Source organism: Haloarcula salinisoli (assembly GCF_019599405.1).
Classification (GTDB): domain Archaea; phylum Halobacteriota; class Halobacteria; order Halobacteriales; family Haloarculaceae; genus Haloarcula; species Haloarcula salinisoli.
In genome coordinates this window covers 276092-329743 of record NZ_RKLQ01000002.1, presented here as the reverse complement: position 1 = coordinate 329743, position 53652 = coordinate 276092, and the positions used below count along the sequence as shown (strand labels likewise).

General features: G+C 65.9%; 63 protein-coding genes and 1 tRNA gene (2 of these 64 only partly in view). 40 read left to right on the top strand and 24 right to left on the bottom strand.

The annotated features are described in order from the left end of the window. On the bottom strand, positions 1 to 1923 hold the 5' portion of the coding sequence (locus tag EGD98_RS10810; RefSeq protein WP_220588387.1) for a DEAD/DEAH box helicase. It extends 111 nt beyond the left edge of the window; the window shows 1923 of its 2034 coding nt (coding positions 1-1923); it begins with the start codon at positions 1921 to 1923; the stop codon falls past the left edge of the window. Between the two features lie 157 nt (positions 1924 to 2080). Between EGD98_RS10810 and EGD98_RS10805 the strand changes: the two genes are divergently transcribed. The 9 genes from EGD98_RS10805 (at position 2081) to EGD98_RS10765 (ending at position 10475) form a co-directional block, all read left to right on the top strand. Beyond that, positions 2081 to 2983, top strand: a complete 903-nt coding sequence (locus EGD98_RS10805) for a GAF domain-containing protein (RefSeq protein ID WP_220588386.1) — start codon at positions 2081 to 2083, stop codon at positions 2981 to 2983. After that, on the top strand, positions 2980 to 3684 hold the full coding sequence (locus tag EGD98_RS10800) for a DUF7504 family protein (RefSeq protein ID WP_220588385.1): 705 nt from the start codon (positions 2980 to 2982) through the stop codon (positions 3682 to 3684). Before EGD98_RS10805 ends, EGD98_RS10800 begins: the two co-directional genes overlap by 4 nt. A gap of 47 nt (positions 3685 to 3731) precedes the next feature. Next, positions 3732 to 4916 carry a site-2 protease family protein gene (locus EGD98_RS10795; protein ID WP_220588384.1) on the top strand — a complete coding sequence of 395 codons (1185 nt, stop codon included), beginning with the start codon at positions 3732 to 3734 and terminating at the stop codon, positions 4914 to 4916. A 752-nt stretch (positions 4917 to 5668) separates the two neighbouring features. Continuing rightward, positions 5669 to 6520 (top strand): eIF2B alpha/beta/delta subunit family protein, encoded by an 852-nt coding sequence (locus EGD98_RS10790; protein WP_220588383.1) that lies wholly within the window; start codon positions 5669 to 5671, stop codon positions 6518 to 6520. A gap of 102 nt (positions 6521 to 6622) precedes the next feature. Then, positions 6623 to 7459: a DsbA family oxidoreductase gene (locus EGD98_RS10785; RefSeq protein WP_220588382.1), complete on the top strand. Its 837-nt coding sequence runs from the start codon at positions 6623 to 6625 to the stop codon at positions 7457 to 7459. Continuing rightward, positions 7459 to 8439: a glutathione S-transferase family protein gene (locus tag EGD98_RS10780; protein WP_220588381.1), complete on the top strand. Its 981-nt coding sequence runs from the start codon at positions 7459 to 7461 to the stop codon at positions 8437 to 8439. The genes EGD98_RS10785 and EGD98_RS10780 overlap by 1 nt, the downstream gene beginning before the upstream one ends. 279 nt (positions 8440 to 8718) lie before the next feature. Next, positions 8719 to 9135, top strand: a complete 417-nt coding sequence (locus EGD98_RS10775) for a DoxX family membrane protein (protein WP_220588380.1) — start codon at positions 8719 to 8721, stop codon at positions 9133 to 9135. Between the two features lie 6 nt (positions 9136 to 9141). Further along, a complete protein-coding gene (locus EGD98_RS10770) occupies positions 9142 to 9930 on the top strand; it encodes an alpha/beta hydrolase (protein ID WP_220588379.1) in 789 nt (262 codons plus the stop codon). A 152-nt stretch (positions 9931 to 10082) separates the two neighbouring features. Next, on the top strand, positions 10083 to 10475 hold the full coding sequence (locus EGD98_RS10765) for a winged helix-turn-helix transcriptional regulator (RefSeq protein ID WP_220588378.1): 393 nt from the start codon (positions 10083 to 10085) through the stop codon (positions 10473 to 10475). 39 nt (positions 10476 to 10514) lie between these two features. Here EGD98_RS10765 and EGD98_RS10760 read toward each other — a convergent pair whose 3' ends face one another. Further along, a complete protein-coding gene (locus EGD98_RS10760) occupies positions 10515 to 11132 on the bottom strand; it encodes a class I SAM-dependent methyltransferase (RefSeq protein WP_220588377.1) in 618 nt (205 codons plus the stop codon). Positions 11133 to 11288: 156 nt separating this feature from the next. Between EGD98_RS10760 and EGD98_RS10755 the strand changes: the two genes are divergently transcribed. Together EGD98_RS10755 and EGD98_RS10750 are read left to right on the top strand one after the other, a co-directional pair. Further along, on the top strand, positions 11289 to 12038 hold the full coding sequence (locus EGD98_RS10755) for a sugar phosphate isomerase/epimerase family protein (RefSeq protein WP_220588376.1): 750 nt from the start codon (positions 11289 to 11291) through the stop codon (positions 12036 to 12038). A 254-nt stretch (positions 12039 to 12292) separates the two neighbouring features. Further along, positions 12293 to 13171 carry a ubiquinol-cytochrome c reductase iron-sulfur subunit gene (locus tag EGD98_RS10750; protein ID WP_220588375.1) on the top strand — a complete coding sequence of 293 codons (879 nt, stop codon included), beginning with the start codon at positions 12293 to 12295 and terminating at the stop codon, positions 13169 to 13171. A gap of 222 nt (positions 13172 to 13393) precedes the next feature. Here the strand turns inward: EGD98_RS10750 and EGD98_RS10745 are convergent, their stop codons facing one another. The 3 genes from EGD98_RS10745 to EGD98_RS10735 form a co-directional block, all read right to left on the bottom strand. Continuing rightward, a complete protein-coding gene (locus EGD98_RS10745) occupies positions 13394 to 14152 on the bottom strand; it encodes a halocyanin domain-containing protein (protein WP_220588374.1) in 759 nt (252 codons plus the stop codon). A 124-nt stretch (positions 14153 to 14276) separates the two neighbouring features. After that, positions 14277 to 15017 (bottom strand): ZIP family metal transporter, encoded by a 741-nt coding sequence (locus EGD98_RS10740; protein WP_220588373.1) that lies wholly within the window; start codon positions 15015 to 15017, stop codon positions 14277 to 14279. A 165-nt stretch (positions 15018 to 15182) separates the two neighbouring features. Beyond that, positions 15183 to 15797 (bottom strand): class I SAM-dependent methyltransferase, encoded by a 615-nt coding sequence (locus EGD98_RS10735; RefSeq protein ID WP_220588372.1) that lies wholly within the window; start codon positions 15795 to 15797, stop codon positions 15183 to 15185. Positions 15798 to 16035: 238 nt separating this feature from the next. Between EGD98_RS10735 and EGD98_RS10730 the strand changes: the two genes are divergently transcribed. Further along, on the top strand, positions 16036 to 16245 hold the full coding sequence (locus tag EGD98_RS10730; RefSeq protein ID WP_220588371.1) for a hypothetical protein: 210 nt from the start codon (positions 16036 to 16038) through the stop codon (positions 16243 to 16245). 13 nt (positions 16246 to 16258) lie between these two features. On the opposite strand, the gene EGD98_RS10725 is transcribed toward EGD98_RS10730, so the two are convergent. Next, positions 16259 to 16669: a DoxX family protein gene (locus EGD98_RS10725; RefSeq protein WP_236039460.1), complete on the bottom strand. Its 411-nt coding sequence runs from the start codon at positions 16667 to 16669 to the stop codon at positions 16259 to 16261. A 112-nt stretch (positions 16670 to 16781) separates the two neighbouring features. On the opposite strand from EGD98_RS10725, the gene EGD98_RS10720 reads away from it, so the two are divergent. The 8 genes from EGD98_RS10720 (at position 16782) to EGD98_RS21175 (ending at position 27566) form a co-directional block, all read left to right on the top strand. Then, the gene (locus EGD98_RS10720; protein ID WP_220588370.1) at positions 16782 to 17075 is read left to right on the top strand and encodes a hypothetical protein; all 294 of its coding nucleotides are present in this window, start codon (positions 16782 to 16784) and stop codon (positions 17073 to 17075) included. Positions 17076 to 17159: 84 nt separating this feature from the next. Next, on the top strand, positions 17160 to 19787 hold the full coding sequence (locus tag EGD98_RS10715; RefSeq protein ID WP_220588369.1) for a PD-(D/E)XK nuclease family protein: 2628 nt from the start codon (positions 17160 to 17162) through the stop codon (positions 19785 to 19787). Continuing rightward, positions 19784 to 22654 carry a UvrD-helicase domain-containing protein gene (locus EGD98_RS10710; protein ID WP_220588368.1) on the top strand — a complete coding sequence of 957 codons (2871 nt, stop codon included), beginning with the start codon at positions 19784 to 19786 and terminating at the stop codon, positions 22652 to 22654. Before EGD98_RS10715 ends, EGD98_RS10710 begins: the two co-directional genes overlap by 4 nt. A gap of 62 nt (positions 22655 to 22716) precedes the next feature. Continuing rightward, positions 22717 to 23628, top strand: a complete 912-nt coding sequence (locus EGD98_RS10705; protein ID WP_220588367.1) for an SDR family NAD(P)-dependent oxidoreductase — start codon at positions 22717 to 22719, stop codon at positions 23626 to 23628. Positions 23629 to 23736: 108 nt separating this feature from the next. After that, entirely contained in the window at positions 23737 to 24744 is a 1008-nt protein-coding gene (locus tag EGD98_RS10700) for an Acg family FMN-binding oxidoreductase (RefSeq protein WP_220588366.1), read from the top strand. Then, the gene (locus EGD98_RS10695; protein WP_220588365.1) at positions 24741 to 25529 is read left to right on the top strand and encodes a 2-oxo acid dehydrogenase subunit E2; all 789 of its coding nucleotides are present in this window, start codon (positions 24741 to 24743) and stop codon (positions 25527 to 25529) included. Before EGD98_RS10700 ends, EGD98_RS10695 begins: the two co-directional genes overlap by 4 nt. A 98-nt stretch (positions 25530 to 25627) precedes the next feature. After that, positions 25628 to 26674 (top strand): HNH endonuclease, encoded by a 1047-nt coding sequence (locus EGD98_RS10690; RefSeq protein ID WP_220588364.1) that lies wholly within the window; start codon positions 25628 to 25630, stop codon positions 26672 to 26674. A 202-nt stretch (positions 26675 to 26876) separates the two neighbouring features. Continuing rightward, positions 26877 to 27566 carry an HNH endonuclease gene (locus EGD98_RS21175; protein ID WP_328762661.1) on the top strand — a complete coding sequence of 230 codons (690 nt, stop codon included), beginning with the start codon at positions 26877 to 26879 and terminating at the stop codon, positions 27564 to 27566. 133 nt (positions 27567 to 27699) lie between these two features. Here the strand turns inward: EGD98_RS21175 and EGD98_RS10680 are convergent. Next, positions 27700 to 27770 (bottom strand) — tRNA-His (locus EGD98_RS10680). 310 nt (positions 27771 to 28080) lie between these two features. On the opposite strand from EGD98_RS10680, the gene EGD98_RS10675 reads away from it, so the two are divergent. The 3 genes from EGD98_RS10675 to EGD98_RS10665 all read left to right on the top strand — a co-directional run bounded on the left by EGD98_RS10675 (position 28081) and on the right by EGD98_RS10665 (position 30518). Beyond that, entirely contained in the window at positions 28081 to 29067 is a 987-nt protein-coding gene (locus EGD98_RS10675; RefSeq protein WP_220588363.1) for a CDP-glycerol glycerophosphotransferase family protein, read from the top strand. Continuing rightward, entirely contained in the window at positions 29055 to 29735 is a 681-nt protein-coding gene (locus EGD98_RS10670) for an NTP transferase domain-containing protein (RefSeq protein ID WP_220588362.1), read from the top strand. The genes EGD98_RS10675 and EGD98_RS10670 overlap by 13 nt, the downstream gene beginning before the upstream one ends. 93 nt (positions 29736 to 29828) lie before the next feature. Beyond that, entirely contained in the window at positions 29829 to 30518 is a 690-nt protein-coding gene (locus tag EGD98_RS10665) for a glycerophosphodiester phosphodiesterase (protein WP_220588361.1), read from the top strand. A gap of 225 nt (positions 30519 to 30743) precedes the next feature. On the opposite strand, the gene EGD98_RS10660 is transcribed toward EGD98_RS10665, so the two are convergent. Together EGD98_RS10660 and EGD98_RS10655 are read right to left on the bottom strand one after the other, a co-directional pair. Continuing rightward, positions 30744 to 31067 (bottom strand): tRNA-binding protein, encoded by a 324-nt coding sequence (locus tag EGD98_RS10660; protein ID WP_220588360.1) that lies wholly within the window; start codon positions 31065 to 31067, stop codon positions 30744 to 30746. A gap of 133 nt (positions 31068 to 31200) precedes the next feature. Continuing rightward, on the bottom strand, positions 31201 to 31953 hold the full coding sequence (locus EGD98_RS10655; RefSeq protein WP_220588359.1) for a cupin domain-containing protein: 753 nt from the start codon (positions 31951 to 31953) through the stop codon (positions 31201 to 31203). A 66-nt stretch (positions 31954 to 32019) separates the two neighbouring features. Here EGD98_RS10655 and EGD98_RS10650 point away from each other — a divergent pair, with 66 nt between their 5' ends. Next, positions 32020 to 32718 carry a helix-turn-helix domain-containing protein gene (locus tag EGD98_RS10650; RefSeq protein WP_220588358.1) on the top strand — a complete coding sequence of 233 codons (699 nt, stop codon included), beginning with the start codon at positions 32020 to 32022 and terminating at the stop codon, positions 32716 to 32718. A gap of 116 nt (positions 32719 to 32834) precedes the next feature. Here the strand turns inward: EGD98_RS10650 and EGD98_RS10645 are convergent, their stop codons facing one another. The 3 genes from EGD98_RS10645 to EGD98_RS10635 are packed head-to-tail and all read right to left on the bottom strand — an operon-like array spanning position 32835 to position 33803. Continuing rightward, complete coding sequence (locus EGD98_RS10645) at positions 32835 to 33140, bottom strand: DUF7521 family protein (RefSeq protein WP_328762656.1); 306 nt, start codon at positions 33138 to 33140, stop codon at positions 32835 to 32837. Beyond that, positions 33137 to 33460 carry a hypothetical protein gene (locus EGD98_RS10640; protein WP_220588357.1) on the bottom strand — a complete coding sequence of 108 codons (324 nt, stop codon included), beginning with the start codon at positions 33458 to 33460 and terminating at the stop codon, positions 33137 to 33139. The genes EGD98_RS10645 and EGD98_RS10640 overlap by 4 nt, the downstream gene beginning before the upstream one ends. A 1-nt stretch (position 33461) precedes the next feature. Further along, a complete protein-coding gene (locus EGD98_RS10635) occupies positions 33462 to 33803 on the bottom strand; it encodes a winged helix-turn-helix domain-containing protein (RefSeq protein WP_220588356.1) in 342 nt (113 codons plus the stop codon). Between the two features lie 100 nt (positions 33804 to 33903). Between EGD98_RS10635 and EGD98_RS10630 the strand changes: the two genes are divergently transcribed. The 6 genes from EGD98_RS10630 (at position 33904) to EGD98_RS10605 (ending at position 38350) form a co-directional block, all read left to right on the top strand. Beyond that, entirely contained in the window at positions 33904 to 34860 is a 957-nt protein-coding gene (locus EGD98_RS10630) for a CPBP family intramembrane glutamic endopeptidase (protein ID WP_220588355.1), read from the top strand. A gap of 215 nt (positions 34861 to 35075) precedes the next feature. Then, entirely contained in the window at positions 35076 to 35687 is a 612-nt protein-coding gene (locus EGD98_RS10625) for a DUF1326 domain-containing protein (RefSeq protein WP_220588354.1), read from the top strand. Between the two features lie 12 nt (positions 35688 to 35699). Further along, the gene (locus EGD98_RS10620) at positions 35700 to 36500 is read left to right on the top strand and encodes a DUF2182 domain-containing protein (RefSeq protein WP_220588353.1); all 801 of its coding nucleotides are present in this window, start codon (positions 35700 to 35702) and stop codon (positions 36498 to 36500) included. A gap of 60 nt (positions 36501 to 36560) precedes the next feature. After that, entirely contained in the window at positions 36561 to 37619 is a 1059-nt protein-coding gene (locus EGD98_RS10615; RefSeq protein ID WP_220588352.1) for a family 43 glycosylhydrolase, read from the top strand. 133 nt (positions 37620 to 37752) lie between these two features. Then, a complete protein-coding gene (locus tag EGD98_RS10610; protein ID WP_220588351.1) occupies positions 37753 to 37986 on the top strand; it encodes an antitoxin VapB family protein in 234 nt (77 codons plus the stop codon). Next, positions 37967 to 38350, top strand: a complete 384-nt coding sequence (locus tag EGD98_RS10605; protein WP_220588350.1) for a PIN domain-containing protein — start codon at positions 37967 to 37969, stop codon at positions 38348 to 38350. Before EGD98_RS10610 ends, EGD98_RS10605 begins: the two co-directional genes overlap by 20 nt. A gap of 63 nt (positions 38351 to 38413) precedes the next feature. Here the strand turns inward: EGD98_RS10605 and EGD98_RS10600 are convergent, their stop codons facing one another. Both EGD98_RS10600 and EGD98_RS10595 read right to left on the bottom strand, forming a co-directional pair. Next, positions 38414 to 38584 carry a DUF1289 domain-containing protein gene (locus EGD98_RS10600; RefSeq protein WP_220588349.1) on the bottom strand — a complete coding sequence of 57 codons (171 nt, stop codon included), beginning with the start codon at positions 38582 to 38584 and terminating at the stop codon, positions 38414 to 38416. An 82-nt stretch (positions 38585 to 38666) separates the two neighbouring features. Further along, complete coding sequence (locus EGD98_RS10595) at positions 38667 to 39395, bottom strand: competence/damage-inducible protein A (protein ID WP_220588348.1); 729 nt, start codon at positions 39393 to 39395, stop codon at positions 38667 to 38669. A gap of 103 nt (positions 39396 to 39498) precedes the next feature. Here EGD98_RS10595 and EGD98_RS10590 point away from each other — a divergent pair, with 103 nt between their 5' ends. Continuing rightward, positions 39499 to 40305, top strand: a complete 807-nt coding sequence (locus EGD98_RS10590) for an aldo/keto reductase (protein WP_220588347.1) — start codon at positions 39499 to 39501, stop codon at positions 40303 to 40305. On the opposite strand, the gene EGD98_RS10585 is transcribed toward EGD98_RS10590, so the two are convergent. Then, a complete protein-coding gene (locus EGD98_RS10585; RefSeq protein ID WP_220588346.1) occupies positions 40306 to 40977 on the bottom strand; it encodes a DUF7979 domain-containing protein in 672 nt (223 codons plus the stop codon). It abuts the gene before it with no gap. 69 nt (positions 40978 to 41046) lie between these two features. Continuing rightward, positions 41047 to 42063, bottom strand: coding sequence for an amidohydrolase family protein (locus tag EGD98_RS10580; RefSeq protein ID WP_220588345.1), 1017 nt, complete (start codon positions 42061 to 42063; stop codon positions 41047 to 41049). 103 nt (positions 42064 to 42166) lie between these two features. Here EGD98_RS10580 and EGD98_RS10575 point away from each other — a divergent pair, with 103 nt between their 5' ends. Next, on the top strand, positions 42167 to 42724 hold the full coding sequence (locus EGD98_RS10575; RefSeq protein WP_220588344.1) for a sugar O-acetyltransferase: 558 nt from the start codon (positions 42167 to 42169) through the stop codon (positions 42722 to 42724). Between the two features lie 76 nt (positions 42725 to 42800). Next, positions 42801 to 43088, top strand: a complete 288-nt coding sequence (locus EGD98_RS10570) for an amphi-Trp domain-containing protein (protein ID WP_220588343.1) — start codon at positions 42801 to 42803, stop codon at positions 43086 to 43088. Positions 43089 to 43243: 155 nt separating this feature from the next. On the opposite strand, the gene EGD98_RS10565 is transcribed toward EGD98_RS10570, so the two are convergent. After that, complete coding sequence (locus EGD98_RS10565) at positions 43244 to 44098, bottom strand: ABC transporter permease (RefSeq protein WP_220588342.1); 855 nt, start codon at positions 44096 to 44098, stop codon at positions 43244 to 43246. Then, the gene (locus EGD98_RS10560) at positions 44095 to 45138 is read right to left on the bottom strand and encodes an ABC transporter ATP-binding protein (RefSeq protein WP_220588341.1); all 1044 of its coding nucleotides are present in this window, start codon (positions 45136 to 45138) and stop codon (positions 44095 to 44097) included. The genes EGD98_RS10565 and EGD98_RS10560 overlap by 4 nt, the downstream gene beginning before the upstream one ends. An 87-nt stretch (positions 45139 to 45225) precedes the next feature. Here EGD98_RS10560 and EGD98_RS10555 point away from each other — a divergent pair, with 87 nt between their 5' ends. Together EGD98_RS10555 and EGD98_RS10550 are read left to right on the top strand one after the other, a co-directional pair. After that, complete coding sequence (locus tag EGD98_RS10555; RefSeq protein ID WP_220588340.1) at positions 45226 to 45885, top strand: helix-turn-helix domain-containing protein; 660 nt, start codon at positions 45226 to 45228, stop codon at positions 45883 to 45885. Positions 45886 to 45934: 49 nt separating this feature from the next. Then, on the top strand, positions 45935 to 46390 hold the full coding sequence (locus EGD98_RS10550) for a DUF5814 domain-containing protein (RefSeq protein WP_220588339.1): 456 nt from the start codon (positions 45935 to 45937) through the stop codon (positions 46388 to 46390). On the opposite strand, the gene EGD98_RS10545 is transcribed toward EGD98_RS10550, so the two are convergent. After that, complete coding sequence (locus EGD98_RS10545; protein ID WP_220588338.1) at positions 46383 to 47195, bottom strand: SDR family oxidoreductase; 813 nt, start codon at positions 47193 to 47195, stop codon at positions 46383 to 46385. The two genes, EGD98_RS10550 and EGD98_RS10545, sit on opposite strands and share 8 nt — an antisense overlap. 86 nt (positions 47196 to 47281) lie before the next feature. On the opposite strand from EGD98_RS10545, the gene EGD98_RS10540 reads away from it, so the two are divergent. After that, on the top strand, positions 47282 to 47944 hold the full coding sequence (locus EGD98_RS10540) for a helix-turn-helix domain-containing protein (RefSeq protein WP_220588337.1): 663 nt from the start codon (positions 47282 to 47284) through the stop codon (positions 47942 to 47944). A gap of 19 nt (positions 47945 to 47963) precedes the next feature. Here the strand turns inward: EGD98_RS10540 and EGD98_RS10535 are convergent, their stop codons facing one another. Then, positions 47964 to 48404: a DUF8146 domain-containing protein gene (locus tag EGD98_RS10535; protein ID WP_220588336.1), complete on the bottom strand. Its 441-nt coding sequence runs from the start codon at positions 48402 to 48404 to the stop codon at positions 47964 to 47966. A gap of 110 nt (positions 48405 to 48514) precedes the next feature. Here EGD98_RS10535 and EGD98_RS10530 point away from each other — a divergent pair, with 110 nt between their 5' ends. Beyond that, positions 48515 to 48931 carry a VOC family protein gene (locus EGD98_RS10530; protein WP_220588335.1) on the top strand — a complete coding sequence of 139 codons (417 nt, stop codon included), beginning with the start codon at positions 48515 to 48517 and terminating at the stop codon, positions 48929 to 48931. A gap of 21 nt (positions 48932 to 48952) precedes the next feature. Here the strand turns inward: EGD98_RS10530 and EGD98_RS10525 are convergent, their stop codons facing one another. Both EGD98_RS10525 and EGD98_RS10520 read right to left on the bottom strand, forming a co-directional pair. Beyond that, positions 48953 to 49561, bottom strand: a complete 609-nt coding sequence (locus tag EGD98_RS10525; RefSeq protein WP_220588334.1) for an RPA family protein — start codon at positions 49559 to 49561, stop codon at positions 48953 to 48955. Further along, a complete protein-coding gene (locus EGD98_RS10520) occupies positions 49562 to 50503 on the bottom strand; it encodes a replication factor A (protein WP_220588333.1) in 942 nt (313 codons plus the stop codon). Positions 50504 to 50671: 168 nt separating this feature from the next. Between EGD98_RS10520 and EGD98_RS10515 the strand changes: the two genes are divergently transcribed. Then, a complete protein-coding gene (locus tag EGD98_RS10515) occupies positions 50672 to 50959 on the top strand; it encodes a DUF7091 family protein (RefSeq protein ID WP_220588332.1) in 288 nt (95 codons plus the stop codon). A 49-nt stretch (positions 50960 to 51008) separates the two neighbouring features. Then, a complete protein-coding gene (locus tag EGD98_RS10510; protein WP_220588331.1) occupies positions 51009 to 51239 on the top strand; it encodes a hypothetical protein in 231 nt (76 codons plus the stop codon). Between the two features lie 184 nt (positions 51240 to 51423). Here EGD98_RS10510 and EGD98_RS10505 read toward each other — a convergent pair whose 3' ends face one another. Together EGD98_RS10505 and EGD98_RS10500 are read right to left on the bottom strand one after the other, a co-directional pair. Then, the gene (locus EGD98_RS10505) at positions 51424 to 52206 is read right to left on the bottom strand and encodes an SDR family oxidoreductase (RefSeq protein WP_220588330.1); all 783 of its coding nucleotides are present in this window, start codon (positions 52204 to 52206) and stop codon (positions 51424 to 51426) included. A 38-nt stretch (positions 52207 to 52244) separates the two neighbouring features. Then, complete coding sequence (locus EGD98_RS10500; protein WP_220588329.1) at positions 52245 to 52691, bottom strand: TRAM domain-containing protein; 447 nt, start codon at positions 52689 to 52691, stop codon at positions 52245 to 52247. A gap of 257 nt (positions 52692 to 52948) precedes the next feature. Here EGD98_RS10500 and EGD98_RS10495 point away from each other — a divergent pair, with 257 nt between their 5' ends. Beyond that, on the top strand, positions 52949 to 53652 hold the 5' portion of the coding sequence (locus EGD98_RS10495) for a globin-coupled sensor protein (protein WP_220588328.1). Its footprint extends 871 nt past the window's final position; only the first 704 of its 1575 coding nucleotides appear in the window; it begins with the start codon at positions 52949 to 52951; its stop codon lies beyond the right edge, outside the window.

Sequence of the window (53652 nt, the reverse complement as noted above, 5' to 3'; positions counted from 1 at the left end):
CACTGCGCGACCCAGCGGCGTCGGTTCCAGGCCGTCGATGAACTCGTACTCGAGCAGCTTGCCCAGCGCGTGTTTCGTCGGCACTTCGCCGACCATGCGGTCGTTGAGCCGCTTTGCCTGCTTGCCGGCGACGGTGACGTTCGCGAGCGTCTCCTCGACGGCCGCGCCCTCGTCGTAGCGGGTGATGACGGGCTCCATCTCCCCCTTGAGGAGCTTGAACGCCACCTCGTCCTCGGTCATCTCCATGCTGTTGTGGTAGGTGCAGTCGGGTTCGACGAGGACGTACACCGTCCCCTTGTCGTGGTAGTCGGGCCGACCGGCCCGGCCCAGCATCTGACTGAACTCCTGGACGGTGAGCCACTCGATACCCATCGCCAGCGAGTCGAAGATGACCTGCGAGGCAGGGAAGTCGACCCCGGCAGCCAGGGCGGCCGTGGTGACCACCGCCGCGAGCTCCTGGTCGGCGAACTGCTTCTCGACGCGCTTGCGCTTGCGGTTGTCGAGCCCGGCGTGATACGGCGCCGAGGAGTAGTTCAGCTTCCGGGATATCTGGTGACAGCGCCGCCGGGAGTTGGTGAAGATGATGGTCTGGCCCCGATACCCCTTGCTCGATTTCGAGTCGAAGGCCCGCTTGACGAGTTTCTTCTCGGTCTCTATCTTCTCGCGGCCGTCGGCGAAGGTGACGTGGCGCTCGATGGGGACCGGACGCTCCTCGAACTCGATGAGTTTCGCCCGCAGCTTCTTCGCCAGCTGGCTCGGGTTGCCGACCGTCGCCGAGAGGTATATCCACTGGGTGTCGGAGTCGGCTTCCTCACAGTAGTATTTCAGTCGGGAAATCAGGCCGTCCAGTCGATGCCCACGCTCGTCCTCGCCCAGCGTGTGGACCTCGTCGATGACCACGGTACCGACGTTACCCAGGTCCTTGCCGGTCCGGAGCGCGTGGTCGATACCTTCGTAGGTGCCGACGATGATGTCCGCGCCGGGGTCAAAGCGGCCGCCCTCGTCGGCGATGCGACTCGCGCCCACGCGCAGTGAGACCTCGACCATATCGCCGTAGCGGTCCTTGAAATCGTTGTACTTCTGGTTGGCCAGGGCGACCAGCGGCACGAGAAAGAGCATCTTCCCCTCCCCGTTGAGCACCCTGTCCAGCCCGGCCATCTCGCCGACGAGCGTCTTCCCGGTCGCGGTGGCGGAGACGACGAGCTGGTCCTCGCCGTAGGTCGCGCCGTGTTCGACGGCGAGACTCTGGACGGGCAGCAGCGTCTCGAACCGCGATTCGAGGTGTTGCTGGATGCCCGGATGGAGTCCCAGCGAGTCCACCCGGACGGGGTCGACGTCCTCGGTCGTGGCCGATATCTCGTCGAACTTCGTGAGGTCGGGGTCCAGCTGGCCCGAAAGCAAGTTCGTGATGCGGTCCAGGTCCTGGACCTCGAGCAGGAGTTCCTCCAGCCGCTCGCGTGCGTCGCCCGTGATGGCGCCGTCGAAGGCGAGCTGGCGGTCCAGCTCCTGGCTCGCACACTCGGGGCAGATGGACTCGCCGTCGGCCTCGATGGCCGTTTCGCTCGTGATGGGCGAGTATCGCCCCGCCGAGGCACAGAAGCGGCAGGTCCGGACGACCTTCGCCTCCAGCTGATAGCCGTCGAGCATCTCTTTGATGCGGTCGCGGGCCCTCGCAGACGTCTGCTGGGAGATGCGGATGCGGGTCGCACGCCGGGCCAGTTCGACGAACTGGTCGGGCGAGCGCAGCTGCTCGCCGGAGCCGTCCTCGATGCGGAGCCGGCGGGGGCGTGGTCCCGCGTCCGTCTCCTTCAGTTCGAGGACCCCACGAAAGAGCCGCCCGCCGTCGCGCTGGCCGACGACGCGGACGTCCTCGCCGTGTTCGTGGAGGAACAGCGTCTCGACCTTCGCAGCCTGCTTCGACACGGGCGTCACTACGCTCGGGGAGCTACTTTACTGGCTCGGCATCGGCCACCCAGATACGTGTCATACCTCCAACTTTTATTGGTCGGGCGAGAAGGGTAGCTATGCGTAGTTCTGTACAGCTAGCTATGAGGGGAGAGACATCCGAGGAGGCGGGTCGATGGACGAGATAACGACAGTCTTCATCTCACCGGAGGCCACCGCCGACACGTCGCCACTCCGGGAGCTCATCAGCGACCCCGACATCAGTGTCTACTGGAAGACGACTGTCGAGGAGGCCAAGGCGTTCATCGCGGACACCCTCGTCGACTGCGTGGTCACGGCCTACGACCTCCCCGACGGAACGGGCATCGACGTTATCACCCACCTCCGGGAGACGTCGCCCGACACCGGGGCGATTCTCGTGACCGATGTGTCCCTGGACCAGGTCACCGAGGAGGCCAGCCCCGGGCTGGTGCTGGAGTTCGTTCCCGGAAACCAGCCGGCGACGGGCGCCCGAGTGGTCCAGCTGGTCAAGAGCACGGCGGAAAACCGGAGCCAGACCTCCTATCCCGTTCCGCCCAGCGAAACGGAGCGACTCGAAGTGCTGGAGTCCTACAACCTGAACGACGAGCGGTTTGTCAGGGCGGTCGGACGCATCAGCGACCTCGCGGCCGACCACTTCGAGGCCCCGTACAGTTCCGTGGCCATCCTCACCGAGCGGACCCAGGAAATTCTGGCCTGTACTGGCACCTCCTGGGACAGGACCCCGCGCGAGGGGTCGGTGTGTACCTACACGATTTTGCACGACGGCGTCTCTGTCGTCGAAGACACACTGGCCGACCCGCGGTTCGAGGCGACAATCGATTCCGACGACGGTGATATCCGCTTCTACGCGGGGGCGACCATCAACACCAGCGAGGGGTACCCCGTCGGGACGGTGTGTATCTACGACGAGGAGCCCCGCCCGTTCACCGAGTCCGACCGCGAATTTCTCTCGCTGCTGGCGGCCGAGGTGATGGACTGGCTGGAGGTGGTTCGCCACCCCAGGGAGGTCGAAGCTCCCAGCGGAGGTGTGACGTGACAGCGAACCGGCCCGGGATACGGTTCGGGTTCCCGGCGCCCCTGCTCCCGGACGGCGTCGCGCCCGGCACCAACATCCTCGTGTCGGGGGCGACGGACTCGGGCGCCCGGTCGGTCGCCCTGGGACTGACGGCTGTCGAGAGCTACCGCAACGAGAGCCAGCTCCTGCTGTCGGCGGACGTCTGCGGCCGTGAACTGCTCGACGAGGCCGACGCTGTGACCGATACCCTGGACCCGAGCCGGACCGCCGTCATCGACTGTTCGGGGACGGCAGACGAGGACCACCGGTTCGACCAGCTCGCCGCACCAATCGACGGCCCCGGCGACCTCATCGCCATCGAGACCGAGTTCGGAACGCTCTACGAGAAGCTCCGCCAGAGCGGCTACGCGCGGGTCAGAATCGGCGTCTTCTCTATCTCGTCGCTGCTTTCCCACTCGGACCTCCAGACCGTCTCCCGGTTCGTCCACATGCTGACGGGGCGAGTCATCGCGACCGGCGACCTGGGGGTGTTTCACATCGATAGCTCGCTGCACCCGGACGTCGCGGTCGACGTCTTCGAGCACTTCTGTGACCTGCGCGTCGAGGTCCGACGGACCGAGGAGGGCGAGGTGCAAGTGCGTACCGGCGCTCCCGGAGCCGAGCTGGACGAGTGGGATTCCGTCACTCCGCTCACGACCAGCAGCCCGCAGCGCCGCTCGTAGCCGGGCTGGCACACCGGCCTTATCACCGTCGCCCGCGTATGGCGGGTATGCGACGGTTCCGCATCGGGAGCGTCTTCGGCATCCCCATCCAGCTCGACCTGACCTTCCTGCTCGTCCTCCCGCTGTTCGCGTGGATAATCGGGACACAGATAGAGCAGACGGCCGACCTCCTGAACCGGTCGCTGGGTGCCGGGCTCGACCCCGTCCTCCTGACCGACGGGAACCTCGTCTGGGTCCTGGGTGTCGTCGCCGCCGTCGGCCTCTTCACCGGCGTCGTCCTCCACGAACTGGGCCACTCGGTGGTGGCGATACGCTACGGCTTCCCAATCGAGTCGATCACGCTGTGGCTCTTCGGCGGCGTCGCCCAGCTGACCGAGATGCCCGAAGACTGGAAGCAGGAACTCGCTATCGCTGTCGCCGGCCCCATCGTCAGCGTCGGGCTCGGCGTGCTGTCGTACGGTGCCTTCTTCGTCCTGCCGGGCACGGAGTCGACCATCGTCGAGTCCGCCCGCTTCGTCTTTGCCTATCTCGCGCTCATGAACATCGCGCTGGCGATATTCAACATGCTACCGGGGTTCCCCATGGACGGCGGGCGCGTGCTACGGGCGCTGCTGGCCCGCACTCGGCCGTACGCGCGAGCGACGAAGATTGCCGCGGAGGTCGGCAAGATATTCGCCATCATGCTGGGCCTCTTCGGCCTCTTCGTCGCGGGCAACATCTTCCTCGCCGGGCTGGCCTTCTTCATCTACATCGGCGCCGCGGGGGAGGCCCGCGAGACGTCGATGCGGGCCGACCTGGAGGGGGTCCAGGTCCGGGACGTGATGACGCCGGCGGACCGCGTCACCACGGTCACGCCCGACGTGTCGGTCCGCGAGCTCATCGGGACGATGTTCCGCGAACGCCACACCGGCTACCCCGTCGAGGTCAACGGTGAGGTCGTCGGGCTCGTCACGCTGGAAGACGCCCGCGCCGTCAAGGAAGTCGAACGCGACGCCTACACCGTCCGCGACGTGATGACCACGGAACTCGTCACTGTCACGCCCGAACTGGACGTGATGGACGCGCTGAACGAACTGCAGGACAACTCCGTCGGGCGGCTGGTCGTCACCGACGCCGACGGCGAGTTCCGGGGGCTGCTGACCCGCTCGGACATCATGACCGCACTCTCCATCCTGCGCTCCAGCGAGGAAAGTGGGCTCGGCGCGAACCAGTTCCGACGCATGGAGTCCTAGCACGCAGTGAGGACCGATTTCCGCTCGGTGAACGCTGTCTCGAACCGCCCGAATACCGCGCTAGCAGTGGAGAGTGTTACCCGCACCGCGAACCGCCAGAAAGCCCCGCTAGCAACGATTGAGCATGGCACCGCGAACCGCCAGAAAGCCCCGCTAGCAACGATTGAGCATGGCACTGCGAACCGCCAGAAAGCCCCGCTAGCAACGATTGAGCATGGCACTGCGAACCGCCAGAAAGCCCCGCTAGCAACGATTGAGCATGGCACCGCGAACCGCCAGAAAGCCCCGCTTGGCTAAACTCGGGGGCTTCGCTGCGCTCCTCACTACGTTGCGGTGCTTGCGTCAGCCGCCGTCGTTTAGCCAAGCGCCCCTTTCAGCCCCACCCAACGCTATTTGGCCAACCGGCATGGGTGGGGCTGAAAGGGGCGAGCGGCTACGGGAACCTCGGCGACGCAAGCACTGGAGCGAGCGAAGCGAGTGAAGCGCGCAGCGAGCCGCGGGACCGTAGCCGCTCGGGGCTTTCTGGCGGTTCGCGGTGTCTCTGACTACGACTACTAGCGGGGCTTTCTGGCGGTTCGCGGTGTCTCTGACGACGACTACTAGCGGGGCTTTCTGGCGGTTCGCGGTGTCGTGATCAGTTGGAGCTAGCGGTGCGTTGTGGCTTTCAAGGCTCGAAACACCCGAACCAGCTACCTCTAGAACGGCGACTGGATGGGGGAAGGTCCTTATTCCCGTCGGCCGCATGTACGTACATGATAGACGAAACAGTCCGGGAGATAGAGGAGATGCAGACCCAGAGCTCCTCTATCGTGGCCGTCAAGGCCGCCAAGGCGCTGCGTGAGCTGACAGAGCGGGAGTGCCACACTGTCGAGGACTTCAATCGCGTCGTCGAGCGCAACTCCTCGGCGCTCCAGCGGGCCAACCGCTCGCATGCCCCCCTCTATACGACCCAGCAGCGCATCGTCGAGGCCGTAAAGGAGTCCGACGCCGACAGCGTCGAGGAAGCGAAAACGGCGCTGGTCGAGGCCATCGAGGCGGTCGTCGAGGAGGTCGAATCGAGCAAGCAGCGCGCCGCCGAGCGTGCCGCCGAACTCGTCGACGACGGCGACGTCTTGCTGACCCACGAGAACTCCTCGACCGTTATGGCGACCTTCGACGAGGTGGTGGGTGCGGGCAAGGAGGTCGAGACGTTCGTCACCGAGTCCCGACCCCGCTTTCTGGGCCGGAAGACCGCCCGACAGCTCGCCGAGCGCGACGGCGTGGCGACGACGCTCATCACCGACGGCGCCGCGGGCCACTACCTGGAAGAAGTCGACCGCGTCCTCGTCGGGATGAACTGCGTCATCGACGACGTGGTGTACAACCGCATCGGCACCCACTCGGTCGTCGCCTCGGCGGCCAGCCACGGCGTCCCGGTCACCGTCGTGGGGTCGTCCTCGAAGTTCATCGGCAGCGGCTTTACCTTCGAGAACACCTTCCGCCCGGCCAGCGAAGTCATGCTCGAACCCGCCGAGGGGTTCGAGGTCGCGAACCCGGGCTACGACGCGACGCCGACGCGGCTCATCGATTCGGTCGTCACCGAGAACGCCGTCATGGAGTTCTGAGGGCGGTACATCGGTTACACTACGTAACCCCGAACGGTCTGCGACACCTGCTTTCCCGTAGTCTGCCTGAAATATATCCCCACGTGACCGGAAGCGAGAGGCATGTCTGTCACAGACACCGACGGCGTCACGATAACGCAGTACACCGACCCGATGTGCACCTGGTGCTGGGGCTCGGTACCAGTCGTCCGGCATCTCCGGGCGACGTACGGAGACCAGATAGGGGTCGAGTACGTCATGGGCGGGCTCGTCGAGGACTTCGACAGCTTCTACGACGCGGCCAACGACATCTCGAAGCCGAGCGACGTCGCCCCACACTGGGAGGAAGCGTCGGAGCGTCACGGGATGCCGGTCGATACGTCCGTCTTCGAGACCGACCCCGCGGAGTCGACGTATCCCGCGAGCATCGCGTTCGTCGCCGCGCGCCAGCAGGACCGCCGCGACGGACAGCGATACCTCAGGGCGCTCCGCGAGGCCTACACCACGCAGGCCCGCAACGTCAGCCGGCGTGGGGAGCAGGTCGCGCTGGCCGAGCGCGTGGGGCTGGACGTGGCCGCGTTCGAACGGGCGCTGGAGGATGGAACGGCTCGGGAGCAGTTCGAGACGGACCTCGCCCGGACACGCGAGGCCGGCGTCCGGGCGTTCCCGACCTACCGGGTCAGCGGCCCCGAGGGCGAACGCGTCGCCGCCGGGTTTCAGTCCTACGACCAGCTGCAAGCCGCGCTTGGTGAGGTCGCCCCCGAACTCGACCGGTCGGCGCCGCCGTCGGTCCGGGCGTTCGTCCGCGAGTTCGGGCCCGTCGCGACCCAGGAGGTAGCCGAGAGCTGCGAACTCGACCGCGGCAAGGCCAGGCAGGTCCTCCAGTCGCTCCACGGCGAGGGGGCGGTACGTCGCGACCCGCGCGGAAACGGCGTATTCTGGGACGGCGGTGACCGCTGATGGGGGTCCTCGACAACGGCGAGTGGAAGCCCGACGCGACCCGTGACGAGTACGACCACGACAGCTTCGACAGCCGCGTTCGGGCCGCCACGGACGCGACGTTCCCCGCCGAGGCCGACCGGTACCACCTGTACATCTCACGGGCCTGCCCCTGGGCTCACCGCGCGGCGCTGACCCGGCGGCTGCTTGGGCTGGACGGCGTCGTGTCGATGGACGTTGTCGACCCCGTTCGCCGGGACGCGGGCTGGGAGTTTACGCCCGCAAGAGACGGCTGCACGGCCGACTCGGTCCACGGTGCCGAGCGGCTGTACGAGGTGTTTCAGACCGCCGACCCGGAGTACACCGGGCCGGTCACCGTCCCCGTGCTCGTCGACCGGGAGACGGGAACCATCGTCCACGAGGAGTCCGCCGACATCTCCCGGATGCTCGCGACCGAGTTCACCGAGTTCCAGTCGGCCGACCGGGACCTCTACCCTGAATCACTGCGCGGGGAGATAGACGACGCCATCGACGACGTCCACGCTGGCGTGAACACGGGCGTCTACGATGCCGGGTTCGCCGACTCACAGGCCGAGTACGAGGCCGCCGTCGAGGACCTGTTCACGGCGATGGAGCGGTGGGACGACCGGCTGGCCGACCAGCGGTACGCCGTCGGCGACCAGCTGACCCTCGCGGACGTGTTCCTGTTCCCGACGCTGTACCGGTTCGACGCAGTCTATCACACCCACTTCAAATGCAACGTTCGGCCGCTCGTCGATTTCGACCATCTCTGGGATTACGCGCGGGACATCTACCAGACGGGCGATGCAGAGTCCACGACGGTCGCGGCGACCTGCAACATGGACCACGCGAAAGCCCACTACTACCGGAGCCACACCGATATCAACCCGACCGGATTCGTCCCGGTCGGCCCGGAGGCCGACTGGACGGCCACGCACGGCCGGGCCGCTCTGGCCGCTGACAGCGACTCCTCGTCGTGAGTGAATCGGAATAGAAGTCAAAAGCTTTATATTTTTGACCAGTTCGCGGCAGCCTGGCCGTTTCTCCCTTTTTGAGCCCTCAGAACCCATTTCAACCCATCGAATAGCTCGCAGAAAACCAGGTGTATCGCGGGAAACCTGATTTAGTGTAAGCTGCCTGAAATATATGATGCGGGGGTCCCTTGCACTATTTGCAACGATGGTACGAAGCCATATTCGACACGCAGTCGATTCGAACCGGACCCAAACCGCCCCCGCTCACGAAGGAGGTGAGTGCTGATGGCGTTTACGTCGCCGCTGGCCGAGGCCGCGTTCCTCGTCGGCCGGGCGCTGTTCGCGCTCGTGGTCAGCTACCTCGCGGTGGGGAACTTGCTGGACCTCGAAGCGTCGGTCGGGTACGCAAAGAGCAAGGGCGCACCGCTGGCGTCGGTGACGGTGCCGCTGGGGAGTGTCGGGCTGATAGCGGGGTCGCTGTCGGTGCTTGCGGGCGTCTACCCGGCCGTCGGCGCGGCGGCGATACTCGTCTTCCTCGGGCCCATCACCGTGGTCATGCACGACTTCTGGACGATGGAGGGCCAGGACCGACAGAACGAGGAGTTCCACTTCCTCAAGAACGTCGGACTGCTGGGCGGCGCGCTGGTCTTCCTGGCGCTGTCGTCGCTTTCGTGGCCGCTGGCGGTCGGAGTCGGGCTCTAATCACCGATGACAGCAATCCAGACGGCGGACGGACTGGAACTCGCCACAGCCCACCGGCCGGCCGAGGGTGACGCTCGAGGCACGGTGTTGCTGGCCCACGGCATCACACAGGACATGGACGAGGGTGGGATGTTTACGCGACTCGCCGAGGGGCTCGCGGCGGCCGGCTTCGACGCCGTTCGGTTCAGCTACCGGGGCCACGGAGACAGCGACGGGCTGTCGCGAGGGGTCACCATCGGCGGCGAACTCCTCGACTTCGAGGCCGCGTTCGAGCATATGCGGACGTGCTTCGATGGGCCGTACTTCGTCGTGGCCAAGAGCTTCGGCGCGGTGTCGACCAGCCTCTCGCTGGAGCGGTATCGCGACGACATCAGCGGGGTCGTGCTATGGAACCCGGTGCTCGATATCGAGAGCACGTTCCTGGAGCCACAGGCGCCGTGGGGCCGCGAGCAGTTCACCGGCGAACAGCTGACCGAACTCGAAGCGTCCGGGTCACTGCAGCTCGACGGCGAGTTCGAGTTCGGGCGGGTGCTGTACGAGGAACTCCACCGATTCGACCCCGGGTCGCAGTTTGCCGAGCGGTCGATGCCCGCACTCGTCGTCCACGGCGACGACGACGATGTCGTCCCGTACGGGCCGACGATGCGGGTCGCGACGGAGAGCGGCGCCGACGTCCACACCATCGAGGACACGGGCCACGCGTTCCAGACGCCCGGCGGCGACCCCGTCTACAGCGACGGCGAGCGCGTTCAGGACCGCGTGACCGTCGAGTGGCTCCGCGGCCGGGCCGAATAGTCACTTTTCGAACAGAATCGCGTTCCTGCGAGTCCTTATGCACCTGTCGGTCGTGTGATTTCCCTACGTATGCACGCACACCGAACGCGGACGACCACCGAGGCGAATCGACCGACCCACCGGCCCGGTGCTCGACAGCGGGAGGGCACCTGATGGCGGCCGAGACCAGCGAGCGACAGGCGTCCGTCGAGCGACACAACGAGTCGGCCTGCCCGGTCGTGCAGGCCGTCGACAGCATCGGGACCCCGTGGCGGCTCAACGTCGTCTACGCGCTCCGGGACGGCGAGAAGCGGTTCAACGAACTCAAAGAGTCGACCGACGCCCGCTCGAAGACGCTCTCGGACGCGCTGGAGCCCCTCGTCGAAGACGACATCGTCGACCGTCGCATGGAGGAGGCGGCGCCGGTGGCGGTGTTCTATAGGCTCACCCCGAAGGGGCGGGAACTGCTCGACGTGCTGGACGAGCTGGACGACTGGGCACGACGGTGGGACGACGTGTCGCCGCCCGCAGGCGGTCGGCTCCGGGAAGACGCGTCGCCGTCGTAGCTCCGTCAGCGGTCCAGTTTTATCTGTCCGCTGGGACTGTCACAGCGTCCGAAAGACGCGAATCGTGTCCCGGTCGGTCGGCTCGCGGATGAGTTGCGCCAGTCCCAGTTCGGAGAAGACGTCCTTCCAGTTGCGGTGATAGAGCGGGAACTCGTCGTCGACGTAACTCACCGCGGTCTCGCCCCGGCCCCGCTGTGGGCTGTTGCCCTCGTTCTCGGCGGTTATCAGCAGGTCGCCCGTTATCCGTGCCAGTTCCTCGAACACCCACGTGTCCTCGGGGTGGATATGCTGGAGCGTCTCGACGGTGTAGACCACGTCGAACGCACCGTCGTCGAACTCCCCGACGAGGTCCTCTATCGCCCCGGCGTGGAACGTCCCGGTCGCGTCGAGCCGGGGGTACTGCTCGGCCAGCACGTCGAAGGCGTCGGCGTTGATGTCGATGCCGGTGAGGTTCTCGTAGCCCTGGCGCCGGAGCTGTTCGAGGTGCCGGCCGGAGCCACAGCCGACCTCCAGGATAGCGGCGTCGTCGGTGACGTAGTGACCCAGCACGTCACGGAGCGTCTCGCTGACCTCGTTGGGCCCGATATCGGCGTAATACTCCGGGGAGTACTTGCCCGACCGCTCGGCCCAGTCCCGACGCACGTCCTCGGGGTCCATACTGTCGGGGAGGCCGCTGCCGATAAATAAGCTGGCGGTCGCGTCGCCAGTGTTTGATCAGGGGGCTTTCTGGCTCTCTGAGTTGCTTTCTGCTAAACTAAGCACTACTCGCTACGCTGACGAACCGCTCATATCCCCGGCGTACGAACGACAGCCATGGAGTTCGGCGTGACCGTCGGCGACTCGCTCGACCGGCTCGAAGCGACCGCCGAGGGCTTCGATTTCGTGGAGTTCGGGCTGGGCGAGGCCATCGACATCCCGGAATCTATCGACGACGCCACCCTCGACGCGGCACTGGCCGACCAGTCGCTCGTCGTCCACCTCCCGTTCAAACAGGACGTGGCGACGCCGGTGCCCGAGATAAACGACGCCATCGTCGGCTACCAGAAGCGCCTGCTCGACTGGGCGAGCGAGCGCGGGGCTCGGAAGGCAGTCCTGCACGCGACCGTCCGGGACCCGTACGACACCGGGCTGCGTGAGACGGCCGCCGAGCAGCTCGCCAGAATCGTCGCGGCCGGCGAGGCCCGCGGCGTGGAGGTCGTCGTCGAGAACGTCGGCCACCAGCGCCATGGACTCCAGCTCTCCGTACTGGGCGATATCGCCGAGGAGGTGGGCGCCTCGGTCTGTTTCGACGTGGGCCACGCGTATATGGAAGCCGGCAACGACGGCATCCAGCGCTTCTGTAAGTACCACGGCGACCTCGTCTCGCACCTGCACGTCCACGACGTGCGCGGGCGCGGCGACACCCACATGCCACTGGGCGCGGGCGAGGTCGACGGCGACATAGTCGGGCAGTATCTCGACGACTTCGACGGCACCGTCGCCGTCGAGGTGTTCACCGACGACGCGGCACTCCTGTGCGACAGCGCCGACCGCGCGGCGGCGTGGTTCGGCGAGCGGCGGTGAGGTCGGCTGTCGGTCGCCCCGTCTGTGTCGGGACGCGGCCACGCCACGGTGCGGCCATATTGTTAGTTCGTTGAGACTATACGCACACGGCACGTAGTAACTGCCCCAATGTCTCGACCGGAACGCAGGCGGACGACAGTGACCAGTGAAACAGCCAGCGCGGGACCGGTCAGTGGGCGAGAGGCCGTCGCCCGGCGGATGGCTGGCGGTGTGTGCGACCACGGTGGCCGTCGGGGCCTCGCAGGAGACTCGCCATGCCACTAGACGAGGACAAGTATCCCGAGGAGTCGGGCCGGCGGCGCTTCGTCGCGGGCGTCGTCGGGAGCGCCGCCCTGGCGACCGTCGGGGCCGGCGGCGCGGCCGCGGTCGATACGCTCACCGACCCCTCGGGCGAGGGCGGCGGGACGACGGAGTTCCTCGGCGTCGAGAACATCGACGGGCCCGCCCCGCGCGGGATGCCAATCATCCCCATCGAGATACAGGATGGCCAGCTCGTCGGCGTCTGGCCGGAGTACGACCCCGAGGCACGCGTCGCCATCGCCCGGGACTTCGGCGGGAGCGGTATCGACTACTCCTCGGCGTGGTTCCAGTACTGTGGCACCCAGACGGCGCCGGGCGTCCGTCCGCAGGCCGACCAGGACAACGTCCTGCGGAACAGCCCGGGGAGCTACGACTGGCAGAGCGACGTCGAACAGGGCGAGCCCCTGACCGTCGACATGTTCGAGGAGTACGAATCCTGGGGGAACGGTATCGGCCAGTCGGGACTGGGTAAACCAGCCAGCGCGACGTGGCGCTCGGAGGGGGACGTCCAGTCCATCCCGGTCCAGCTCATCCGCTCGAACCGTGTCAGGCAGATGGCCGCGGGCGAGGGGGAGTTCAGCGACCTGCCGGGGAGCGTTCGACAGTTCATCGCGGAAGCGGCCCCCGAGGGCTTCATCGCCTGGCTCAACAAGTGCACGCACTTCTGCTGTGTCCCCGGGTGGAAGACCCAGGCGGGCAGCGCCGCGTTCAACGCCGAGAACGATATCTACTGCCAGTGCCACCAGTCCGTCTACGACCCGTTCAACCCCGTGCTGACGCAGTTCGTCGCGCTGCCGCGTCCGCCGGCGAGCGAGAGCGAATCGTCGGAGTAGCGAGGTCGGCACAGTGTGCCGACCTCGAAGCGGAACGGCGAGTGGAACGAGCCGGAGAGCAGTAGCGAGACATCGACCACAGGGAGATGTCTCGACGGAACGGGGAGCCCGAGGCGTGAGCGAAGTGAATCGCCTCGACGGAACGAGTCGCGTCGCTGGCTCGCGGGTCACTACGTTCCCCGCTCGCCCGTAACGAGGTCACTCACTCCGTTCGTGACCTCGCTACTGCTCGCCCATCTCGTAGTCGCCACCGTAGCGCATGAACACGTACGTCAGCCCGAGCGTCGCGGCCGCCACGAGCGTGGTGGCGATACCCAGCGTCTTCGCGCTGTTTGGCACCTGAACCACGTCGCTGCCGCCGCCACCGCCGCCACCGCCACTGGCCGTCGGATAGTCGGTCCCGACGACGACGGACCCTTTCATCCCCAGGCTCACGTGGGGTTCACAGACGTAGTTGTAGATGCCGTCCGTGTCGAAGGTTACCTCGTAGGTCTCCCCCTCGGTCGCGACGGGTTCGCCCGAATCGATAGTGTCGCCGCCCTCCTCGACGACGTTGTGGCCGCCGCCCTGGCCGGTCCACTCCCAGACGACCGTGGCCCCGTTGTCGACGTGGACCGCCGGCGGGTCGAAGGCGAAGGCCCCGCCGTTGCCCTGGGCGCCGACCGCCACCGACACCTGGTCCTGCCCCTGTGCGTCGGTGACGCTGCCGTCGAAGTTCCCCACGTCGTCGAGGAAGCCGCCGAAGTCCGGCGGGCCGCCGCCACCGCCTTCGCCACCCTCGGCCGGTGAGCCCGCCTCGGTTCCCGTCTCGTTACCGCCCTCCGTCCCGGCCGGTGTCCCGCCTGCTGTGCCCGTCGGGGTGCCGTCTTCAGCGGGCGTTCCCTCCTGTGCAGTCGCGCTACCAGTGGCCGCAGTCGCCGTCACGCCAGCAGCGCCCAGCATGAACGCCCGGCGAGAGACGGTCGTACTCCCAGATGCCATGCGATTCGATAGGGCACCGACTGTCCTGTATATATTGGATTTGTTACTATTCCGGCGAGTAGTGTTTACCCGACGGGCGGCGTATCGAAGCGCGGCAAGGGACACACCAGCGCCAAGACAGCGGTCACAGCAGGAAGGTCCCGAGGAAGCCGACGGCCGTCGCCAGCGTGATGTACGGTCCGGCCTCCGCGTAGGCGTCGGGGTATATCTCGGCGGCGAGCGACGCGAGGACGGCCCCGCCGGCGAAGGACCGGACGGCGCCGATCCAGTAGTCCGGCAGGGGCGGCAGCAACCAGTACCCGAGCAAGACAGCGGCACCGACGACGAGAGCGGTGACGACCCACGCGCCCATCGTCTGCCACTCGCCCCGGTTCTCGGTCATGTTCGTCCCGGACATCATCGACTGGGAGCCGTTGGTGACGACGAGCGCGAACAGGAAGGGGAGCGGGCCCGGAGCCGTCCCGACCAGCAGCGACCCCATGGCGGCGTTCTCGGGAATCCCGTCGGTCGTCACGCTCGCCCACAGCCCCCAGCCGTTCTCCTCGGACTGGTCGCTCGCGAGGATGTCGATGAGGATATCGAGCGCGCCGAAGACGGCCACACCGACGAGAAAGTAGCCCGAGGCGGGCCACTTCCCGATGTTCTGGACCGCCGGTTCGTACAGCTCGAAGGCTAGCGAGACAACGAGCGAGCCGCCACCGACGGCAAGTAGCGCCGCCTGCCAGCGCCGCTCCGGACGTATCCAGATGCCGATAGCCGCACCCACGATGAGCGCACTCGCCGAGAACACCGCGTAGAACCACGGGTTCGAGCGCAGGCCGCCGGTCTGGAGCAGCCAGCCCGCCCCAGCTACGAACCAGGTCATAGCACCTCGCTGCGTCCACGCGTTCCGTCCGGGACTGACGAGCGAACCACGGCACCGTCGCTCAGGCCACACATGTTACATATCTAATGCTTGAAAGTCAATATTTCTGGCGCAGTGGTCGACGACGGTTCGTGAGCGCGGGACGGCGGCGCTGTACTGCGGCCGTCAGTCCGCTGCCGGCCGTGCCTCGATGATGGTGACCATCCCAGCAAACAGCGTCTCGCTCTCGAGGACGGTCAGCTCCGTCCCCTCGAAGTGTGCGAGTGGCTCCTGGGTCCACCGACAGCCGTGTTGCTCGTAGTGGGCGTCGGCGCGCCAGTCCTGGAACCGGCCGAGGAGTTCCACGTCGCTGCGACCGTGTTCGAACAGTAGGACACGGCCGTCGGGCCGGCAGACCCGCGCCATCTCCGACAGCGCCGCGACCGGGTCGGGGAAGGTACAGGTAGAGAGCGCGGAGATGACCGTATCGAAGCTGTCGTCGGGAAACTGGAGGTCCTGGGCGTCCATCCGATACACCGTCCCACCCCGGCGGAGCTCGTCGAGTTCGGCCCGTGCCGCCTCGACCATCTCGGCGCTGACGTCGACACCGACCAGCTGGGCACTGCCGGGCAGATACCGGAAGTTCGTCCCGGCCCCACAGGCGACATCGAGCACCCGGCCGCGGGCCTCGCCGAACGCTCGCTTCCGGAGCGGGCCGCTGAACAGCCGGTTGGCCCAGTCCCAGCGTTCGTACTGGGCGGCCATGTCGTCGTAGAGGCCGGCGATGTCTGAACTGGACATGGGGCGGTCACGAGCACCGTCCGTGTGGCTGTCGGTCGCGGAACTGTCTGTGGACATCTGCGTGGGCGTATCGGTATCTCCGTCCACTGGCGACAAATAGGCTGTCCACGTGTGCACTGTCGGAGACGACGTGGCCGGGACTCGACGCCGGGTCGACGGGACGTGGGGCGCTCCCGCTGCAGCGACAAATATCGAGCCTACCTGAACGCCCATGACGCCGGAGCCCACTGGACTATTCATGGGGGACCCGCCATCGCCCGACCAGGACGTGCTCCGAGCCCTCGAACTCGCGGACGGGTATCTCGACGAGGCCGAAGACCTTCTGTGGGCCGCCGCCACGGAGAGCGCTGCTGACGACGTCAGCGAACCCATAGAGGAACTGACACAGGAGGTCTGGGACGTGCAGGCAAGGCTCGAAACGCTCAAGGAGGAGTTCGAGACCGAGTAGCGTGGTTCGGGCGTTACGTTGTCGCCAGCTCGGGGTCCGTATACCAGTACGCCCACAGAATCAACACGCCCTGGAGCGGCAGCCGTCCCCATCGAACGACCGCGGACGGGTCACCCCCGCCGGGCATCCCCGTGACGACGACCGCGCTGGTCGCCATGTAGACGTTCGCGGGGAAGATGGCGACGAGGAGGGCGATAGTCGCCCACGCCGCGTACTGTCGCGTCCGTGGCCACAGGAGTCCGAGTCCCACGGCGACCTCGGCGACGCCCGAGAGGTAGACCAGCGCGAGCGGCGCGGGCAGGACCGGCGGGATAATCTGTGCGTACAGTTCCGGGACGACGAAATGCAGGAGTCCAGCGACGACGTAGCCGGGACCCATCACGTACAGCAGCGGGCGTTTGAGTGGCGCCAGGCGACCAGACATCTGTCCCCCGCTACGGCGACAGCAGTGAAGCAGTTTGGGGTAGGACAGCCCACGCGTCGTGGTTGCACTCGCAAGTCGACTGGCTATCAGCACGGAGCGTCACCACGTACGCATGAGCTCACAGCTGACCGTGAAGGCGGTCGACCGCGACGACGACCACTACCAGGTGCAGTTCCGCGAGACCGACGACTTCGACGACCTGACGACGCCCGACTGGGCGCGGGAACTCGCCGAGTCGGAACTACCGGGCAGCGACGTACAGATGGGACGAGAGGAGACCGACGAGTGGCGCATCCAGAGCGTCCGCGTGCCAGCCGACCGGGTCGACGGCGACGGCGACGCCGCCCGGAAGGCCCTCCAGGTCGTCAGCCTCGTCACCGACCACGAGATGTTCGAGTCGGAGTGACCCCCGCCGGGGAGCGTTGCAGCTGGATTCGCCGCCTCGCGCCACCGGAGGTAGCTTTTTGCATACCGTTTCACTGTATACTGTGTGCCGATTCAACGTGCGAAACCTCTCACCCAACTCTATGCGGACATCGCGGACTACGACCTCGTTCTCGTTCCGGATGCACCACTGGCCAGCGCTCTCAACCGACGGCTCGACCGGCCACACTTCGGGACCTTCGCGACCACGCCACGTCGGCTGGCTGCCGGCCGTCGTGAACAGGCCGAGGACCGCGTCGCCTTCCTCGACGTCGTCGACAGCGTGCGGTCGTCGACCCCACGGACAGACGGCGACACCGGGGCCGTCGACAACTGGAAAACGCTCGCCTACGCCATCGGGAACGTCCTGCAGTGCTGGGAGCACCACGGAGCGGCTGACGCGATACTGGACTACGACGAATTTGCGGATTCGACGACCGAAGCGGTGGTCGAACAGCTCTCGACCCGCCAGACGACCTCACAGCAGCTGACCGAGTACACGGTTTCGGCGTCCCAGGACGTCGCCGTCGTCGGCGAGACGCAGTTCACCGAACTCGAACAGTCGATTCTTCCGGAGGCGTACGACAGCTATTCGCTGTTCGCCGAGGAGTCCTTCGAGCTGCCAGCCGTCAATATCTTCGACTCGCCCGGCCACATCGTCGACGCGCTGCTCGACTCCATCGACGAGGAGCGTGCAGACGACGTCGCGGTCGTCCTCGAGAACGGCAGTCAGTACTCCTCGCTGGTCGAATCGGCGTTCGAATCTGCGGATATTCCCTACTACGGCGGGCCCGGCTTCGTGGACGACCCCGACCACCGGGCGCTGGTGCGCTTGCTCCGGGTCGCACATCGCGGGAGCGACACCACCGTCGCGGACGTCAAACCCATCCTGTCTCACTGCGGCGTCGACCTCGGTGTCGCCCACGACGAAAAGCGACTCTCGGCAGTCAGCCATCCCGACCTCGAGTGGCTACAGGCGTGCTGTGCGGAGATAGCGTCACGGACGTTTCGAGACGTACTGGAAACCTACGAGTCGAAATCGGGCGCGACACTCGACCGGCTCCGGACAGAACTGGAGACGCTGGGCCTGCTGGAGACGCCAGTCACGGCCGACGCGCTCGGGCGACTGGAGTACTACCTCGACACCTACGAGGTGCCGGTCGACCGCGAGAACAGCGGTGTCCTGCTCGCCGACGCGAAGTCCTCGGGCTACGTCGGCCGACCGGTCGTCTTCTATCTCGGCCTCGACGAGGGGTGGACCCACTCGGCCCCACAGCGACCGTGGGTCGACACGGCCGAACAGTTCGAACGGTACATCCGACGGTTCCAGTTGCTCCTCCAGAGCGGGCGCGAACAGTACTACCTCGTCCAGGATACGGCCGGCGGGCAGCCGGTGACTCCGTGTCTGTACTTCAACGAGCTCCTGGACGCGGAGTGCAGCCAGTTCAGCGACCTCGACTCGGTCAGCTACAGTCGACCACGGAACGGAGACGGCGGTGGCTTCGAGCGAGAACCCCTCGACCCGCCGGTCGAGTCCGAATCGGTCGAGACCATCAGTCAGTCCAGCCTCAACACCTACGTCAACTCGCCGCGGGACTATCTGTTCAGCCGGTTGCTCGACAGCCCGGACGCCGATTACTTCGAGGAAGGGCAGCTGTTTCACGACTTCGCGGAGTTCTACGTGAACCACCCCGAGAGCGTCGACGAGTCGGTCGTCGACGAGGTGGTCGAACTGATGTGCTCGGAGGTGCGGCCGTTCTACCCCGAACACGACCGGACGCTCCGTGCGCGGCGCTATCGAATCGGACTGGAGACGATTATGGCGTTCCTCGATGCGAACCGACCAGAGGCCGGTGACTTTCTCACCGCGGCCTCGGGCTTCGGGACCAACACGTTCGCAGAGCGGTTCGACAGACCGGTCGACGCGCCGATAACCGAGCGGTGGTTCGAGAACGCCGAACTGGGCATCAAGGGGCTCATCGACCTCGTGTACGCGCCCGACCACCTGCTGGATTACAAGAGCGGGTCGAAGAAGTCGGCCTACGACGTGGTTAAACAGTCCGCAATCGACCCGCCGAGTGACACCGTCGACTACCAGGCGCTCCTGTATCTCACGCACTATCGCACCGTCCGGCCGGACGAGCGACTGGAGTTCACCTTCTTTTACTTCCTCGACAATCTGGACGACGTCGTCGCTGGCGAGGCGAATCTCGACGACACACTCACCACCGTCTCGTACCACCCGACGACGTTCGACGAGTACGTGGGGTCGCGAGACGCGTACGACGAGTTACTGGACGGCTACAGCGACTGCGTCGCGACGTTCGAAGCGCTGGGCTTCGAGGCGTACGCCGATATCGTCGATGGGCTGTCGTTCCCAGAGACGACCGACAGGGCCGAACTCCGAGCGTCCGAGTTCGCCGAGCAGTTCACCGAGGCCGTCGTCGCAGGCACCCCCGACGACGTCGACGCGGAGAAGGGCAGCGACCAGGCGATTCGCGCCCTCAACGGCGTCCGAAAGCGGGCGTACTTCCGGGAAGACCTCGACCGCTTCGAGGAGTTTATCGAGGAGCGGCTGGCCGAACTCGACCGCCGGCGGGCCGGGGAGGAACGGTTCCCCGTCGACGGTCCCGGCGGCGAGCCGAACTACCGTCGGGTCGACCACCGTGACCTGCTGCTGGAGGGCGACCGATGAGCGAGCTCTCGCCCAACGACGCCCAGCAACGGCTCATCGACGGGACCGAGGGCATCTATCACGTCGACGCCGGGGCCGGGACCGGGAAGACGTTCACCATCACACGCCGGTACGCGAACATCGTCGACCAGCCCGCCGTGGAACCCGAGGACGTCCTGCTGGTGACCTTCACCAACAGCGCGGCCACGGAGATGCGCGAACGCATCGTCGAGAACTGCTCGTACGGGATGCGAGAACTCGCCGACGCGCCCATCCAGACGTTTCACGCCTACTGCTACGACCTGCTGGCCGAACACGGCTATCGCGCACCGACGCATCTGGGTATCGACGACCGAATCACCGGCTCGACGCGCATCGTCGAGGACGAGTTCGTCGAACGCGAGTACTTCAGGGAGTTCTACGGCCAGTTCCGGGACCGACATCCGGAGTACACGGACCTGTTTCGGGTACTCTCGAACCCGCTCGAAGGACTCGAACTCGTCAACGAACTGGCGTCGAAGGGCGTCTTCCCGACCGCCGAGGGCTGGTATCGCGACGGGGCGGACGCGCTGCATGGTTCGTTTGGGGCGTTCAAATCCCAGTTTGACGCAGTGAACGAACCCCGCAACGGTGGGTCGAAGCAGTCGAAGCTCCGGGAAGCCCTGTCCGGGTTCGGCCGGTCGAAGACCTACCGCCCCGACGCGCCATCGAAGACGGAGCTTCGCGGCGGGCGCGGGACGAAACAACTCGACGACAGCGTCGCCAGGGACGTGTTCGAATCGGATAGAAGCGAACTCGAAGCGTTCGTCCACGACCTCTACGTCGAGTACCTCGAGTTCGCACTCGCGCGGAACTACCTCAACTTCGGCTTCCTGCAGTTGCTCGCGTTCGTGCAGCTGTGTGAATCTCCACAGCTTCGCGAGCGCGTCGGCTTCGAGTACGTGATGGTCGACGAGTTCCAGGACGCAAGCGAGATACAGTTCAAGCTCGCCCTGTTGCTCGCCGAGACGGACAACCTCTCGGTCGTCGGCGACTGGAAACAGAGCATCTACTCGTTCCAGTACGCCGACGTCGAGAACATCACCGAGTTCGAGACGCGACTCGAACGGTTCGCCGCGGAGCTGAACGACCCCGACGACACGCGGGTCGGCTTCCAGACAGACAACGTCGAGCGCATCTCGCTGACCGAGAACTACCGCTCGACGCAGTCGATTCTGGACTTCTCCGAACACGCCCTGGAGACGCCGGCGACGAGTTCCGACAGCGTCGACGTCGAGGACCTGGGCGAGGTCGACTCCCTCCAGTCGAACGCGCCCTTCGACGAGACGACTATCGAGGCGCTGGCACACGAGGACGAGTACGAAGCCGTCCTCGCGAAGGTACAGGACATCGTCGGCAACGCGGACTATCCCGTCGAGGACGAGGACGGCGAGCCACGAGCGCCGACGTTCGAGGATATCGCCGTCCTCACGCGGACGCGGGATTTCGGTCGTGAACTGCTGGACGTCGCGGGAGAATACGACGTCCCGGTCGCCTACGACGGCGACGTCGAACTGTTCCGCAGCGACCCCGCGAAGCTGTTGCTCGCCTGGCTGCGAATCGTCGACAGCGACGCCGACCGTGGCTGGGCCGTCGTCCTCGAACGGGCGAGCTACACCATCGACGAGATAGACGCCATCCTCGAAGACGAGCGCTACCCCGAGAATATGGCGGCGTTTCGCGACTCCCTTCGAGAACTGGCAAGCGTCGGCTCGCTCACTCGGCGCGTCTTCGAGCGCTACGGGATGACCGGCGAGTACGCCGACGTCATCCTCCATCTCGTCCAGTCGGTGCACGATTCGACCACGTTCACCCGCGGCGACCTGATTCGCTTCATCCAAGACGGTATCGAGAACGGGAGCACACACGGCGTCCACACCAGCGCCAGCGAGGACTCGGTGACCGTCCAGACCATCCACTCGGCGAAGGGGCTGGAGTATCCCATCGTGATTTTGGCGAACATGAACGAGGGACGGTTCCCACCCCGGACGCGGAGCTCGGGCGTGCTTCGCTACGAGGAGTCCGTGGGCGTCCGCCAGCGGAAGGTGTACGGTGAGGAGGGGCTGTACCCCCATATCTACGACAACTGGCGCTACGACGTCTACCGGCGCTGTCTCCCCGACGGATACGACGAGGAACGACGGTTGCTGTACGTCGCGATTACCCGCGCCGAGCACCACCTGGTGTTTGCGGGTGGCGAGAAGCCCAACACGTTCCTCCAGGAGCTGCCCGTCGAGGTGCAGGACGGGAGTACCGAGATCGAGCGCGTAGTGGCAACGGAGACCGAACAGTCACAGTTGCCCTTCACTATCGCGTCGCCCGATGGACCGGCGAGTTACAGCCCGCACTCGCTCATGGACGACGGCGTGTTCGAGGGCGGTGGCGAGAGTGTAGAGATAGAGCGGGACGGAGAGGGCGGGATGGACTTTGGAACACAGGTCCACGACTTCGCCGAAGCGTACGTTCTGGGTGCGGACGTGACGCCATCGAACGAGCACGAGGAGCGTATTCAGGAGCTCATTGCTGGCCTGACCGGCGAGTTGTTCGCCGAGGAGGACGCCGTCTTGCCCCTGGAGGTCGACGGCGAGCGAGTGGCGATTACCGGCGTCGTCGACCTGGTGCACCTGACCGCAGACCGCGTCGAGATTATCGACTACAAGACCGACGGGAGCCGGCGCGCCCAGGCGGAGTACCGCAAACAGTTGAGCGTCTACTACCACGTGCTCGCGAGTGTGTATCCAGGAAGGGAAGTGACGACGAGTCTCTTCTACTCGGCGGACGGAGAGCGGGTCGCGGTGGAGCCGCTGTCGAGGGACGAGGTTCGGGCGCTGGTGCAGGCGGTTTCGTAGCGCTTGTGCCGGTGCCCCACGCCGACGATGCCGGCTTCCCTGTGGAGCCCCTGTGATTCAGTATGTCTCGTTCCCCGGAGGAACTCGCAGGCGTCGCTGACGTGGACTGCACCGGGCAGCAAGCGCTCGTCACCGGGTCGACGAGCGGTATCGGCCGGGACGCCGCGCTGGCACTGGGCCGGCTCGGCGCCGACGTCATCGTGCACGGACGGGACGAAACAGCGGGCGAGGCTGTCGTCGACGAGTTCGACGGCCTCGATGCCGACGGCCGGTTCGTGAAAGCGGACTTCGCAAGCGTCGACGGCGTTCGGGAGCTCGCTGAAACCGTCCGTACCGACACCGACGGGGTAGATATCCTCGTCAACAACGCCGGCGGGCTGTTCCGCGAGGGGCGATTGAGTGACCTCGGCGTCGAATACACGTTCCACGTCAACCACCTCTCGCCGTTTCTCCTGACCACGGCGCTCCTCGGCCACCTGGCAGACGACGCCCGTATCGTCACCACGGCGTCGGCGGCCCACCAGGGCACCGCACTGGACTTAGAGCGGGTGCAGGATGTCGACCGACATGCCAGCTGGTGGGCCTACAGCCACTCGAAACTGGCAAACATCCTGTTCGCCTCTGAACTGGCCCGCCGACTCGACGCCACGGAGCGAGCTATCACCTCGAACAGCATCCATCCGGGTGCGATACCGGGCTCGGGGTTCAGTCGGTTTCTCCCGCGGCCACTGCCACAGCTCATGGGCGGCCTCTCGGCAGTGCCAGGGGTGACGACCGTCGCTGATGGCGCCGCGGAACTACTGTTCCCCGCCGTCTCCCCCCGGACCGCGGATATCTCCGGGCGGTACTTCGTCGACCAGCAGCCCACGACGCCGTCACCAGCGGCCCGTGACCGAGACAACGCTCGGCGTCTCTGGGAGTTCAGTGCCGACGTCCTCGATATCGAGGAGCCACTCGAAGGGGCGGCGACGTAGCCTGCGGAGGGGACTGTTCGTATCGATAGAGACATCGACACGCTCAGTAGACGAGCGTGACAGCGACTGGTAGTCTCGGTTTATGTACTCTCGCGAACATTTTACGATATGCAGGCCACATCACTCACGAGGTCGGTCTGGGAAATCGATGCCGATGCGTTTCCCACCGACGGACCCATCGAAGACCAGGCCACGTTCGTGCTCAGATACGCCATCCTGGCGCCGTCGAGCCACAACGCCCAGCCCTGGGCGTTCGACGTGGACGGGAACGAAATAACGATTGCCGCCGAGGAGTCACGGTGGCTCGAAGCGGCCGACCCGGACAAACGAGAACTGTACATCAGCCTCGGCTGTGCCGTCGAAAACTGCTGTGTCGCGGCCGAACAGTTCGGGTTCGACCCCGAAGTCGAGTACCACGACCCCGCGTCGGCCGACGTCGTGACCGTGACACTCGAGGCGGATGAGCCGGCCGACCCGCGGCCAGCCGACCTGTTCGACGCGCTCACGACACGGGCGACGAGTCACGAACTGTTCGACGGGCGCCCACTCGAAGACACGGCGCGGGAACGGCTGGAGGCGGTGGAGACAGCGACGGGCGTCACGCTGCAGGTCGTCGAGGACCCGGTTCTGAAAACCGCCGTCGCCGAGCTACAGGCCGAGGCCGACCGACGCCAGATGGACGACCCCGCCTACCGGAGAGATCTGGGGCACTGGGTCGGCATCGGCGCCCTCGGGAGTTCGTGGCTCCTGGCCCGCATCGGACAGGCCGTCCTCACCCACCTCGACGTCGGCGACAGGGAGGCCGCGAAGAACTCGAAGCTCGTCCAGAGCGCCCCGGCCATCGGCGTCCTGTCGACCGACTCGGACGGCCCCGTCGCACAGGTCAGGACCGGGCAGGCCTTCGAACGGATTGCGCTGCTCGCCGACAGCGAGGGCGTCGCCGTCCATCCGATGAGCCAGACGCTCGAACGGCAAGCGTTGCGGACGCAACTGGGTGACCTACTCGACACGCCGGGCGTGCCACAGCACCTCTTCCGACTGGGCTACGCCGACGAGGCGGCCGAGCACACACCACGCTGGCCGCTGGAGACCGTCCTCGCCGACCGAGTCGTATGAGCGACCGCGGTGACCGTATCGAACCGTTCCCAGCCCGGCGCCGGGGAACGGTCGACTACATGCGAACGGCGGGTCGACGGAGCAACGTCCACGGACTCCTCGAGGTCGACGTGACCGAGGCCCGACAGCGTATCGAAGCCATCGAAGCGGCGACCGGCGAGTCACTGTCCGTTACCGCGTTTCTCGTCTTCTGTCTCTCCCGGGCCCTCGAAGCGTATCCCCGTATCAACGCGTATCGGGACTGGCGTGGGCGCCTCCACGTCTTCGACGCCGTGGACGTCAACGTCCTCGTCGAGACGACGGTCCGGGGCGAGCGGCTGGGCGTCCCCCACGTGGTGCGACGAACCAACGAGCGCTCCGTCCGGTCGATTCACGACGATATCCGGGCGGCACAGAGCTCCAGTGACCCGACGGAGCTCTCGCCGGTGGCCGAACTGGCGTTCCGACTCCCCGGGTTCGTCCGGCGGCTTCTCTGGCGGCTGCCCCAGTGGTTTCCCGAACGCTGGAAAGCCATGGCCGGCACCGTCGCCGTCACCTCCGTCGGAATGTTCGGCGGGGGCGGCGGGTGGGTGATTAGCCCGACGAACTACACGCTACAGCTGACCGTCGGTGGTATCAGCGAGAAGCCGAGGGTCGTCGACGGAGGGGTGACGAACCGCGAGCTACTCGACCTCACGGTGACGGTCGACCACGACGTCGTCGACGGTGCAGAAGCGACGCGGTTCGTCGGGCGACTCCGTGAGCTCGTTGAAGCCGCCTACGGGCTCGACGTGCCTGGGGAATAGCTCCGCTGTCGGTGAGCCCACTCCGCCCGGAGTTCTGAGGAGCAACGTGACTGAGGTCGCGGGGATAGACCAAAGAGGCTGGTCACTGTGTACTGGGTATGGACGCGGTCTTCGAGGTGAATCGGCGCTATCGGGACAAAGGCTCGTGGCGAGACGAGGACGACCAATTCCTTCGCTGGATTCGGGGGCCACTTTCTGCGGGTATCAAGAATACGGGTGGGATTCGAGATCTCTCCTTTGAGGATTCCTCTGAGACCGCGGCGCTGATTCTCGTCTCAAACGACGACGGCGTCTCTCAACACGCAGACCCTTGGAAAGACGCACTGGACGTTTCGGGAGGCCATATTGAGTACTGGGGCGACGCCAAGGCTGGAGTCGCATACGACGAATCCGTCCAGAACCAGAAAATAGCGCAGGCGTTCGAGCGAGCCGCTCGGGGCAACCGTTCGGCTGTTCCTCCAGTGCTCATGTTTCGAAAGCCAGAGCCCGGTGTCGTCCAGTTCTGTGGGCTCTGTGTCCCTGTTCGCTTCGAGGTCGGGACGTACTACGACGACGACGGAACGCAGATTCCGAACTACCGCTTTCATTTTGCCATCCTGAACGTGCCGAAAGTCCCAGTGTCGTGGCTGCACGAACGAGCGCTCCATCGAAGCGACGCCGCTGCGCCCAGTGAGTGGACTGAATGGGTCTCGTCGGGGACGATTACACGCTGGCCACTTGGCGACCGTGTCACCGATACCAGGGGGTATCGTCGTCGTATCGACCGCGAGGAACGCGTCGTCAGCGGCCAGTTCCGAGACGACGCGCTTGCGCGCTTCGAACACCAGTGTGTCGTGACGGGTATCGAAGAATCGTCGGTTCTAGATGTCGCCCACGTGCTCGCTCGGAGTGACCATCCCGACCTCGTCGAAGATGATGAGAACGTGCTGGTAATGAACGCCCTCCATCATCGCGCGTTCGACGCTGATTTGTTCACGCTGGATGATGAGCGGCGACTGCAGGTGAACCCCCAGTTCGACCCCGGCCATCCCTTCTTGCAAGAGACGATCATTGCTCGGGCCGACGAAGCTGTGTCGTTGCCACCCGAGGTGACGATTGCACCCGAGTATCTGGCCGAACGAAATCAGTCGCTCGCGTGGGTTTGAACAAACTATCCGTCATCGATTATCGCACGAATACGATTGCAGCAAATAGCCGTTGTACTGTCTAGAAAGCGAGTATGCGGGCGGTCCACACCCGAAACGGAGGGGTTGTGATGGGGGAGCATACCTGTCCGGAATGTGGGCGTGAATTTAAATCACAAAACGGGACCAACCCCACCAGGAACGCAACTCCGGAGTGTCGCTTGTGACGACGAAATGTGAAAACTGCGGACAGCAGTTCGACCAGAGAGGTCGAGAGAAGTATTGCTCAGACGAGTGTCTGGGTGTAGGCAGGTCACAGGGAGCAAAAGCTTCCGCAGAGTGTGTCTGCTGTGGCGAGACCTTCGAGTATTATCCGAAGAAGAAGGCAGGCAAGTTCTGCTCACCGTGCTATGCGAGCGACGAGGTAGATACAACGACGGCTGTGAGTGGTGCAGACCATCCTCGGTGGAATGGAGGCAAACGAATTTGTCACTGTGATCGCTGTGGCGAACGGTTGGAACGGTATCCGAGTCACATCGGTGAAAACGTGTTCTGCGGAGAACCGTGCCGGAGAGCATGGCTCTCAGATGAGTTTACTGGTGACGGGCATCCGAATTGGAAAGGCGGCGGAAACGAGGAATATGGCAAAGGGTGGCGGGCTGTTCGCCAACGAGCGCTCGAACGCGACAACTACTCCTGTCGAGTCTGTGGCCAGACACACGAAGAGCTTGGACGGAATCCCGACGTGCATCACATCCGGCCGGTCAGGTCGTTCATCGAATCGGAAAACCACACCCGCGAAGATGCGCATTACATCGAGAACGTCATCTCACTCTGTATCAGTTGCCACCGAAAAGCCGAGTTCGAGAAGATAGACGCAGAGTATCTCAGGTCGTTAATAGCTGATTCGTAGACAAGCAGTCCTAGAGCGAGCGGTGACGATATATCAGAAGGGACACTTCACTCGCTCATCGAGAATGTGAGTGATATATGGCCATTTGTCCAGCTAAATCTTCTCTCCGTTGAAGAACGGCTGAAATAAGTAGGTCCGGGTGCGGGAATTGAACCCACGTCTCAGCCACCACAAGGCTGAAGGATACCACTACCCCAACCCGGACACGCTGGCTGAAGCATTCTTAGGTATCCCGCTGGGACAGAAATACGTTACGAATCGGACCCCCTGTGGTGTGAGCCGCCATCGCATATGAACGCTGACCCACCGGTCTCCATGTCGAGTACCTCGGCGTATGCGACCAGATAGCACGGTGGTAAAAGAGTGGCTTGCTATCATAGGCATGACAGTATTAGTACTGCTACTGTCCTAGCTGGTCTATGCTTGGAGGGCACGCTATCTTTCGCCGTTCGGCCACGCGTTCTGTCCCGATTCGATTCGGTACCCAACAGCGGTCGCGACGACAGTCACGAGAATGGTAGCCGTTCTGTACGCTATCGAACGGCCGTTCATGCGGAAAACGTTCGAAGCGGTCGATCGACACGTGGACGTCGACTCGGCCTACGTGCCAGTCCGCGAGGATGCCCGGGGCTGTAGTGACGCCATCACCGAAATCAGTGTTCGAGATCCGGACGCAGTCGACGCGAACGTCCGGGCGATCGACCCTGGCGTCGTCGTGTACAACCATCGCTTCGGTATCGAGCGGTTCTCGTTCTACGAGGCGTACCCGCTCGTCCACCTCCGACACGGCGCGTCAATCGGTCGAGGTGAGGTCACTGTGACGACGGAAACGATTCTCGAGCACGTTGCCGCCGCACTGGCACCGGGCGAGCGATGGGCGAGGACCTACCGAGCTGTCGCGCCCGACGACGTGCGGGTCGTCACCGTCGGCATCCCGGAAGCTGACGAACTCGTCGACGCGCCCTCACCCCGTGAGCGCCGTGTGTTGTACGCGCCGACCAACTATCTCGTCGGCCGGGGAGCGTACGCGAACACGGCCCGGTCGGTTATCGAGTGTTTTGCCGGGACGGAGTACGAACTCCTCTTTCGACCGCATCCGACCGATAGACGGGAAGGACCGGGTCTGGCCGTCACTCGTGACTGTCGAAAGCGGATCGCCGAGGTACCGAACGTCGTCTTCGATACGGCCACGACGCCGATCGAGAGCATACAGCGGTCGGACATCCTCGTCTCGGATTTCTCGGGCTCGATCGCCGAGTGGCTGCACACTGGCCGGCCGCTGATTCAACTGACGGACGTCGATGCAGCGGGCAAGACGGTGCCCCCAATCGGAGTGACGGCGGAGACGCTCACCCTCGAACTCGTCGACGAACTGTACCGGACCGGCGAGCCGGAAGCCACGAAACGGCGGCGAGCGTCGTGGCTCGAGTGTCTCGGGATTCCGATGGACGGTCGGGCCGGCGAACGCACAGCCCGGGAGGTACTCGAATGCAGGGCGTAATCCTCGCTGCCGGTCGAGGACGGCGAATGGGCCACTACACCGACGAGGTACCGAAGGCCTTCATCGAGTTCGACGGTCGAACGCTGTACGACCGACAGCGAGCGCTGCTCCGGCGGTACGCCGATGGAACGAGCGTCGTCCTCGGGTATCGCCACGACGTCGTTCTCGACAGGTACGACCCCGACGACCCGATCGTGTTCCCGGCGTGGGAGCGCTACGAGAACGCCGCGTCGTTGCTGCTCGTACTCGAACGAATCGACGACGATATCCTGGTACTCAACGGCGACGTGCTGGTGGACGAGCGCGAAATCGGCCAGTTGGCCGAGCAGTTCACGGCACTCGACGGACGGTACAACCTCGTCGGCTGTCTGCCGGGGATGCAGGACACGGAGACGGCGATTCGCTGTGACGAGTCCGGGCTCGTGACGGCGTACGGGCTCATCGAAGGCCACCAACACGCTGGAGTCGGGATCGTGAGCCACAGGCACAGGACGGCGGCGATTCAGGTTCTCCGGGAGCGACTGGACGACTGGTACCCCTGTGTCTACCCTCGGATACCGACCAGGCCGCTCCAGATACCCCCAGAGCGACACATCGAAGTGAATCGACCGTCCGACCTCGAACGCGCTCGGGCGTGGCTCGCATCCGAACGGAGCTATCGTGCGTGAGACGAGTGCGACGAGCGAGTACTGACAATCAGAGAGTAGGACCGACGGGGGAAACACAACGTTGATGCGTGCTGGCAGTTCGGAACCGACTAGATGGAAATAATCGGCCATCGTGGCTGTGCAGAGCAAGTTCCGGAGAATACCCTTCTCGCCATCCGTGAAGCCGCCCGCCGGCTCCCCGCGGTCGAAATCGACGTTCGTCGGTGCGGCTCGGGAGAACTCGTCGTGTTTCACGACGCGACGCTCGAGCGCGTCACTGACGCCGATGGCCGTCTCTCAGAGACGCCGCTGTCAGAACTCCGCGAGTTGTCCGTGTGCGATTCTGGCGAACCGATTCCGAGTCTGGAAGCGGCCCTGCAGACCGTTCCGGACGACGTGACCGTTCAGCTCGAACTGAAAGAACGCGACATCGCGGTAGATACGCTGGAGTTGGCAACGGCGGCCGGGTCCGACGTTCGCGTGTCGTCGTTCCTCCCGGAGGCTATCGAGGAAATCGAAAGGAGCCAACTCGACGTGCCGAACGGACTCCTCTTCAAGAAGGGTCCCCGTACGAATCTGTCACGTGCTGTCGATATGGACTGTACGCACGTGTTCCCGCACTACGAACTCTGCCTCGAAACCGACGTCGTTTCCACCGCCCGCAAGCACGGACTGGACGTCGTCGCCTGGAAGGCGGCACGGACCGTCGACCACGTCCGCGCGCTGCGGGACGTCGGCGTCGATGGCGTGACTGCAGATCGATGGGACATCGCGCCACAGACGCGTTCGGCCAGCGACGACTAACAACTGCGCTGAGAGGGTGGGTTGTTGTACGCAGACCTGTCCCCCGCGCTCGTCTGGTGTAACACGACCGAGTCCGAACCCGGGCTGACCTCCGGCTGCTCGACCCCGAGATGGACCACTCTGGCCCCACGGAAATGGGATTGAATCTCTATCTAGGCTGGTCAGATTGGAGCTCCCAATACGTGGCCGTGTCTGTCACGGTAAGTTCGAGCGGAAATCGAGCGGTCAATACAGCACGCCGCCGAGTGGCACGGACTTCTCGGGCGTAACGAGTACGGGATTCTCGTCGTCGCCCGGAACACCGACGGTCAGCGCTTCGGACTCGAACTCGGCAATCCGAACCGAGCCGAGGTTCGTCGCACACAGAACTTGTCTGCCGACGAGTTCCGCTGGGTCGTGGTGGTAGCCGAGTTGGGCCGCCGACTGCAGCGACTCGTCGCCGAGGTCGAGCCAGAGTTTGACCATCTCCGGTTTCTCCGCTTCGGGGAACGGTTCTGCATCCGTGACTTCTGCCACCTGAATCGTGACGTCGAAGGGCGTGTTCGTCATCTGGCGGTACTACCGGACGTTACGTGCTTAGCCCTGTTGCTATCCGCGACGGCTGGTCTCGGCAGCTCGATTCCGGGCGAGACCAGCGGGCTGCACTCGAACGTCGATGGTGCTGAGTCAGTCAGTCCCGGCCTCACGGCTCCCACGCTGGCTGCTCGACGTGTCGGTCCCAGAACGACGGGTCGAGATACGCCTCGTCGAGGCCGGTCACGCCGGCCAGGCTGGCGGCCCGGTCGACGACGGCCCAGAGGAGGCGCTGGACCGGCTGTGGGGCCATCGCCATCGCCGTCTCGTCGTACATCTCGGCCGCGATGGCGAGCAATTGCATCGGTCCCGGACCGGGATAGGTCCCGTCGTCGTCGCGGCCGCGCTCGTGTGCCAGCCCCCAGGCCGTATAGAGCCCGGTCACCGTCCGCATCGACGGGAGCTTCGCGCGGAAGGCGACGGTCTCGTCGGTGTCGTTGCGGAAGGTGTGGGCCTGCCCCGCCTCGACAGTCAGAGACTCCCCGGGACCGAGCCGGACGGGGTCGCCATCGCAGACGACGGTGAGAGTCCCCTCGAGCGTCCTGAACGTCTCTGTCGTCGGATGGGAGTGTGGCGGTGGGGCGGGTGACGCCGGTGAGAGCCACTGGAGTAGCACGGGACGGTCGGTCTCGCCCTGCTCCGGCCGCTCAAGCAGCGTCGCCCACGTCTCGCTCGCCGGGTCCGAAACCAGCGGGCGGGGCGACTGTCGCAGGAGGACACTCGCGGGACGCTCGGGGTGTACGTCGAGCGCCGGCCCGTCGACCGGGGTACCGTCCACGAGCGGGCGGCCGGTCCGCAGGGTCCGTTCCCCGCCGTCGTCGATACGCTGTCCGCTGTCTCGGGACCGCCTCTCTGAGCCCATCTCGGGTCTGAGCTACGGGCCATCGTCGAATGGAGCTTCTGTGAGGTATGCATCGGGGATTTATCCATGCCTCGGCCGATAGACGGGGGCGTGAAACACCTCCAGGTCACCGTCCACGTCGACGACGATTACGCGCCGGAGTTCTTCGAGTTGCTGGCCGATTCGTCGACCATCGCGGAGGCCCGGCTGGTCGACTGGAGCATGACGGCGGACGACCAGTCGACGCTCCTGTACACCGTCGACGGCGACCCGACGGCCGTCGCCGAACGGGCGGCCGACACCCCCGGCATCGAGTCGGTGGAACTCTCTGAGACGACGGCGGGACAGACGTACGTGCTGGTCGTCATGCGGCCGCTGGAGACGCCGCTGTTCGGTGCCATCCACCGGGCGTCCACACAGGCGGGCCTCATCGTCCGCAAACCCATCGTCTACCGCGACGGGACCATGGCGGCCCGGGTCGTCGGCGACGCTTCCGCCCTCCAGCGTGCGCTCGACACCGCACCCGATGGTGTCGACGTCCAGATAGACGAAATCGGTCGGCTCCAGGGCCAGGGCGACGAGCCGGTGGCGAGTCTCAGCGAGCGACAGCGCGAGGCAGTCACAGCCGCGCTCGAACTGGGCTACTACGACCAGCCCCGCGGGGCGACACACGAAGACGTCGCCGCCGAACTCGGCTGTGCGCCGCCGACGGCCAGCGACCACCTCCAGAAGGCCGAAGCGAACATCGTCCACGCGGTGCTGGACCAGTTCGGCGGTGGCGAGTGAGTTCGGTGCGGCCGTCCGACGGGGACGGACTCGGCGGCATCGTCCCTGGGTTGTAGCGCTATACTGTTGACGCGATCGGCGAACGCGAGTCGGAAGCGGGACCGACGAGACACGCGTCAGTCGACGAGCAGAGCGTACAGCACGGCACCGAGCCCCGCGACGGTCACGAAGTTTCGGGCGAGCAAGATGTACCCGGCACCGGCCCCGAGTCGCTCGACGACGGCGACGACGAGGAACGCGCCCGTGGTGAGGAGTGCAATCCCGAGGGCCAGCCACCGCATCTTCCGGACGCCGTTCCGTCGGAAGCCACGGTACGCGAGCGTGGCGACGAACAGGCCGACGGCGGCCGTCAGCCCGCGCGAGAGGAGCGCGACCGTCTCCGGCGTGAGAGCGGCCAGGAGCACTGCAGGCGATGGCGTCACTCTGACACCCCTCCGTAGACGACCCACAGGATGGTCCCGAGCCCGAGCAGTTCACAGCCGCTGACGAGGACCGAACGGCCCACGGTCCCGACGCCGGTGGCCGTCGGGAGCCCGACGCGAAGGAGCTCCGGGAGCGTGGTGAGCAACAGCAAGCCGACGGCGAGTACGAGCAGGTCCCGCTGTCCGGGACCCCGTCGGTAGCCCTGGACGAGCACTGCCGCGATAGCCAGCGACAGGGCAATCGCGAGCGCCGAGAGCGCCACCACGGCCAGGGCGACCGTCGGCTCGGTCCCGGTCGCACGAAGCTGGAGGGCAAACATCTCAGGACAACCCCTCGAACAGGTCGGTGAATCTGTCTGCCGGGTCGGTCGACGAGCGAGTGACGGCCACGTCGTAGCTCCCGTCGGCGAAGGTGACGGTCACGTCCTCGACCGTCGCCTCGTAGCACTTGTAGTGGTGGCCGTCGGGGTCCAGTTCCTGTCGTTCGGTGACGAGGTTCGCGTCCTGGAGTCTGTCGAGACGCCGGTAGGCCGTGGCATCGGACATCTCACAGGCCGTACAGAGTTCGGTGACGGACATCGGTTCGGTGGTGAGTTCGGCGAGGATGGCCCGCGCGTACTCGTCGTCGAGCAACGCGAGGAGCTCGTCGTCATCCTCGTCCATACACGTTGCACCGGTCGAGAAAGTATAAAAAGCCCTCCACGGCTTCCGGGTCGGAAGCGCTGTGCGTGGTGATACGTCGCGCTCGCTCGTCGGTCGGGATATGCCCGAGGAACCGACGGGACGAGGGGCCGAGACGACGACGCGACGGCTCTGGAATCGCCTGACGTGGCCAGTGTGGAACGACAGACAGCGCCGGCTCCGGGCCCCCTTGCGGGCGCTCCTGCCGACCGTCGTGACCTTCCTCGCCTTCGCGCTCGTCCAGACGGCAGTTCGTGCGCGGTTCGACCATCCGATACGGGAACCGCTCGAAGCGACCGGCTTCGCGGTGGTGCTGGTGGCCGCGGTGCTGGGCAGCGCCCGCGTGCTCGACCGTCGGCCGGTCAGCGAGTTCGGGTTGACGCTCGACCGCTCGTGGTGGCGCTCGTTCAGTGCCGGGGCGGCGATTGCGACGGCTATCAACGCCGGCGCGTTGCTGGTCTCGCTATGGGCCGGCTGGGCGAGGCTCGTCGGCGTCACTCGTGGCGCGGGTGACCTGCCGTTCGCGCTCGCGATGGCGGTCGTCTTCGGCTACGTCGCGGTGGCGGCGACGTGGGAGGAGTTCGTCATGCGGGGGGTGTTGCTCAAGAACCTCGCCGAAGGCGCCGACGGGTTCCTCCCGCGATGGGCCGCCGTTGGACTCGCAGTGCTCTGTAGCACGCTCGTCTTCGGGTTCCTCCACGGCGGGAAGGTCACCCACGCGAGTCAGTACGGCTACTATCTCCTCGCCGGGCTGATTTTCGCCGGCGCGTACGTGTTGACCGGCGAGCTGGCGCTTCCGGTCGGGTTCCACGTCTTCTACAACGTCACACTGAGCGCAGTGTTCGGGCTCGGACACTCCCAGCAGACCCCGGAGCTGCTCGCCGTCGATATCGTCGGGCCCGCACTGTGGGTCGGCGAGGAAGGGCTCGTCTTCGTCGGGTTCGCCGCCCTCGGTGGCCTCGCCCTGCTGGGATACGTCCGCTGGCAACACGGCCGGCTCGCGCTGGCCGACAGCGTCACCCGCTGGACGCCGCGATAGCTTGCAGCCGGCGCGGCGCTGGGTGAGACGGGTCCGAGAGAGTGACCCGTCTGTCCCCAGGGCCAGCCCAGTCGTTCGACGGTCGACGGGGCATACAGCACACCGACCGAGCAGCGAGGCCGGCCCGCACTTGGCCGGCACTATCGACCGGATAGTGAACACTACCGGGAGTCTGTGGGTTCATAACAAAGCGCACGGGCAACGCAGATTACCGTATGTCAGACGCATGGAGACTGAAAGGAGACTACGTCGAGGCGTGCAACTGTGACGTCGCCTGCCAGTGTCTCTGGCTGGAGGCACCGAACGACGACGTCTGTACCGTTTCGCTGGCGTGGGACATCCAGAAGGGCCAGTACGGCGACGTCGACCTGAGCGGCCTCTCCGTCGGGTTGCTCATCTCGACCGACGAAGGCGTCATGTTCGACCCCGAGACCGGGTGGGACGTGGTGTTGCTCGTCGACGAGGACGCGAGGGAAAAACAGCGTGGTGCCATCGAGGACATCTTCCTCGGGCGGGCCGGCGGTATCTGGGCTGCCGTCGCCGACGCGCACGTCGAATCGGCCGACGTGGCGGTCGCGCCCATCGACTTCGAACGGGACGGGACGGACTTCGCCGTCGAAATCGGGGACGTCGTCGCCATGGAGGCCGGCGGCGCGGTCGGTTTCAACGAGGAGGTGGGGACGGTCTCACCGCATCCGCTCACGAAAGACGGCGTCGTGCAGACCGGGAAGTCGAAGACGGCCACCGTCACGTACGACGACGCGTTCTCGTGGGACGTCTCGGGCAGCAACGCCTACCTCGGGCAGTTCGAACTGGCGAGCGCCTGAGAGGGACACGCGATGGGGACTCCCGGAGCAGGGGCGACTGGGCGTCGCTTCGGACGCCAGTCCGTCCCGCTGGTCGTGCTCGCCACCTACGGTATCGCGCTGCTCGCCTGGGTCGCCGTCGTGACGCGGTGGCTCCCGATGCCCGGCGCAGGGAACGGTGGGACGGGGATGTCAGCACCCGGTGGGCCGGAAGCGATGGCCCTCTCGAACGGGCTCTCGGGCATCGTCCTGTACCTGGTCATGTGGGCCGTGATGATGGTCGCCATGATGTATCCGTCGTCGGTACCGCTGTTCGGGCTGTACTACCAGACACTCGATGGAACCACGCGTCTGGGCAAGGCGACACGAGTGGGCGCGTTTATGGGCACCTATGCGCTCGTGTGGGCGCTCACCGGGGTCGTCCCGCTCGTCGTCAACGCCGTGTTCCCGGTCGCCACGGTCGCCCGCGAACAGAGCGGGCTCCTGGTCGGTGGAGCGCTCTTCCTACTGGCAGTGTATCAGCTCTCTCCGTACAAAAATCGGTGTCTGAAACACTGCCGAACGCCGCTCGGATTCCTGATCGAGTACCATCAGCCGGGCGTCCGGGGCGCCGCACGGATGAGCGCCCGCTTCAGCACCTACTGTATCGGGTGTTGCTGGGCGCTGTTCGCGCTGCTGGTCGTCGTCGGGTCGATGAACGTCCTCTGGATGGGCGCCATCACGCTCGTGCTCTCGGTAGAGCGGCTGTTCGAGTGGGGTGAGTGGCTGGCGAAGGGAGTCGGAGTGGTCTCGGCCGTCGCGGGTGCCGTGTTAGTCGTCGCCTCGATGCTCTAAGCTAAAAAGCGCTGCAAGCGCCGGCAGGGGCCTCTTATCACCCGTCGGTCAAGCTCCGCTGTGAACCGGCGCGAACTACTCGCCACCGTCGGGGTCGCGAGCCTCGGAACGGTCGGCGTGGGCGGTTCGACGGCAGACGGGACTGTCCGGCGAGCGGGGCAGTCAGCGGGGACCTACCACAATCCGGTGTACGACCACGTCTTCCCGGACCCCGACGTGTGCCGGGTTGGGAGCACCTACTACGCCTACGGCACCTACCACCAGTGGGGCGAGGACCCGCTCGAACGCCAGTTGGTGCCCATACTGCGCTCGTCGAACCTCGTCGACTGGGAGCCGGTCGGGCCGGCCTTCGAGTCGGAGCCAGCGTGGTCGCGCTATCGGGGGCTGTGGGCGCCCGGGGTCGGCCGACTGGCCGGCCGGACCCTGCTGTACTACTCCGATGCCGAATTCGGCGCCGACAACCCGGGCGTCGGCGTCGCGACAGCGCCCGAGCCAACCGGTCCCTTCGAGCCCCGGGGCGGCCTCTTCCGGAGCGAGGATATCGGTGTTCCCAACGCCATCGACCCGATGCTGTTCGAGGGCGAGACGCCCTCCCTGGTCTGGGGGAGTCACCGGGGCATCTACGGCGTTCGGCTGGCCGACGACGGCCTCGCTATCGCAGGCGAAAAATTCCAGATAGCCGGTACGGGCGTCGAGGCGCCCTACGTCGTCGAGCGCGACGGCTCGTTCTATCTCTTCGGCTCGCGGGGGACCTGCTGTGCGGGCGCCGAGAGCACCTACCACGTCGTCGTGGGTCGGGCCGAGCGGCTGCGAGGGCCATATCGAAACCGCGAGGGGGAGCCTCTCACGGCCGACGGTGTGACCGGGACGACCGTCCTCGAGGGCGACGAGATGTTTCGCGCGCCCGGCCACTGCGCAGTGGTCCGTGACTCTCGGAGCGGCTGGTGGCTGCTGTATCACGCCTACGTAGCCGGGAAGCCGTGGGTCGGGGCGACGCCACGTCGGGTCCTCATGCTCGACCGGGTTCGGTGGCACGAGGGGTGGCCGGTGGTGGGCGCGGACGGGACGCCGAGTCGCGTCGGGCAGGTGCCCCAAGCCGCTCACACTGGCCCTGCGTAGTGTTCCGGGAGGCACTGGTCGTCTCGGTGGGTCGTGCTATCTGTCCCGGCGTCGTGACCATCGCGGATTGGTGGGTCTGCTAGGTCTCACCCTGGCCCGCAGTTATATCTACGTGTACGTGTAAGTGTACACGATGGCGACGAAGACGATAACCGTCACCGAGGAAGCCTACGAGCGGTTGCGCGAGATGAAACGGGAGGACGAGAGCTTCACCGACGTGCTCCTTCGCGTGACCGGCGGTGAACAGGACGTCATGAAAGGGTTCGGGTCGTGGGCGGACAGCGGGCTCCGTGGCGAGGTCGAGACGGCACGCGAGGAACGCGACGAGGACTTCGAGGGACGACAGGATGAACTGCTTGGACACTAGCGCGCTCGTCGACTATCTGCACGGGAACGACGCGATGGCGGCGTTCCTCGACGCGACCGAACAGCGGCCGCTGTTCGCCCCGACGGTCGCACTCCACGAGGTGTTCGTCGGCGGCGCCCGACTCCGAGGTGCCGGCGGCGTCGAGGACGCTCGCGAGGACCTCGACTGGGTCGAGCCGCTGGAACTCACGGTCGAGGGAGCAGCTGAAGCCGCCCTCATCGAAGCGGAACTCGAAGACGGGGGTGCGAAAATCGGGCCGATGGACACGCTCATCGCGGGCGTCGTCCGCGAGGCGGGCGGGACGCTCGTCACCCGGGACAGTCATTTCGACCGTGTCGCCGGCCTGGAGGTACAGCGCTACTGAGAAGCGTCCCGGAGCTCGCCACGCCGGCTGCGATACTCGGGTGACGGTCGGCCCACGCGACGCCTATTCGGATTTCGGATAGGCTCGGTCGCCGTCTTCGATCGCCTGCACAATCTGCTCTCGTTCCTCGTCGCTCATCGACTGCCAGGAGGCGATCTCGGCCATCGTCCGCCCGCAGCCGACACAGCATCCGTCTTCGAGGGCACAGACGTTCGTACAGGGGCTCTCGACCATCGGTAGTTGGGTAGGAGTGGGGATACCTATAGCTTCGGACGCCGAGCGGTGAGCCGCCGGTTCGACTACCCTCGCAGGCGTCTCAGACCGTCTCGATTCGCTCGCGAAGCCACGCCGCCGCCTCGCTCACAGTCTCGGGGTCGTCGCCGGTTATCTTCACCCGACCCGGCGCGTCGTCTTTCCGGGGGTAGCTCCCGACGGCGACGTCGAACCGCTCGCGGGCGGCCGTAACCGCGCCGACCAGCGCGCCCTCCGGCGCGGGCGTGTGAATCGTCGCCGTCGTCCGGTCCCCGTCGAAGTCGTCGGCGACGGTCGCGTACATCGCTTTCAGTTCCGCGGGGATGCCGGGCAGGACGTAGACGCTTTCGACGACACAGCCCGCAGCGAAGCTCTCGTCGGTCAGCAGCGCCTGCCCGCCCTCGGGTATCGACGCCCACGCGTCGAGGTCCAGTTCCATCTCGTACCGGTCGACCATCTCGGGGTTGTCCGCGGCGAACTGTTCGGCCTTCGCTTCGAGATGCGCCCGGACGCCGTCGGGGACGACGAGGTCGCGGCCGAAGGCCTGTGCGACGCCGGCTTTCGTCACGTCGTCCGGCGTGCCGCCGATACCGCCGGTGACGATGACGGCGTCGAAGGCCTCGTGGTATCGGGCGACGGCGTCGGCGATGACCGACTCGTCGTCGGGGACCGTCAGCACGCGCGTGACGGTCGCTCCGGCCGCCGTGAGCTGTCGGCCCAGCCACGACGCGTTCGTGTTCTCCGTGTCACCGGAGAGCAGTTCGTCGCCGACGGTCAGCAGTGCGACCTCCATCTGGTTCCGCTGAGGGCCTCGCAGTGGTAAGGGTTTGGCCCCGTGGCTGCTGGGTCGAGCACGGAACCGAGGGGCTAACGGACCTCCTCTCCCACCATCCACCATGGACGTTCCAACCGTCGCGAACGGGCTTCCGGCGCTCGGACTCGGCACGTACAAGAACAAAGGCGAGCAGGCCACCGAGAGCGTAAAGACGGCGCTTGAGCTGGGATATCGCCACATCGACACCGCGGCGTACTACGAGAACGAGTCGGCCGTCGGCGCCGGCATCGAGGCGTCCTCGGTCCCTCGCGAGGAGGTCGTCGTCGCGACGAAACTCTGGTACGACGACCTCGCCGGCGACGACGTCGTCCCGGCCGCGAAGGCGAGTCTCGACCGGCTCGGTCTCGACAGCGTCGACCTGCTGTACGTCCACTGGCCGGCGGGGAGCTACGAGGCCAGCGAGACGATGCCAGCCCTCAACGAGCTCTACGACGAGGGCCTCGTCGAGAACGTCGCGGTGAGCAACTTCACGCCCGAACAGGTCGCGACGGCACAGGACCACTCCGCGGCCCCTATCGTCGCGAACCAGGTCGAGTGCCATCCACTCCTCCAGCAGGACGAACTGCGGGACTACTGCGAGAGCGAGGACGTCGCCGTCGTCGCCTACGCACCTATCGCCCGCGGGAAAGTCGCGGACGTGCCCGAGCTGTCCGACGTCGCACAGAAACACGACGCCAGCGAGGTCCAGGTCAGTCTGGCCTGGCTGCGCCAGCGCGACGTCGCGGCGATTCCGAAAGCGACCAGCGAGGCTCACATCCGTGCGAACTGGGAGAGCCAGCAGCTCACACTCGACGACGCCGACCTCGCGAAAATTGACGAGCTCGACCGCGAAGAGCGGCTCATCGACCCCGGCTTCGCGCCGTGGTGACTAGTCGGTCCGCTCGACGCGCAGCGTCGTCGCCCACGTATCGGCGACGATGTACTCCATCTCGTACGTCTGGTTCTCGTAGCGCACGTACGGCGTCTCGCCCGCGCCCAGCGGTTCGGGCAGTGAGTGCCACTTGCCCCAGGGCGCAGAGTATACACCGTTCGTAATCGCCGTTCGAACCTCGTCTTGCACGTCCGCCGGGAGCGTCTCGAACGCGACGACGGTGTCGTTCGCACCGGGCGAGGCTGCCGATGCCTGAATCCCGTATGCGGCGTACAGTTCGCCCCTCGCGGTCTGAATCCGGTACAGCGAGCCATCGTAGCGGACGTAGTCGTGCAATCGGAACGGGTTATCCGACGCGACGTATCCCGCGGAGTCGTTGATATACGACGAGTTCGGGACGAAGGTCGCCTCGCCGTCGATGGCCGTTCGGAACGCCGACTGCTGCTCGTCGGTCAACGCGGTGTAGGACACGACCCGAGACGAGTCGACGGGGCTGGGGGTCGGCGTCGCGGACTGGGTCGGTGTCGCAGGTTCGGTCGCCGCCCCGCTCTCGGTCGACGAGGGAGTCGGCGTTTCTCCCGTTTCGGGACTACCGGTATCGACGCCACCACCACAGCCGGCGAGGAGGAGCAACGCTGCGAGGGCCAGGGTGCCCACTGCCTTTCGCATACCGCACGTCGTGTAAGTCGTATTAAAGGTCTTGTGGGGAGAGAGCACAGCGGGCCCGCCGACTGGCCGTCAGACCAGCACTCGCTCGACATCGGCCGGAGTGGCGCGCCGGACGACTGCTTCCACCGGGTCGGCCGACCCGGCCAGGTTGTCCGAGTCGCCGTCAAGAACGGTCAGCGCCGCTCGCTTGCCGGGGGCGACGAGCCCGCAGTCGAGCCCCGCAATCTCGGCGCCGGCCGTCGTCGCCATCCCCAGGACCTCCCGCGCGCTCACGTCGAAGTGGGTCGCCGTGTAGGCCATCTCACGGAACATGTTCGGCGGGTTCAGCATCACGTTGTCCGTCCCGAGCGCGACGGTCGCGTGGTCGAGCAGGTCGCGTATCGGCGGCCGGCCGACCTCGAGGACGGCGTTGGCCCGCGGGCAGGCCACGATGGGGACCGACTGGTCGGTGACCCGGTCGAGGTGGCCCTGCTCGGCGTGGACCATGTGGACGAGCAGGTCCGGTTCCAGGTCGAGCGCAGGGTGGATGTCGGTGGCGTCGGGCTCGCCGGCGTGGATAGCGAAAGGCGCCCCACGCTCCGCGCAGGCGACCCGTTCGTCGGTGAAGTCGGCGTCGTTCGCCCCCGAGGCGCCATAGCCGTCGGCGACCTCGAGGACAGCCGTGTCGTCGCTCCCGAAGATGAACGGTTCGACGTCGAGCGGGTCGGCGGCGTCACGGAGCGCCCGTGCCCCCTCGACTCCGAACTCCCGGAAGTCGAGACAGGTTATCGTCCCGGTCCGCTGCATGTATCTGAGCGTCCGGCCCATTGCGGTCACGAGCTCGCGTCGGTCGGCCGCCTGCAGCCGGCGGTGTTTCAGGCTCTCCGGCGGCACCACCGCGTCCTCCAGCGACAGCCCGACGGCCGCGTCCTTGGCGACGCTGTCACCGATGTGGGTGTGGGCGTTGACGAAGGCCGGGAGGACGATGTCGGTCGAATCTGTCTCGGCTTCCTCGACGGCCGTTATTTCGCCGTCCTCGACGACGACCCGGCCACGAATCGGCTCGAACGACTCCCCCACGAGAACGGTGCCGGCTAGCTCTTCCATAGGCTGGATCCGGCGTACGGAAAGATAGGAGTTTTGACGGATGGACCGGCTGCCCCCACCGAAGCTCCCACAGGCGTAAGACGCCGCCTGACCACACGTCCCTATGCCCAGTGAGAAAGCGAAGATGCTCGCCGGGGAGCTGTACAACCCGCGAGCCCCCGAACTCGTCGCCGACCGCGAACGCGCCAGAGAGCTGGTCGGGCTGTACAACCAGACCGGCGCGACCGACCAGGAGAGTCGGGCGCTCCTCCTCGAAGAACTGTGCGGGTCGGTCGGCGAGCGCCCGACCGTCGAGCCACCGTTCCGGTGTGACTACGGCGAGCAGATAACCCTGGGCGACCGCTTCTTCGCGAACTTCGGCTGTGTCTTCCTGGACGTCTGCCCGATAGAATTCGGCGACCGCTGTCTTCTGGGGCCGTCGGTCCACGTTTACACGGCGACCCATCCGCTCGACGCAGCGACCCGAGCGGAGGGGAAAGAGTACGGCAAACCAGTCACCGTCGGCGACGACGTCTGGGTCGGCGGCCAGGCAGTCCTCAATCCCGGCGTCGAGATCGGCGACCGGTCGGTGGTGGCCTCGGGCGCGGTGGTCACCCGGGACGTGCCGCCCGATGTCGTGGTCCAAGGGAACCCCGCAGAAGTGGTGAAAGAGCTCGACTGACGGGTACTGGGAGGCTCCTCCCGGGAGATGCGGGTAGTGCACACTGTTATCAGTCGACGGAGCGTATCGTCCGTCTATGCCAGAAGAAGTGCTCTTCGAGTCCGAGAGCGACCAGCGTCGAGAGGACATCGCGGCGTTTCTCCGTACTGTCGCGGATAACCTAGAGCAGGGGAACGACATCACGCTCAAGGCAGGTGGGGAATCGGTGACGATGAATCCGCCGGCGACGCCGACCTTCGAGGTCAAAGCCGAGCGCGAGGGACCGACCAATGGCCCGAAAGAGCTGAGCGTGGAGTTCGAACTCGAGTGGGACGAGAACGCCGACGGCGAGAGTAGTTCCGGCGGGGCGCTGGAAATCGAGTGAGCGGCGGCGCGGTCGGCGAGCGGGACAGCGAGCGCGTCGAGACGCCGGTCTGTGTGCCGAGGCGTTCGACCGCTGGAAAGACGCCACCGCGGCGAGTGAACGGCGGAGTGAGGAGGACGGTGTCGCGTCAGCGGGGTCCGGGTAATGCCGGCAACTCAGCCGGCGTCGGCGCTACTGGCCCGCCGAAGGACCCAGACGGCGAGGGCGCCGACGAGGACGTTCAGCCCGACGAGTATCGCCACCGACGGGACGAGTGTGTCGTAGATACCGCCAAAGCGGGTGACGGAGAGCACCGTCGAGACGTCCTCACCCAGCACGAGCGCGCGAGTCGCGTCGACGCCGTAGGTTATCGGGTTAAGTCGAGCGAGCCACTCGACGTCGTCGGCGACCGGGATATAGGCCGGCGAGAGGAAGAGTAAGGGGAACATGAACAGCATCGAGGCGGCGTTGATGGCCTCCTCGTCGCGGACGAGTACGCCGAGGATGTTGGCGACGGACATGAACAGCAGGCCGACGAGCAGACAGACGGCCGCGATTCCGACCACGCCCGAGACACCGGTCTCGACGGACGCCCCCAGCGCGACAGCCAGCGCGAGGACGACCACCACCTGGACGAGGATACGCAACAGGTCAGCTGCTGCCTTCCCCAGCAACACGGCGGTCCACCCCATCGGCGTGACGGTGACCTTCTCGAACATCCCGCTCTCCAGGTCCCCGACCAGCCCCACGCCGGACGTGAAGGCAGAACCCATCGTCGCCTGCATGAACACCGCTGGGACCAGGTAGGTCAGATACTCCACGCCGCCGTACCCCGCCGTTTCGAGTGCGAGTTCGCCGACGTCGCCGAACACCGCCGAGAACAACAGCAGTGAGAGGACGCCGACGGCGATTTCGAGGAAGAAGGCCGTCGGGTTCCGCATCGCCTTCCGGGACCAGCGCTTGAAATTGACCCAGACGTCTCTCGGGAGGCCGTTGCCCGCCGGCGTCGGGCGCTCGGTCGCGGCGCTCATCGGGACCCCGCCGGAGTGGCCGCTATCGGCTGTGTGGTCTCGGCGTCGAGCCCCGGAGTACCTTCGTCAGCAATAGTGAGGAAGACGTCGTCGAGCGTGGCCTCCTCGACGTCGAAGCCCGTCACCGAGACGCCGGCGTCCCGGAGCGCCACGAGGAGGTCAGGACCGTGGTCGCCGGGGGCAGACGTGGCGACGGTGAGCCCGTCGGCGGTGGTTTCGAGGGCCGCCTCGTCGGTGAGCAGGCCGCTCCGGCGGGCGACCCGCGCGGCGGTTTCGACGGCCTGCTCGTCGCCCTCGACGTCGATGGTGAGTCGCGTGCCACCGACGCGTCGCTTCAGCGCTGTCGGCGAGTCGTCGGCGACCAGCTCGCCGTCGCGGATGACCGCCAGCCGGTCACAGAGGGCGTCGGCCTCTTCGAGATACTGTGTCGTGAGGAAGATGGTAGTGCCCGCGTCGTTGATGCGCTCGAAGTAGTCCCACAGCCGGTTGCGGGCCTTCGGGTCCAGCCCGGTCGTGGGTTCGTCCAGAAAGACGAGCGCCGGGTCGTGGACGAGCGCCATCGCGGCGTCCAGCCGTTTCTGCATCCCACCGGAGAAGTTGCCAGCGGGGGTGTCGGCCACGTCGGCGAGGTCCACGAGGTCGAGCAGTTCGTCGATGCGGTCACCGCCGGTCACGCCGTAGGCCTCACAGGCGAACCGCAGGTTCTCGCGGGCGGTGAGCTCCGTGTCGACGCTGATATGCTGGGCCATGTAGCCGACGGTTCCACGGACAGCAGCGCGCTCGTCGACCACGTCGTACCCGTTGATGCGGGCCGTCCCACCGGTCGGCGCCAGCAGCGTCGAGAGCAGCTTGATAGTCGTCGTCTTGCCCGCGCCGTTGGGTCCGAGGAAGCCGAAGAACTCCCCGCGCGGAATCGTGAGCGAGACGTCCCGGACGGCCTCGGTGCCGTCGGCGTACGTCAGCGACAGCCCCTCGGCGTCGACCGCCGGCGGCCCATCGCTGTGTGTCGGTGCGTCCTGATGTGCTGCGTTCGAAGGCATCACCGTATCCAAGCGCCGACACGGCCGAGTAGCTGCTGTGGGGTATAGAAGTGGGGTTTATATCGCCGCCTTGCGGGAGTGGGTCCCATGAGACAGATTCGGGCCACGGCCCGCGTCGACCCCGAGGCGTCGCCGGCCTTCTTCGACCTGCTCGCGAACTCCCCGGACATCGAGGAGGCACGGGTGCTCGAAGTGAACACCACCGTCGACGGCGTCGAGACGGTCCTCTTTGCTATCGACGGAGACACCGATGCCTTCGCCGCGGGCGCTGCCGAGACGCCCGGCGTCGAATCCGTCGAGGTGGCCGACTACGACGACACTAGCTACGCCCTGCTCGTGATGCGCCCGCTCGAAACCTCGCTGTTCGACGCCATCCACCAGGGGGACCGGCTGTCGGGGTTCGTGGTACGAACGCCGATTATCTACCGCGACGGGGCCATGCACGGCCGCGTCGTGGGTGACACGGAGGCGCTGCAGCGAGCCTTCGACGACTCCCCCGACGCCATGGATATCGAGGTCGAGGAGGTCGGCCGGTTCCGCGGGCGGCTGGACGAACTGGAGACGACGCTCTCCGAGCGCCAGCGCGAGGCCGTCGACGCCGCGCTGGCGCTTGGCTACTACGATCAGCCCCGGCGGGCAACCCAGGCCGACGTGGCCGAGGTACTCGATTGCTCGCCCCAGACCGCCGGCACCCACCTCCGGAAGGCCGAATCGAAGGTGATGCGGGCCGTGCTGGCGGAGTTCTGATGCCGTCCCGGGACGCTTTTACTCGGCTACCACGTACAGCCGACCACGCGTGGCCATCACCGACAAGATATACGTCAAGAACCACCAGCAACTCGCCTCCCAGCTGGAGACGAGTTTCCCCAAAGGGGCGTTCAAGGGGGCGACGCTGGATATCCTCTTCCAGGGCGAGGGGCTGGCGAAGTTAGACGACGCCTCCCGCGAGCGGGTGCTGGATTTCGCCGAGGACTTCATCGACTGTGACTGCCAGGCGGCCCCCCACTGTGGCTGCCCGGAGCGGAAGTTCATCAGCTATCTGCTGGAGCTGCGCGAGCAGGGATTGGGTCCCGACGCCATCGTCGACGTGATGACCGACGACTACATGCTGTATGCCTACCCCGGCGACATCCTCTCCTTTCTGGACGACAGCGTCCGCACGCTCGAAGCTATCGAGACGCTCGCGGGCGTCGACGGCAACCGCGAGATGGAGCGCCTGGCCGGCGAACGGCGGAACCACCTGGTCAGGTAGTCTCCGCTGGCGCCCCGACAGCGCCATCGGACCGCTCCGACGGCGAACGCCCGTTCTCCAGCCAGGCCTGCCACGTCACCGTCCCGACCGCCCGGTCCGGACAGGTCGCCTTGCCGTCCCGGAACGCACGGAACGTCGCTGTGGGAATCGGCAACCGGACGATGGGGCGGCGCAGCCCCTTTGCCGTCCGGTAGCCCCGAGCCAGGTCGCCGACGGTGTGGACCTGAGGTCCGCCCATCGGTGGCATCCGTCCGCGGGGCTCGGGAACGGCTTCCTCGACCAGTACGTCGGCCACCTCCGCGACTGCGACCGGCTGTATCCGCATCTCGGTCGGCAGTGGCCACACCGGCAGCTTCGACAGCGTGTCGAAGATGTCGGCGACGAACTCGTGGAACTGTGTCGCCCGCAGTATCGTGTCTGGCACGTCGCTGTCCTCGATGGCGCGCTCGGCCGCCAGTTTGTGCTCGTAGTAGGAGTACGGGATATCGTCGATGCCGGCGATGGAGGGATAGACGAAATTCGAGACGCCGGCGTCCGCCGCCGCGTCGAGCAGCCGTCTCGTTCCCTCGACGTCGACCGTCTCACTGTCGCCCGTCGGCGCCGTCGCGGCGTGGACGACGACATCGACGTCGCGGACTGCGGCCGCGAGGCCGTCACCGCTCGCGAGGTCCAGTTCGACCCAGTCGGCGGTCGCGTCCGCGGGCGGCGACCGGCTGGCCACCCTGACCTCGTGTCCTGCAGCCTGCAGCCGTGGGATGAGTGCCGTTCCAAGCGTCCCCGTCGCACCTGTCACCAGTGTCTGCATATCTCGACGTACTGCCCGGTGCCAGGAGTCGGTCCTGCCGGAACTGCGCGGTAGGTTTAAGTGAGCCGTCGCTGGAACGCCCGGCTATGAAACACGTCCGGCTGGAGCTCGACGCCGGCGGCCGCGAATCCGAGATACATCCGATGTTCGACGTACTGATGAACGCCCCCTACATCGAGCGGGCGACCGCGCTGCAGTGGAACTGGGCGGGCGGGACGCTGGGGATACTCCACTACGTCGTCGGCGACATCGACGCCTACGACGCGGCGGCAAGCGACATCGAGGCAGTCATCGACTACGAACTGGAGCCCGCGGGCGACGACGCCTTCTACGCGTACATCTTCGACGAGATGACGCCGACCTCGCGGGCGATGTTCGAACCCGTCAGCTACCGCGGGCTCGTCGTCGTGCCGCCCATCCTGTACCACGAAGACGGCCGCGTGTCGATGTCCGCCTTCGGACCGAGCGAGGTGATACAGCGCGCCATCGAGGCAGTGCCGGACCCGGTCGAGGCCACCGTCCAGTCCGTCGGCGGCCTGACCGGGCTCCCGCAGGTCACCGAGAGCTATCTGAGCGAGCGCCAGCAGGCGGCTCTCGAAGCCGGGCTGGAACTGGGCTACTACGCCACCCCGCGGGAAGCCGACCAGGAAGACGTCGCCGCGGCGCTTTCCTGTGCACCGAGTACGGCGGCCGAACACCTGCGGAAAGGGGAGCGAAAGGTCATCCAGTCGGTCATCGCGCGACAGTAGGGCCGTGAGAAAGGCTCAGTCAGAACTCGTCGTCGAAGCTGCCGATGCGGTAGGAGGCGTCTTCCTCCTCTTCGCCCTCGTCTAGGTCTTCGAGGTGGATGACCTCGTCCTGGTCCATCTCGTCGAGTTGCGTGCGCAGCTTCGTGACGTAGCGCTTGTGCTCTTCGAGCTGTTCGCGGAGATGCTCGGCCTCCAGTTCGAGGCGTTCGTGCTCGCGGACGAAGCTCTTTGGCACCTCGACTTTCGGCGGGAAGCTCTCGGAGCTGGTCTCCTCGGTCGTCGCGGCCTCTATCTCGTGGTCCGGCGCGACCGTCACCTGGCCGTCGTGGTCGACGAGCGTGTCGACGTAGTCGCGAAAGACCGCCGACAGCGAGATATCGCGTTCCTCGGCGATCTCCCGGAGCGTCTCGAACTTGTCCTCGCTGACCCGGAACGAGATAGTCTTGTTTTTGTTCCCCATTGTTGTGTCTTATTCGTCTCTCATCGTATTTAATGGTTTGTCAGACGCTCGCACGGCACGGCGGCGGAAAACACGCCAAACTGTTTACGAACGGGAAAAGAGCGTCCGGTATGGACCCCACCGCACACCACTACGCCATCACTGTCAGCAATCTCGACCGCGCCGTCGCCTTCTACCGGGACACGCTCGGGCTCGACGTTCTGAGCGAGTTCTCCGTCGGCGGCGAGGCCTTCGCCACCGGCGTCGGTATCGACGGGGCGAGCGCCGATTTCGTCCATCTGGACGCCGGCGACGCCCGTATCGAACTCGTCGAATACACGCCCGAGGGCGATGACCACCCCGAGGGCGAACTCAACCAGCCCGGTGCCACACACCTGGGGCTAGAAGTCGAGGACCTCGACTCGGTCTACGAGGCGCTGCCCGACGGTGTCGAGACCATCGCCGAACCGCAGACGACCGAGAGCGGGACCCGAATCCTGTTCGTCCGGGACCCGGACGGGACACTGGTCGAACTGCTCGAGCTGTGAAATAAATCGACCGCGAGGGACTCAGTCGGCGCTAGCTTCAGCGGCGTCTTCCATACTCTCGAGGGCCCCGACCACCGACTGGCGGTACGGCTCGACGTCGTCGCCGTACTCCTCGTGGGCCATCGCGACGTACTCGTCGATGTCCGGGTCCTCCGGGTCGGCCTCGTTGAAGCGGCGAATGCGCTCTAACGTGCGCTCGGCGGCCTCGACGACCCAGCGGTCGCGGGTGGCCTCGTCGACCTGCGAGATGGACTCCGGACGGACGGAGACGTTCACGTCGCCTTCATCGGTCTCGTAGGTCCGTGGCTTGCCCACGACGGAAACGTAGGCGGGCGGCTCCAGCTCGCGCAGCATCGAGGCCGCGTCGGGCTGGTACTGCCCGGCGTACATGAAGAACGTATCGCCGTTCGGGTCGACGACCCGGCCCTGCCAGTACTCGCTGTCCTCGCCGACATCTTCGGTTTCGGTCAGCGTCCCGACGAGGAACACGCGGTTCGCGCGCTGGCCCGTCGGCAGTAGGACGTACACCGGTGCCCGGTCGTCGTCGGATTCCTTGAACGTGTAACTCGCGTCGTTGAACTCGCGGGCGAAGACGCGTCGGGCGACTTCGCGGGTGGGGGTAGTAGCCATCTATATCGACCTCGCTTTGATGAGTAGTTCGTCCGCATCCACGGTCCCGGTCAGTCGCTCCTGGTCGTCCGCCAGGACGTAGCGACCGAACGTCGGGCCGGTGACCCTGTAGTAGCGCCCGAGGATGTCGGCGCGCATCTCGTCGGCCACGACGGTGGTGTCGAGCGCGTCCATCGCCATCTCCTTTGCCTCCTCCAGCGTGATACCGGTGAGTTTCTCCGTGGCTTCCTCGTCGAAGATGACCTCGGTGACCTCCTCGCCGTCGTCGAGCACGCCCTTGATTCGGAGGTCGAACTCCCCTTCGACCTCGCCGTGCTCGCTGCAGCGACCGTTCTGGAGGACGCGGGTGCACTCCTCTTCCGGACAGCGCTTGATGAGCCCCGAGCCCGACTGGATGTCCACCAGCGCGCCCTCGACCTCGACGCTGTCGTCGCCGACCTCTATCTCCTCGTCCAGCTCCTCGATGGTCGTCGTCCGGTTGAGCTTGACCGAGAACCGGCCCTGGTACTCGTCGGTGACGACGTTCCGTAGCTCGTAGGACTTGCCCGCCTCCAGTTCGGGCAGGTCGGATTTGGACCACTTGGTGAACTTGATTGTGCCCGTCTCGTCGCCCAGGAGCCCGACCTGGGCCACGGCGTCGGCGCGGGGGTCCCACAGCTCGACGACCGTCGCGCGGATGTCGACCCACTCCTCGGGGGCGTCGACGTCCGCGAGGTCGACCTGTTCGTTGCCGCCGCCACCGCCGCCGAGCTGGTCGCGCTCCATCCCGGCCTCGTCAAGGTACGTGTTGACGACGCTCCGGCGGGCCTCGGTCGCGGGCACCTTGTACTCGTTGACCAGCGTGTCGAGGCGCTCGAAGACGTCGTCGACGTCGATGTCGAGCTGGTCGGAAAACTGCTCGTGTATCTCTTCAGCGTGGGTACGCAAATCTGTCTCTGACATTGGCTTTCACTGTCTCCGCTTTGTTTTTCGGTGGGAGACAATCGACGGTTGGTCGCGTTCGGTTATAAAGTCTCGTCTGGCGTAGTGAAAGTGAAAGTCCGGGACGGTCACCTGGGTCCCACTTGGCCCGTCGGGAAGATTGATTTGGCGTCGGCCGATAGCGTAGGTATGGCCGACGACGACGCCCGGCTGGAGCGTTTTATCAGCGGAACCATCCGGTCGGTCGGAAACCAGCTCTCCGAGGCCAAACGCGCCTACAGCGACGGGAAGCGAGCCGCGATGGCCGGGCTCCCACGCGATGACGACGGTCGCGCCAGAATCGTCTGTCGTCGCCACGCCGACCGCCGCGCCGTCTCGCTGGACGAGGCGGCCCGGCCGGAGTGTTTCGACCCCGACCACCCCGACTGCCAGGGCTGTGTCGAGGACATCGACGACGGCACCATCGAGACGTGGTGACAGTCAATCGGACAAAACGGTCATACCAACCGGCCTCGACAGGAGGGGTATGAGCGGCGTTCTCCGGCAGTTCTGGCTCACCGTCGTGCCACTGCTGGTCGGCTTCTCCGCTGTCGGCCTGCTCGTCCTGGCCGCGCTTTTCCCCGAGCAGCTGTTTGCCGTCGACAGCGTCGGGTACATCGCCACGGCCGCCGTCGCGCTCGTCTGTCTCGGCGTGCTGGTGTGGCAGCTCGCGACCGGGAACGGGTCGCCTCGGGACCGATTCCAGCCGCCTCAATAGCGAGGTGTCTCGCGCTGCGAGACACCTCGATGCTGAACGGCTCGGAAAACCTCGCTTCGCTTGGTTTCCCGCTATGCTCCGCGGTCGCTACGCTCACCGCGTCGCTTGGAGATGTCTCCCTAACTCCACGGCTCCCTCCGGTCGCCGTTCCGTTTCGGGAAACCTCACTTTGTTCGGTTTCCCGCTAACTCCGCATCGACCCACCATCGACCGGGAGCGCGGTGCCGGTGACATACGACGACCGGGCCGAGGACAGATACGCCACCACGTCGCCCAGTTCCTCTGGCTGTCCGACCCGGCCCAGCGGCGCGTCCGACCACGACGCCAGCCCCTCCTCGTAGGAGTCGTACTCGCCGCGTTCGACGGCGGCCTCCACGAGCTCCTCGATACGTGGTGTCTCGTGGGCCCCGGGGAGCACCGCGTTGACCCGGACCTCGGGGGCAAACTCGCGGGCCTGGGTCTCCATCAGCCCGATGACCGCCCGTCGGACCGAGTTCGAGAGGACGAGGTCGTCGATGACCTCCTGGACCGACCGGGAGGTGATGTTGACGATGGTGCCGGCGTCGGACTCTTTGAGGTAGGGGTAGGCGTGGCGGGTCGTCCAGACGACGCTCATCACCAGCAGGTCGTAGGCGGTGTACCACTCGCGCTCGGTCGTCTCGATGAACGGCCCCGGTGCGGGCCCCCCCGCGCTCGTGACGACGTGGTCCAGGCCGCCGAAGGTCTCGACGGTCTCCTCGACGAACGCCTCGACCTCGTCGGGATCGGTGATGTCGGCCTCGACGGCCAGGACGTCGCCGTCGCCGATGTCGTCCAGCGCCGCCCGCGTCTCCTCGACGTGGGCCGGTGTCGTCCCACAGACGGCCACGTCACAGCCCTCGCGAGCGAACCGCTCGGCGCTCGCCCGTCCCAGTCCACTCGTCGCGGCCGTACACAGTACAGCGTTGCCAGCAAGTTCGAGGTCCATACCCGGTACCTCGGGCGAGACCGAAAAAAATCCGTGCCCTAGCTGCCCCAGAAGTTGTCGCGGCTGCCCAGCCGCTCGTCGTCTTCCTCGTCTTCGTCGTCGCCCTGATAGCCGCCCTCGTCCGCTTCCTCGTCGGCCTCGTCGTCCTCGTCCAGTTCGAGCCGTTCGAGTTCGTCCGCTCGCGCGTGGTTCGACCGGACCTTTGTAATCTGGACTTTCGACCTGGCCGGCGGCAGGACGCCGTCGACCATGACGATGAAGCCGTCCTCGGTCCGGCCGACGCCGGCCCCGCTCTCGTGGATGTCGTCTACCTCGACGACGACCTCCTGGCCCGGCTTGACGGGCTGGCTCTTCAGGTCCGAAATGGGCTGATTGTAGTGGTTACACCACTCGGCACCCCCGCGGTCGCCGTAGTGCGTACAGCCCATCCCCTCGATGCGTTCTGTGAAGCTTGGGCAGTCGTCGGCGAGCGGACAGTCGGGCATGAGTCGGGGTACAGTGGCCGCCGGCAAAACGCTTGCGACCTGCCAGAAGGGACGGGAAACGACGCCGAGACGGTCGGCAGTCGACAGCGTCAGTGGCCGGCACCACGCTGTGGTGGACCCCAGGGGGCAGTCGCTCAGAACCACCCTCGGCGTTCCCCAGTGAGATGGCCGGTCATCCCGCCGCTGTCGGTGAGACCACTATCAAACGTGAATACTGCCGCTGTAAGTATAAGTAATAGATTACTCTCAGTCCTCGTATGGCGGACTACGCTTCCAAATTCGGCCAGGGCGGGCTGAACGACCAGGTCGATGTCGACGCACTCGTCCGAGAGATCGGACTGGACCAGACGGAGATTCAGTGGCGGAAGGACTTCGTGAACTTCGACGACAGCGACCGGGAGCGACTGGCGGCGCTCCGGCCGCTGTTCGAAGACAACGCCGAGTCGATCGGCGAGATGTTCTACGAGAACCTCACGCAGTACGAGCAGACGGTCGAGGTAATCGGCCGGTCACCCAAAGCCGTCGACGCACTGAAGGAAACGCAGAAGGCGTATTTCGTCACGCTGGGCGACGGGGAGTACGGCGAGGAGTACTTCAAGAACCGCGCCCGCATCGGCAAGCTGCACGATATCCTCGAGATGCCGATGAAACACTACATCGGCCAGTACGGGGTCTACTACGACCTCATCCTCCCCTTGCTGACCGAGCGGGCGAGCGAACGCATCACCGAGCGACTCCAGGCCTCGCTCGGAGACGCCGCGACGGACGGTGGCACCGCCACAGCCGGCGGGGATGTGTCGGACGGAGACGTGCTCGATACCGTCCAGGGCGTGGTCGGCGAGGAGATTGCTGACCTCCGCGAGGATATCATATCCGTGTTGCGAATCATCAATCTGGACATGCAGGTCGTCGCGGACACGTACATCCACTCCTACAGCCAGAAGCTCCAGGACGAGATCGA

Coding starts and splice junctions, on each gene's coding strand:
- EGD98_RS10805 (WP_220588386.1), top strand. CDS start 2,081: ATGGACGAGATAACGACAGTCTTCATCTCACCGGAGGCCACCGCCGAC.
- EGD98_RS10795 (WP_220588384.1), top strand. CDS start 3,732: ATGCGACGGTTCCGCATCGGGAGCGTCTTCGGCATCCCCATCCAGCTC.
- EGD98_RS10790 (WP_220588383.1), top strand. CDS start 5,669: ATGATAGACGAAACAGTCCGGGAGATAGAGGAGATGCAGACCCAGAGC.
- EGD98_RS10785 (WP_220588382.1), top strand. CDS start 6,623: ATGTCTGTCACAGACACCGACGGCGTCACGATAACGCAGTACACCGAC.
- EGD98_RS10780 (WP_220588381.1), top strand. CDS start 7,459: ATGGGGGTCCTCGACAACGGCGAGTGGAAGCCCGACGCGACCCGTGAC.
- EGD98_RS10775 (WP_220588380.1), top strand. CDS start 8,719: ATGGCGTTTACGTCGCCGCTGGCCGAGGCCGCGTTCCTCGTCGGCCGG.
- EGD98_RS10770 (WP_220588379.1), top strand. CDS start 9,142: ATGACAGCAATCCAGACGGCGGACGGACTGGAACTCGCCACAGCCCAC.
- EGD98_RS10765 (WP_220588378.1), top strand. CDS start 10,083: ATGGCGGCCGAGACCAGCGAGCGACAGGCGTCCGTCGAGCGACACAAC.
- EGD98_RS10760 (WP_220588377.1), bottom strand. CDS start 11,132: ATGGACCCCGAGGACGTGCGTCGGGACTGGGCCGAGCGGTCGGGCAAG.
- EGD98_RS10755 (WP_220588376.1), top strand. CDS start 11,289: ATGGAGTTCGGCGTGACCGTCGGCGACTCGCTCGACCGGCTCGAAGCG.
- EGD98_RS10750 (WP_220588375.1), top strand. CDS start 12,293: ATGCCACTAGACGAGGACAAGTATCCCGAGGAGTCGGGCCGGCGGCGC.
- EGD98_RS10745 (WP_220588374.1), bottom strand. CDS start 14,152: ATGGCATCTGGGAGTACGACCGTCTCTCGCCGGGCGTTCATGCTGGGC.
- EGD98_RS10740 (WP_220588373.1), bottom strand. CDS start 15,017: ATGACCTGGTTCGTAGCTGGGGCGGGCTGGCTGCTCCAGACCGGCGGC.
- EGD98_RS10735 (WP_220588372.1), bottom strand. CDS start 15,797: ATGTCCAGTTCAGACATCGCCGGCCTCTACGACGACATGGCCGCCCAG.
- EGD98_RS10730 (WP_220588371.1), top strand. CDS start 16,036: ATGGGGGACCCGCCATCGCCCGACCAGGACGTGCTCCGAGCCCTCGAA.
- EGD98_RS10725 (WP_236039460.1), bottom strand. CDS start 16,669: ATGTCTGGTCGCCTGGCGCCACTCAAACGCCCGCTGCTGTACGTGATG.
- EGD98_RS10720 (WP_220588370.1), top strand. CDS start 16,782: ATGAGCTCACAGCTGACCGTGAAGGCGGTCGACCGCGACGACGACCAC.
- EGD98_RS10710 (WP_220588368.1), top strand. CDS start 19,784: ATGAGCGAGCTCTCGCCCAACGACGCCCAGCAACGGCTCATCGACGGG.
- EGD98_RS10705 (WP_220588367.1), top strand. CDS start 22,717: ATGTCTCGTTCCCCGGAGGAACTCGCAGGCGTCGCTGACGTGGACTGC.
- EGD98_RS10700 (WP_220588366.1), top strand. CDS start 23,737: ATGCAGGCCACATCACTCACGAGGTCGGTCTGGGAAATCGATGCCGAT.
- EGD98_RS10695 (WP_220588365.1), top strand. CDS start 24,741: ATGAGCGACCGCGGTGACCGTATCGAACCGTTCCCAGCCCGGCGCCGG.
- EGD98_RS10690 (WP_220588364.1), top strand. CDS start 25,628: ATGGACGCGGTCTTCGAGGTGAATCGGCGCTATCGGGACAAAGGCTCG.
- EGD98_RS10675 (WP_220588363.1), top strand. CDS start 28,081: ATGGTAGCCGTTCTGTACGCTATCGAACGGCCGTTCATGCGGAAAACG.
- EGD98_RS10670 (WP_220588362.1), top strand. CDS start 29,055: ATGCAGGGCGTAATCCTCGCTGCCGGTCGAGGACGGCGAATGGGCCAC.
- EGD98_RS10665 (WP_220588361.1), top strand. CDS start 29,829: ATGGAAATAATCGGCCATCGTGGCTGTGCAGAGCAAGTTCCGGAGAAT.
- EGD98_RS10660 (WP_220588360.1), bottom strand. CDS start 31,067: ATGACGAACACGCCCTTCGACGTCACGATTCAGGTGGCAGAAGTCACG.
- EGD98_RS10655 (WP_220588359.1), bottom strand. CDS start 31,953: ATGGGCTCAGAGAGGCGGTCCCGAGACAGCGGACAGCGTATCGACGAC.
- EGD98_RS10650 (WP_220588358.1), top strand. CDS start 32,020: ATGCCTCGGCCGATAGACGGGGGCGTGAAACACCTCCAGGTCACCGTC.
- EGD98_RS10640 (WP_220588357.1), bottom strand. CDS start 33,460: ATGTTTGCCCTCCAGCTTCGTGCGACCGGGACCGAGCCGACGGTCGCC.
- EGD98_RS10635 (WP_220588356.1), bottom strand. CDS start 33,803: ATGGACGAGGATGACGACGAGCTCCTCGCGTTGCTCGACGACGAGTAC.
- EGD98_RS10630 (WP_220588355.1), top strand. CDS start 33,904: ATGCCCGAGGAACCGACGGGACGAGGGGCCGAGACGACGACGCGACGG.
- EGD98_RS10625 (WP_220588354.1), top strand. CDS start 35,076: ATGTCAGACGCATGGAGACTGAAAGGAGACTACGTCGAGGCGTGCAAC.
- EGD98_RS10620 (WP_220588353.1), top strand. CDS start 35,700: ATGGGGACTCCCGGAGCAGGGGCGACTGGGCGTCGCTTCGGACGCCAG.
- EGD98_RS10610 (WP_220588351.1), top strand. CDS start 37,753: ATGGCGACGAAGACGATAACCGTCACCGAGGAAGCCTACGAGCGGTTG.
- EGD98_RS10605 (WP_220588350.1), top strand. CDS start 37,967: ATGAACTGCTTGGACACTAGCGCGCTCGTCGACTATCTGCACGGGAAC.
- EGD98_RS10600 (WP_220588349.1), bottom strand. CDS start 38,584: ATGGTCGAGAGCCCCTGTACGAACGTCTGTGCCCTCGAAGACGGATGC.
- EGD98_RS10595 (WP_220588348.1), bottom strand. CDS start 39,395: ATGGAGGTCGCACTGCTGACCGTCGGCGACGAACTGCTCTCCGGTGAC.
- EGD98_RS10590 (WP_220588347.1), top strand. CDS start 39,499: ATGGACGTTCCAACCGTCGCGAACGGGCTTCCGGCGCTCGGACTCGGC.
- EGD98_RS10585 (WP_220588346.1), bottom strand. CDS start 40,977: ATGCGAAAGGCAGTGGGCACCCTGGCCCTCGCAGCGTTGCTCCTCCTC.
- EGD98_RS10580 (WP_220588345.1), bottom strand. CDS start 42,063: ATGGAAGAGCTAGCCGGCACCGTTCTCGTGGGGGAGTCGTTCGAGCCG.
- EGD98_RS10575 (WP_220588344.1), top strand. CDS start 42,167: ATGCCCAGTGAGAAAGCGAAGATGCTCGCCGGGGAGCTGTACAACCCG.
- EGD98_RS10570 (WP_220588343.1), top strand. CDS start 42,801: ATGCCAGAAGAAGTGCTCTTCGAGTCCGAGAGCGACCAGCGTCGAGAG.
- EGD98_RS10565 (WP_220588342.1), bottom strand. CDS start 44,098: ATGAGCGCCGCGACCGAGCGCCCGACGCCGGCGGGCAACGGCCTCCCG.
- EGD98_RS10560 (WP_220588341.1), bottom strand. CDS start 45,138: ATGCCTTCGAACGCAGCACATCAGGACGCACCGACACACAGCGATGGG.
- EGD98_RS10555 (WP_220588340.1), top strand. CDS start 45,226: ATGAGACAGATTCGGGCCACGGCCCGCGTCGACCCCGAGGCGTCGCCG.
- EGD98_RS10545 (WP_220588338.1), bottom strand. CDS start 47,195: ATGCAGACACTGGTGACAGGTGCGACGGGGACGCTTGGAACGGCACTC.
- EGD98_RS10540 (WP_220588337.1), top strand. CDS start 47,282: ATGAAACACGTCCGGCTGGAGCTCGACGCCGGCGGCCGCGAATCCGAG.
- EGD98_RS10535 (WP_220588336.1), bottom strand. CDS start 48,404: ATGGGGAACAAAAACAAGACTATCTCGTTCCGGGTCAGCGAGGACAAG.
- EGD98_RS10530 (WP_220588335.1), top strand. CDS start 48,515: ATGGACCCCACCGCACACCACTACGCCATCACTGTCAGCAATCTCGAC.
- EGD98_RS10525 (WP_220588334.1), bottom strand. CDS start 49,561: ATGGCTACTACCCCCACCCGCGAAGTCGCCCGACGCGTCTTCGCCCGC.
- EGD98_RS10520 (WP_220588333.1), bottom strand. CDS start 50,503: ATGTCAGAGACAGATTTGCGTACCCACGCTGAAGAGATACACGAGCAG.
- EGD98_RS10515 (WP_220588332.1), top strand. CDS start 50,672: ATGGCCGACGACGACGCCCGGCTGGAGCGTTTTATCAGCGGAACCATC.
- EGD98_RS10510 (WP_220588331.1), top strand. CDS start 51,009: ATGAGCGGCGTTCTCCGGCAGTTCTGGCTCACCGTCGTGCCACTGCTG.
- EGD98_RS10505 (WP_220588330.1), bottom strand. CDS start 52,206: ATGGACCTCGAACTTGCTGGCAACGCTGTACTGTGTACGGCCGCGACG.
- EGD98_RS10500 (WP_220588329.1), bottom strand. CDS start 52,691: ATGCCCGACTGTCCGCTCGCCGACGACTGCCCAAGCTTCACAGAACGC.